We start from the raw sequence: 57,671 nt of genomic DNA, 5'->3' as shown, positions 1-57,671 counted from the left end.
CCGGCGCGTGGGGAATCGACTCCGGGATGGTGGATGCCGCATCCGGCGCGATATTGATGGAGACGACCTGCCACTGCTTGTCCACAATCCGGTCATCGCCCGCAGGCTGCGGGGCGTCGTCCTCGGATCCGCAGGCGGTAAGCAGCGTAACGGCGCCCAGCGCGGCCGCTGCAGCGGCGCGTGCGCGGGGGTGGGAAGGAAGCATTAGGAGTCCTTTCCGTGCGGGTCGGTAGCTTGCGAAGCGGTTTCGGTCCGGGTAGTACGCAGGCAGCCCAAAAAGGACTGCGACCACAGCCGCACATCGTGGCTCATGACCTGTTCGTGCATGGTGAACATGCGCTGGGTCATGGTGAAGGGGGCATCGGAAAGCGCCCGCACGGCGTTGAGCAGGGCGCGTTTGACGGATTCGATGTCGAAGGGATTGCACAGGTAGGCCTCATCGAGCTCCGCGGCGGCGCCGGCGAATTCCGAGAGCACCAGGGCGCCGGAACCGTCATCATGGCAGGCCACGAACTCCTTGGCCACGAGGTTCATGCCGTCCTTAAAGGGTGTGACCAGCATGATATCGGCCATGCGGTAGTAACAGCGCAGCACGTCCTTGGGCACGCCGCGGTGCTGGTAGTGCACCACGGGGTGGCCCATGCGGGAAAAGCGGCCATTGATGCGGCCGACGGCCTCCTCGACCTGGGAGCGAGTGGCCTTGTAGTGGTCGAGGCGCTCGCGCGAGGGTGTGGCCAGCTGCACCAAGGTGACCTCCTCCGGATCCAGGGCGCCGGTTTCCAAGAGCTCCTCGAAGGCGGTCAGGCGCTGTAAGATGCCCTTGGTGTAATCGAGGCGATCCACGCCCAAAATGATGCGCTTGGGGCTGCCCAAATCCTTGCGCAATTGGGCCACGCGGCGTTTATCCTCGTCGCTAAATTGGCCGAAATCCTGCGCAGCGATGGAAATGGGGAACGCGCCCACGCCTACGGTGCGGCCGCCGGGGAGGCGGATATGGGCGGTGACATCGCGGGTGGTGGCCTCCCCGCGCACCTCGAGGCCCTGGCGGTGGGCCAATTCCAAGAAATTGCGGGCATTGGCCTCCAAGTGGAAGCCGATGAGATCGGCGCCCAAGATGCCGCGCACCGTTTCCTCGCGCCAGGGCAGCTGCCGGAAGAGATCGGGGGAGGGGAACGGGATGTGCAGGAAGAACCCGATAGTGAGATCGGGGCGCATTTGCCGCAGGATGCCCGGCAATAATTGCAGCTGATAGTCCTGCACCCAGACCGTCGCGCCTTCTGCAGCCACGTGGGCTACCTCGTCCGCGAAGCGGAGGTTGACCTCGCGGTAGGCATCCCACCAGTCGCGGTCATAGGTTGGGGTGACGATGAGATCGTGGTAGAGCGGCCACAGCGTGGCATTGGAAAAGCCCTCGTAAAAGGCCTCAAAATCGGATTCGCTAAGCCTGACCGGGTGCAATAACACCCCGGCCTCGGTGCGGAAGGGCTCGGGCGCGGCATCGGCGACGCCGGGCCACCCCACCCAGCAGCCCTGGTGCGCTTCCAGCACCGGCGAGAGCGCGGTGACCAGGCCGCCGGGCGAGGGCGTCCACGCCTGGCGGCCATCGGCCGCGGTAGTTAAATCTACCGGCAGGCGGTTTGCCACTACTACGAAGTCATTGCCGCGCTCACTCATAGCCCAAGACTAGCTTAAGACTTCTTGGTCGACTTCTTCGTTGCTTTCTTCGTCGACTTCTTGGTGGACTTTTTCGCCGCCTTGGTGGTCTTCTTGGTCGACTTTTTAGTGGACTTCTTTGAAGCCTTGGAGGTCGACTTCTTGGTGGCCTTCTTCGTCGACTTCTTTGGCGCGGCATCGGCCTGTTCTGCCAATACCTTCTTGTGTACCAGGCCCTTGGGCTCGACACCCAGCATGGACATCAAGGTCACGCCGCCCAAGAAGTCTTGGGAGTAGGTAGCCACCACGCGGCGGGCGGCGCGGGCAGTTTCCTCTGCCAGGGCAATATCTTGTTCTGCCTGTGGGTGCGTGTCTTGGACCTTGGGTGGCACGGCGAGTCCTCCTGAATGTTGGGAAAGCTATCAGGCTAAATATTGTACGCTACCGGCGGCGTCTAGGGCTCCTTGGGTTCCTCCCCGCCGGGCTTGGTGTGATCGGATTCCTCCGGCGCGGGCGATTTCTGGCCGGGCACCGTGTAGGTGGTGCGCTCGGTATCCTGCGGCTGGGCCGGCCACTGGGAGCCCGCCGGCCACAACTCCTCCGCGGGAGTGGTGCCTGGGGCGTGCTGCTGGGGCTGTGCCTGTTGCGGTGGCTTTGGCCCCAGCGTGGGTGGCAATTCGGGGCGGTTAACGCGCGGGGCGAAAGGGGACATCGGCACGCGCGGGATGCGCGGGGCCTTGCGCGCCAGGTTCGTTGCCTTGTGGAAGGAGAACCGGCCGATGCGCTTGAACGCGGAGTACGGGCGGAAGTACTTCGGGCGGCGCAGACGGCGGGCGACGCGTTCGCCAAAGACGACGCCGGCTGCCAGCGCGCCGGAGATGGCCAGCGCGGTAGCCAGGTTGGTAAAGCCGGTAATCATCTGCTCATTGATGGAGGCGTACATGCCGCGGTACAGCATGAGGCCCGGCAGCATGGGCGTATAGCCCACGATCATCGTAATGAGTGGCGGGATGCCCCACCGGCGGGACATCAAGCCGCCGGCTAGGCCCACCACGATGGCGGATATGCCGGAGGCAATCACCGGGCCGACGCCGAAGGGCACGACCACGAAGTAGTAGAAGACCATACCGGCGGCCGCCGTGAGGCCTGAGAGGGTAATTTCTATCCAATTAGCCCCGCAGGCCAGCGCGAATGCGGCCGAACCCGTGCCGCCGAGGAGCACCAGGAGGGGAATCTTGTGATAAACCGGCGGTGCCAAGGTGCCCATTGGCGGCAGGTCAAAGCCCATGGCGGAGGCCAGCTGGATGCCCACACCCACGCCGGCGATGATCGCGCCCGTTGATAACAGGGCAGAGAAAAAACGCGCGGAAGAGGTGACGGGGGAGCGGGTGATGCCATCGACAAGCGATTGCACCAGCGTCAGCCCCGCCACCAGCACGATGATTCCGGACGCAATGATCTGAGCCGGCGACATATTAATGCCGAAGGCGGCGGCAACGTTATACAAAATCGCGGCCGGAAAGACGGCCAAGAAGCCGCCGACGACGTTCTGGTAAAAGGGCGGCAGGCGGTAATTGGCCAGCCAGTCATTAAGCCCCATAATCAGCGCTGAGACCACGAAGGCAATGAGGCCGACGAGGAGATCGCCGCCGAGCATCATGGAAATCAGGCCACCCATGCCGCCCCAGCCGAGCATCACCGTGGACGGCTTATACGGCGCTGGCATGCGATCGATGTCATCCAGGCGCTTTTCCGCCATCGCGGGCGGGACCTTACCGGAGTGGATATCGCGGATGAGCCGGTCTACTTCCGAAAGCTTGGAAAAGTTCACGCCCACATCCGGCACCACGCGAAAGACGTGGAGGTTCTGGCGCTTATCGCCCGTGCCGATCGCGGTGTGGATGGTGATGGTATTCATCAAGATATCCACGTGGCAGTAGTGCAAACCGTACGACGACGCCGCCAGGTGCACCTGCGCGCGGGCATCCGAGTTGGCGGATCCTGCGCTAATGAGCAGCTCGCCGATGCGCGCGGCAATCTCCATCACGCCCGTGACCTGAGCAGCATCGGTCAGATCGACCGGGGCGAGTGGCGATGGTGGGGGTGCGGCTTTGGCCGCGTCAATGATGGCGACTTGGCCTGCGGATACGCGCAGGCGCTCCCGCATAGCGGACAGTAGTGACACGAAAATAACCCTCGAAAAAGCGGTGGGACACTAGTAATAATTTCAGCCTGAACTTTAACCCTTGTGGGGCGCAAATGCATACAAGGGGGACCGGCTTTCCACTTGGGCGAGGTCCTCGGGTACCATGCAACGAGCGGAAGAAATTCCGCGGTGCTGGAGTGGCGCAATTGGTAGCGCAACGCACTTGTAATGCGTAGGTTGCGAGTTCAAGTCTCGTCTCCAGCTCAAAAAATTACCCCCTAGCTGCACAAACAGTTAGGGGGTAAAAGTTTACAAGTCAGCCAGGTGGCTATTTATCCGCTACTTTGCGCTGACAGCGCCCCGGACTTCGGGTTATCGCGGAAGCACCAGGCGGTCAGTGCTGCGAAGACTAGGGCCAGGCAGGCAAGCCCGCCGACGGTGAGGAAATACGCGGAGTCATACGCCGCGGCGGCGGTGTCGTGCGTGGCGGGCGATAGGAGGGCGTCGGTGCCTTGCGGGGCGAGGGCATCGGGAAGCTTGTGCGTCATCAGTAGTGGCACGAGGGAGCCGGTAATGGCGATGGAGAGCAGCGTGCCGAATTCGTAGGAGACGGCTTCCACGCCAGAGGCCATGCCCGCGCGGTGGGAGGGGGCGGCATTGATGATGGCGGTGGAAGAAACGGACATCGAGGAGCCGGCGCCTAAGCCGGTGAGGATGAGGCCGGTAATAAAGACCGCGAGGTTATCGGCGCGGTCGGCCCAGATGATGCCCAGCATGCCGATGCCCATGCTGAGGAAACCGCCGCTGATAATGGGCAAAAAGCCCACGCGGTGCAAGACGCTGCCGCCCACAATGGCGGTGGGGATCGCCGCAACCGCCATGGCGGAGATGAAAAGGCCGGCGTCGAGGGGTGAGAGAACATCGACAAGCTGCAGCTTTTGGGTGGTAAGCAATTCAAGCCCCGTAAGGCCAAACATGGCGCCACCGGCGGTGAGCACGCCGCCGGTAAAGGTGGGCGAGTAGAAGATGTCAAAGGTCAAAAGCGGATCACTAAGCCGGGTTTGCCGGTGGGCAAAGGCTGCGGCGCCGAGCAAGAAAGCGGCAATGGAACAGACCAGCAGCGCGACATTGATTTGGGTGGCCGCCGCCGTTTTGATGGCCAGGACCAGGCTGGACAGGGTGATTAGCGCATAGAACGAGGAGGGGAAATCCCAGTGCTTGTGCGGGTTCGGTAGGTTGGGCGGGCCAAGGAGGAAGGTAAGGATAATGGCGATGGCCACGATGGGCACGTTGATCAAAAAGACCGAGCCCCACCAGAAATGCTCTAAGAGGAATCCGCCCACGGTGGGCCCTGCGGCAGCGCCCACGACGGCGACAGAACTCCAGATACCGATGGCTTTATTGCGCTCTACCTCATTGGGAAAGGTCAGGCGGATAAGCGCCAGGGTAGAAGGCAGCATGATGGCAGCACCCAGGCCCAACAAGGCGCGGCCGGAAATGAGCAACCAGGCATTCGGCGAATAAGCTGCCACGAGGGACGCGGTGCCGAAGGTGGCCAGGCCAATGAGGAACATCAGGCGGTGGCCAATGCGATCGCCCAAGGTGCCGGTGCCAAGGAGCAAGCCCGATAGAACCAGCGTATAGGCGTTGATGATCCACAATTGCTGCATGTCAGTGGCGTGTAGCTGCTGTGTGAGCTGCGGCAGCGCCGTATAAAGGATGGAATTATCCAAGCCCACCATGAGTAGACCCAGGGACACCACGGCAAAGAAGGACCACCGCTGCGCCGGGGTGGAAGAGGATTCCGCGGCCGCGCGGTGCGGGGGCTTAGTGGCGGTAGCAGGTGACTCGATGCTCATCGCTAGAAACCGTAGCGAAGCGGTGTGTGATATTTCAGGTTAGTATTGCCTTCCTCACAAGTAGGCGGGTGGTGTGAGTATGTAGGAATAGCTGGACTTTCCTGCATGTTTAGTAGCACAGTGGTACTAGAACAGTTAAAGAGTTAAGGGTGATGTTTAATGGCACGCAATTACGCAGAACAACTTGTTGAGACGCTAGAAAAGCAGGGCGTCGAGCACATTTATGGCCTCGTGGGAGACTCCCTCAACCCGATCGTGGACGCGGTGCGCCGCTCCTCCATCGAGTGGATCCACGTGCGCAATGAGGAGGCCGCAGCCTTTGCGGCCGAGGCCGATTCCTTGACCACGGGCAAGCTGGCCGTGTGCGCGGCCTCCTGTGGCCCGGGCAATACCCACCTCATCCAGGGCCTTTATGACGCCAACCGCAATGGCGCCAAGGTGCTGGCCCTGGCATCTCACATTCCTTCTCGCCAGATTGGCTCCCACTTCTTCCAGGAAACCCACCCGGAGCAGATCTTCCAGGAGTGCTCCGGCTACTGCGAAATGGTCATGTCCGGTGACCAGGGCGGGGTAGTACTCCACCACGCCATCCAGTCCACCATGGCCGGCAATGGCGTCTCCGTGCTGGTTATCCCCGGCGACGTTTCTACCGAAGAGGTTGACGATGACACCTTCGTAGAATCCAAGATCTCCACCGGCCGCCCCGTGGTCTACCCGGACCCGGCCGAGGCCGCAGCCCTGACCCAGGCCATCAATGAGGCCGATTCCGTCGCCTTCTTCGTGGGCGCCGGTGTGAAAGATGCCCGCGAGCAGGTGCTGAAGCTGGCAGAAAAGGTCAAGGCCCCCATTGGCCACGCGCTCGGCGGCAAGATGTACATCCAGTACGATAACCCGTTTGACGTGGGCATGTCCGGCCTGCTTGGCTACGGCGCCGCGCACGAGGCCACCCACGAGGCGGACCTGTTGATCCTCTTGGGCACGGACTTCCCGTATAACGACTTCCTGCCTAAGGGCAATGTGGCACAGGTGGATATCAACGGCTCCCACATTGGCCGCCGCACCAAGATCTCCTACCCCGTGACCGGTGACGTTGCCGCCACCATCGACAACATCCTGCCGCACGTGGAGGAGAAGAAGGACCGCTCCTTCTTGGACAAGATGCTGAAGAAGCACTACGACAAGCTGGAGCACGTCGTGGAGGCTTATACCTCCAACGTGGAAAAGCACACTCCAATCCACCCTGAGTACATCGCGGACCTCATTGACCAAGAAGCCGACGATGACGCCATCTTCACCGTCGATACCGGCATGTGCAATGTCTGGGGCGCGCGCTACATCACCCCGAATGGCAAGCGCGAGCAGATCGGCTCCTTCCGCCACGGCACGATGGCAAACGCCCTGCCGCAGGCCATCGGCGCGCAGCAGGCTAATCCTGGCCGCCAGGTCATTACTTTCTCTGGCGATGGCGGATTGTCCATGCTCATGGGCGAGCTGCTGACGGTTAAGCTGCACCAGCTGCCGGTCAAGATGTTCGTGTTCAATAACTCCTCGCTGGGCATGGTCAAGCTGGAGATGCTGGTTGGCGGCATTCCGGAGCACGAGACCGACCACGAGTCCGTGGACTTTTCCAAGATCGCAGAAGCCGCAGGCATCAAGACCTTCCGCATCGAGGATCCGAAGCAGGCTCCAAAGCAGATCAAGAAGGCCTTGGCGTATAACGGCCCTGCGCTTATCGATGTCGTCACTGACCCCAACGCCCTGTCCCTGCCACCGACGCTGACCTTCGATCAGCTCCTGGGCTTCTCCAAGGCCGCTACCCGCACCGTCTTCGGCGGTGGCGTGGGCTCCATGCTGTCCATGGCCAAGTCCAACCTGCGCAATATCCCGCGCCCGCAGGACTTCTAAGCCGTAACTGCCAAATAGCGCGCTAGCCACGCTTTCTTTTCCTACCGCGGATTTCGGTCCGGGTGGAGAGGGAAGCGTGGCTTTTTGCTTTCACAGGTTTCAGCCAGAAACTTATCAGTAGGCTAGAAACTGGGTTTGCCATGATGGCTTAGTGAAGCTTGCACGCACGCAGGTGTGCAGATAACAGGAAGTAATAGGAGCTACAGGACGCATGGAAGACAATAAACTTGCCAAAGTCCTCGTCGTTGATGACGAGCCGAATATCGTGGAGCTTTTGACGGTATCGTTGAAGTTCCAAAATTTTGAGGTCTACAGCGCTAACTCGGGCAATGAGGCGCTGCGCGTGGCGCGCGAGGTCAACCCGGATGCCTATATTTTGGACGTCATGATGCCGGGTATGGACGGCTTCGAGCTCTTGGGCAAGCTGCGCCAGGAGGGCCTGGATGGCCCAGTGCTGTACCTGACCGCTAAGGACGGCGTGGATCAGCGCATCCACGGCCTGACCATCGGCGCGGACGATTACGTCACCAAGCCCTTTAGCCTTGAAGAGGTCATTACCCGCCTGCGCGTGATCATGCGCCGCGGCGGTGCCGCCGAGGAGTCTTCTAATGACGCCACCATGAGCTATGCCGATCTGACCTTGAACGATGATACCCACGAGGTCACCAAGGGCGGCGAGCTTATCGAGCTTTCGCCCACGGAGTTCAACCTCCTGCGCTACCTCATGCAAAACAAGGAAGTGGTGCTCTCCAAGTCTAAGATCCTGGACAACGTCTGGCACTACGATTTCGGCGGCGATGGCAACGTCGTGGAATCTTATATTTCTTACCTGCGCCGCAAGATCGATACCGGCGATACACAGCTTATCCACACCGTGCGCGGCGTTGGCTATGTGCTGCGCACCCCACGGTCCTAAACTGGCGTTTCGTAATGGCAGATTCACAGGAGAACCCCGCTGCGGGCAGGCCCGCGCAGGCTAGGTCCCAGCAAACCCAGCAGCCGCCCAAGAAGTGGCATGAGCAGCTGGACCAGCTGCCGCAGCAGGGGCAGGGAAAGAAGAAGCGCTCCAAGCGCGACTACATCAAGCAGATTCCGCAGGCGATGCCGCTTCGCACCTGGCTTGTGGTTCTCCTCGTGGTTATCTCCGGCCTCGGGTTAACGGGTTCGTCCTTTGCCGTGAACTCGATCATGCGCAACGTGCTCTATAACAACGTCGATAGCGAATTGCGCTCGGCGTCGTCCTCCTGGGCCCGCGATGTGGGCAATGACTTCTTCCTAGGTGATCACACCAAGCGCCCGCCCACGGAATACGTGGTGCTCAATTACCTTCCGGATGGCACGATTCGCTATTCCGGGCCCACGTCCACCACCCCGGATGTAGAGGGCGTTCCCTTGGGCGGGTACCCCACGACGGTGGGCTCGATTGAAAATAACACCAAGTGGCGCGCGCTGGCCTTTGCGGATTCCAATGGCGTTATCACCGTCATTGCCAAGGACATGACCCATGAAAAGGAAATCCTGCACGGCCTTGCCATGGTGCAGGTATCCATTGCGGCGATTGCCTTGGCGGCCATGGCCGGCGTGGGCTTCTGGTTTATCCGCAGGGCGCTGCGGCCGCTTCGGGTGGTGGAATCGACGGCATCGGAAATCGCGGCAGGCGACCTGGACAAGCGCGTGCCCGAATGGCCGCTGCATACGGAGGTCGGCCAATTGGCCGCCGCGCTCAATATCATGCTGGGCCACCTGCAGCGCTCTGTCGTTACGGCGCAGGAAAAAGAGGAACAGATGCGCCGCTTCGTCGGCGATGCCTCCCACGAGCTGCGCACCCCGCTGACCAGCCTGCGCGGTTACACGGAGCTCTACCGCTCTGGGGCGACAAACGATGTCGATCTGGTCTTTTCCAAGATCGATAAGGAATCCAAGCGCATGTCGCTGCTGGTAGAGGACCTGTTAGCGCTGACACGCGCGGAAGGTACGCGCCTGGACCTGCGGCCGGTGGATCTTCTGGAGCTTTCCCTTTCGGTGGGCTCGTCCGCGCGCGCCGCCTTCCCCGAGCGCGAGGTCAAGGTGATTAATAATGCGCAGTCCATCCCCGTGGTCAATGGCGATGCAGACCGCCTCCACCAGGTGCTGCTCAACCTGATTTCCAATGGCTTGCGCCACGGCGGCGAGGATGCCACGGTCACCCTGCAGCTGCGCCGCGACAACAAGGACATCCTGGTAGACGTCATCGATGACGGCAAGGGAATGTCGTCTGAGGACGCTGCCCACATTTTCGAGCGCTTCTACCGCGCGGATTCCTCGCGCACGCGCGATACCGGCGGATCCGGCTTAGGCCTTGCCATCGTGCATTCCCTAGTGGAACAGCACGGCGGCAGCATCAGCGTGGACTCCAAGCTGGGCCAGGGCACCACCTTTACGGTGCGCCTGCCCGCGCTGGAGGAACCAGAGGATTAGTCCTCGCGGTAGCCATCCTCGTTGGTGCCCAGGTGCTGGCGGATGCGCGCGGCCGCCTCATCCATGGCGGCATCGTCGGTGTCCTCGGCGGCATAGGCCTTGGAAAAGTCGTACTCTTCCATCTTCTCGGTGGGGAAGAGGTGGATATGGGTGTGCGGTACATCGAAGCCGGCGATGACGTAGCCGGTGCGCGGGGTATCGTACGCGTTCTTGATGGCCTCACCGATTTCTAGGGCCACCTCGTTCAGGTGCGTCCAGGTCTGTGGATCCAGGTCGGTCCACTTATCCACTTCCTCTACGGGCACGACCAGGGTGTGGCCGTAGCGCAGCGGCTCGATGGATAAGAAAGCCACGCAGGTCTTATCGCGGTAGACAAAGCGGGCGGGTAGGTCACCAGTGATGATTTTGCTAAATACAGAAGCCATAGCTGCCAGGCTACCCCCAGCTATGATGGTGGGCATGCGCATTCTCGTAATTGGTTCGGGCGGCCGTGAACACGCCCTCGTGAAAGGACTGCACGCTGATCCACAGGCTGCGGAGATCCACGTCGCGCCGGGCAGCGCGGCCATGGCACCGCTGGCTACCCTGCACCCGGAATACTCCCAGGTAGATGATCCAGAACGCATGGTGCAACTCGCTCAGGAGATCAATGCCGAGCTCGTGGTCATCGGCCCCGAGGTGCCGCTGGTCGCCGGTGTGGCGGATGCGCTGCGCGCAGAAGGCATCGCCGTTTTCGGGCCGAATAAGGACGCCGCCCAGATTGAAGGCTCTAAGGCCTTTGCCAAGGAAGTCATGGAGGCCTCTGGGGTCAAGACCGCCCGCGCGCAGCAGCTGCGCCCAGGCGCTAGCGATGCCGATATTGAGGCCGCGCTCGATAATTTCGGCCCGCAGTTCGTGGTCAAAGACGATGGCCTAGCAGGCGGCAAGGGCGTGGTGGTCACGAGCGAGCGCGCCGATGCCCGCGCCCACGTGGATGCGGTCTTAGGCGCCGGCAACCCCGTGCTGCTGGAATCTTTCCTGGACGGGCCTGAGGTATCGCTATTTTGCCTTGTCGATGGCGAGACCGTCGTGCCGCTGTTGCCCGCCCAGGACCACAAGCGCGCTTACGACAATGACGAGGGCCCCAATACCGGCGGCATGGGCGCGTACACACCGCTGCCGTGGCTTGGCAGGGACGACGTGCAGCGCATCGTCGACGAGGTATGCACCCCGGTTGCCAAGGAAATGGTGCGCCGCGGCACCCCGTATTCCGGCCTGCTCTATGCCGGCCTGGCCTGGGGTGAAGAGGGCCCAGCGGTGGTGGAATTTAACTGCCGCTTTGGTGACCCAGAGACCCAAGCGGTGCTCTCGCTCCTACAGTCCCCGCTGGCACAAGCGCTCAACGCCACTGCCACCGGCACGCTGGCAGAACTCGAGCCCCTTCAGTGGGAAGATGGCTATGCCATCACCGTGGTCATGGCGGCCGAGGGATACCCCGCCTCGCCCCGCAAGGGCGATGCCATTACGGGCGAGGGCCTCGAGGATCCAGAGCGCGTGCTGCACGCCGGCACGGAATACTCCAATGGGGCATTCCGCAGCAATGGTGGCCGCGTGCTCAACGTGCTGGGCAAGGGCGACACGCTAGACGCCGCGCGCGAGAATGCCTACGCCACCGTCCAGGGCATTGAGTTTGCGGGCGGGTTTGTTCGGGGGGACATCGGCAAGCGCGCGGCAGCCGGTGAAATTTCTATCTAGCAAGTAGCCACGGGGGAGGGCAGGCATGGAATAATGAGCCACGTGGCTGAGAAGAAGAATATCCCCAACGTCCTGTCCTCCCGTTATGCTTCTGCGGAGCTTGCCAATATCTGGAGCGCGGAGCATAAAATCATCCTCGAGCGCAAGCTGTGGATCGCCGTGATGCACGCCCAGAAGAACCTGGGCGTGGACATCCCCGCCAAGGCCATTAGCGCGTACGAGGCCGTTATCGAGGACGTAAACCTCGAATCCATTGCTGAGCGCGAGCGCGTCACCCGCCACGATGTGAAGGCCCGCATCGAAGAATTCAATGCGCTGGCCGGCTACGAGCACATCCACAAGGGTATGACCAGCCGCGATCTCACCGAGAACGTGGAGCAGCTGCAGATCCACACCTCGCTGGAAATCATCCGCGATAAGGCCATCGCCGTGGTCTCGCGCATTGGCCGTCACGCCGCCGAGTACCAATCCCTAGTTATGGCTGGGCGCTCGCACAACGTGGCCGCGCAGGCCACCACGCTGGGCAAGCGCTTTGCCACCGCCGGCGATGAAATGCTGCTGGCCATCGAGCGCGTGGAAGACCTGCTGTCGCACTACCCGCTGCGCGGCATCAAGGGGCCCATGGGTACCTCGCAGGACATGTTGGATCTCATGGGCGGTTCCGAGGATAAGCTCGCCTCCCTAGAGACCAATATCGCGGATTACCTGGGCTTTCGCCGCATTTTCAACTCCGTGGGCCAGGTGTACCCGCGCTCGCTGGATTTCGATGCCATCTCCTGCCTCGTCTCCCTGGGTACCGCCCCGGCATCGCTGGCCACCACCATCCGCCTGATGGCCGGCAACGAGACCGTCACCGAGGGCTTCAAGGAAGGCCAGGTCGGCTCGTCCGCCATGCCGCACAAGATGAACGCCCGCTCCTGCGAGCGCGTGACCGGCCTGCAGGTCATCCTGCGCGGCTACCTCACCATGGCCGCAGACCTCGCCGGCAGCCAGTGGAACGAGGGCGATGTCTCTTGCTCGGTGGTGCGACGCGTGGCGCTTCCCGATGCCTTCTTTGCCATCGACGGCCAATTCGAAACCTTCCTCACCGTGCTCGATGAATTCGGCGCCTTCCCCGCCATGATCGACCGCGAGCTGGAGCGCTACCTGCCCTTCCTCGCCACCACCCGCATTCTCATGGCCGCAGTGCGCGCCGGGGTGGGCCGCGAGACCGCCCACGAGGTCATCAAGGAGAACGCCGTGGCCGTGGCCCTGAACATGCGCGAAAACGGTGGCAACCAGGACCTAGTCCAGCGCCTCGCGGCAGACGACCGCCTGCCCATGGACGAGGCCGAGTTAGAAAGGGTCCTCGAGGATAAGCACGCCTTCATCGGCGCCGCCGAATCCCAGGTTTCCCAGGTCCTGCACCGCATCAAGGCCCTCGTGGGCGAGCACCCCAAGGCCGCTGCCTATACGCCGGGCGAAATCCTCTAGCGCCGTGCGCGGGCTTATGTGCCCGCGCACGCCCGCGCGTTATGATGAGGACCATGCGTCCTGAGCTTTCTTCTTATACCCATGTAGCCTCTGGCAAGGTCCGCGATATTTACGATGTGGACGACAACACCCTGCTGATGGTGGTCTCTGACCGCATCTCCGCCTACGACTTTGCCTTGGAACCGGCAATCCCGGATAAGGGCCGGGTTCTCACGGCCACCTCGAAGTTCTTCTTCGATGCCATCGATTTTCCCAACCACCTCGCCGGACCGCTCGATGATGAGCGCATTCCGGAAGAGTGCTTGGGTCGCGCCATGGTAGTCAAGAAGCGGGATATGCTGCCCTTCGAGTGCGTGGCGCGCGGTTTCCTTACCGGCTCCGGCTTGAAGGAATACCAGGCAGACGGCACCGTGTGCGGCATCGAGCTGCCCGCAGGCCTTGTCGAGGCCTCCCGCCTGCCCGAGCCCATTTTCACCCCAGCCACCAAGGCTGAGCAGGGCGATCACGATGAGAACGTGTCCTTCGCGCACGTGGCGGACAAGCTCGGCCGCGAGCGCGCCGAAGAGCTGCGCGCGGCCACCTTGCGCATTTACGCCAAGGCCGCCCAGCTTGCAGAAGAGAAGGGCATCATCTTGGCCGATACCAAGTTCGAGTTCGGCCTTGATGAAGACGGCACGCTCGTGCTTGCCGATGAAGTCCTCACCCCCGATTCCTCCCGCTACTGGCCCGCCGATTCCTACGTGGAAGGCGAGGTACAGCCCTCCTTTGATAAGCAGTACGTGCGCGATTGGCTGACTTCTGCTGCCTCCGGCTGGGATAAGTCCTCTGAGACCACCCCGCCCGCGCTTCCCGATGACGTCGTTTCCGCCACCCGCCTGCGCTATATCGAGGCCTACGAAAGGCTCTCGGGTGAGCGCTTCGCGGACTTCCTTGCGCCGAGTTCCTAGCCGGGGCTGGGGTTCTGGTCTTGCCCTGCCCGCCGTGGCCCGCTCGTCGCCTTCTGATGGGGCAAGGCAGCTGACGCGTACAGTGGTAGGGCATGAGTGATGAAAAGACGACCGCACCGGTAGCCCCAGTCCACCCCGTCAAGCGCGAATTTCACGGCCGCGAATTCGTGGATAATTACGAGTGGCTGCGCGATAAGCAATCGCAGGAAACCCTGGATTACCTCAACGCCGAAAATGATTACACCGCGGCGCATACCGGGCACTTGGATGCGATGACGGAAAATATCTTCCAAGAGATTAAATCCCGCATTAAACAAACCGATATGTCCGTACCGGCCCGCCGCGGTAAGTACTGGTACTACGGCCGCTCCGAAGAGGGCAAGAACTACGGCTATTCCTGCCGTATCCCAGTAGAAGAGGGCAGCGATCCCTGGACCGCACCAGTGATTCCGGAAGAAGGCAGCCCAGAGGGCGAAGAAATTATCCTGGACGCCAACGCCCTGGCAGAGGGCAAGGACTTCTTCGCCCTTGGTGCAGCCTCCATCTCAGATTCCGGCCGCTACCTGGCCTATTCCGTGGATTTTGCCGGCGATGAGCGCTTTGAGCTGTCCATTAAGGACCTCGAAACGGGAGAGCTCCTGGACGATCACCTCACCGGCATTTTCTACGGCGCTACATGGGCAGGCGATGGCTACATCTTCTACTCCACGGTGGATGATGCCTGGCGCCCAGATGCGGTGTGGCGCCATAAGGTAGGCACCGAGCAGTCCGTGGATGTGCGCGTCTTCCACGAGGAAGATGAGCACTTTAATGTGGGCATCGGCAGTGCCCGCTCCGATAAATATCTTTTCATTGGGGTGGGATCGAAGATTACCTCGGAAGCCTGGGTGCTGGATACGGAGGACCCCGAGGGCGAATTCCGCCCGCTGTGGACGCGCGAGACCGGCGTGGACTATGACGTAGACCATGCCGTGGTGGGCGGCGAGGACTACTGGATTGTCACCCACAATGCCACCGGACCGAACTTTGCGGTGGGCTATGCCAAGGTCGATGAGGAACTTCCCGCCCTGCGCGAGCTGCCAGAGCTTTTGGCACACGATGACACCACCCGCATCGAGGGCGTGGATACCTACCGCGACCACACGGTGGTGGGCTACCGACGCGGCGGCATCGGCCGCGCCGCCATCATGCGCGTTGGCGATGACTTCGGGGAATTCGAAGAGCTCAACTTCAACGAGGAACTTTTCACCGTCGCCGTGGCCGGTAACCCGGAATGGGACGCACCGGTCGTCCGCGTGAGCTACGTGTCTTATATCCAGCCCGCGCAGCTTTTCGATTACCGCGTGGATACCGGTGAGTACACGCTGCTGAAGGAACAAGAAGTCCCAGGCGGCTATGATCCGGATGATTATGTGGCCTACCGCATTTGGTCGACCGCAAGCGATGGCACCAAGATTCCGGTCTCCGTGGTGCACCGTTCCGACCTGGATCGCACCAAGCCCAATCCGACGCTGCTGTATGGCTATGGCTCCTACGAGGCCAGCATGGACCCGTACTTCTCCGCGTCCCGGCTTTCGCTGATGGACCGCGGCATGATTTATGCGGTCGCCCACGTGCGCGGCGGCGGCGAGATGGGCCGTCAGTGGTACGACGACGGCAAGATGTTGCAGAAGAAAAATACCTTCACCGATTTCATCGCAGTGGCCGATGATCTCATCGAGCGCCGCGTGACCACCCCTGACCAAATGGTGGCCGAAGGCGGATCCGCCGGCGGCATGCTCATGGGCGCCGTGGCGAATATGGCTCCCGACCGCTTTACCGCCATTCAGGCCGTCGTCCCCTTCGTGGATCCGCTGACCTCGATGCTCATGCCGGAGCTTCCCCTCACCGTTCCCGAATGGGAAGAGTGGGGCGACCCGTACCACGATCCGGAATACTACGACTACATGAAGTCCTACTCGCCCTACGAGAATGTTGAGGCCAAGGACTACCCGGATATCTTGGCTATCACCTCGCTGAACGATACCCGCGTGCTGTACGTGGAACCGGCAAAGTGGATTGCGCAGCTGCGCGCTACCGCCACCGGCGGCGAATTTCTGCTCAAGACGGAGATGGCCGCCGGGCACGGTGGCGTATCCGGCCGCTACGATAAGTGGCGCCAAAACGCCTTCGAATACGCCTGGACCATCAATAAGGCCACCGGCCTTACGGAGTAACCACGCCGCACAGTCACGCGCTGGCCGGCACCCTGGCCAGCGTTCTGGCCAGCGCGCGGATCTGGCGGTACTGTGCGATAATTTGAGCTATGACTAGCCACCTTCTGGTTTCTATCTCCAGTATTTTTGAGGACACTCGGAAGCAGGCTACAAGTTTCCTGTCGGTTCTGGACCGGGAGGAAATTCCCGTCTCCCTGCTCATCGCCCCGCATATTGATGGCAATTGGCACCTGGCCAAGGACAAGGACACCCAACAGTGGCTCAAGGACCAGGCGGCTGCTGGCCGTCCGCTTATCCTCAATGGCTTTGATCAAGCAGTGCAAGGCCGCCGCGCGGAGTTTGCCAACCTCAATTCACATGAGGCGAAGCTGCGCCTAGCCGGTGCGACCCGGCAGATGGCGCAGATTGGTTTCGAACCCACCATCTTCGCGCCCCCGCGCTGGCGCATGTCCCCCGGAACTTTGCAGGTCCTGCCCAAATTCCCCTTTGAGGCGGCGGCTTCTACACGTGGCATCTTGGAGGTGCCCACCGGGAAATTCCACCGAGCCCGCAACCTTTCTTTTGGTGAGGGTTTTGGTTCCGCCAAGTGGTGGCGCAAAAACATCATCCGCGCGGCAGAGCGCTCCGCCCAGCGCGGCAATACCGTGCGCCTTTCCATCTCTGCCCGCAACCTGGATGACCGCAAGGTCATTAAGGACTTTGTCAAGGCTGCTCGCCGCGCCCTCGACGCGGGCGCTACTCCCGCTGATTACAGCATTTACCTTCCGCGTTAGTCCGGCGGAGGTTTTATAGTAGGTAGCATGAAACGAACAGATGAACTAACAACGCAACAGGCGGCAGACTTCTTGAATGTCTCTCGGCCGCGTGTCATCGAGCTCATGGATGAGGGAACCTTGAAGGGGCATACAGAAGGTGCCTACCGCCATCTGTATGCCTCCAGCGTGCAGGACTTTAAACGCCAGAGAGACCTTAAGCAGCGTGCTGCTGCAGACGAGCTCGCGGTGCTTTCTGACGAGATGGGCCTGTACGAGTAGGCGCTCCTACTGGCTTAGGCCGTTAATGAAGTCCTTCGCCTGCTGCGGGAGCAAGCCCCAGATTCCAGCGGGGATGATCTTCTGCAGGTTGCCGGTGGCCGCCATGAAACCGGGGATAGCGAGAAGGCCAGCTAGGATGGCGAAGCCGATAATGGCGCCGGTGCCAAGTGAGCTAGAGCCGAATCCGAAGCCGGGGCCGTCGGTGTTGTCATCGTCGCCCTGGGCGTCGCCGCTTGGGGCGTCGGTGGATTCATCCTCGCCGAGCGTGAAACCGACCTTGACGGGATCGTGGTCGGAGGCGCGGAAGGGGGAATCGTCGTAGAAATCCACGGCGTTGTAGTTGCGGCGGGAGTATTCAAAGGCGACGGGTTCGTCGGCATTGATGTTCCACACTTGGGCATCGGCAAGCGCGCCCGAAGCAACCGCATTGGCTAGGACGTGATCTAAGGTGCCGAGCAGGCCGTCGAACTGGTAGGAGGTATCGGCGCCGTATTTTTCCGCAGGCATGGTAAAGCCGTCGTTGCGGAAGACATCGAGCGCGGTTTCGTGGGTGTAGGTATTGAAATCACCCAGGGCGAATAGCGGCTTATCCTTCCAATCGTCCTGCTTGTGCAGTGCATCGAGCACGGCCTGGGCCTGGGCGTTGCGGACGTTGGGGTTATTGCCCTGGCCGTCGCCGGAATCTTCATCGCCCTTGGCCACCGAGCCCTTGGACTTGAAGTGGTTGGCCACGGCGACGAAGGACTCGTCATCGCTATTGATCGGCTGGAATTCCTGGGCCAGCGGCTCACGGGCGGTGCCGGAAAAGCGCGGATCCTGGAAGATACGGGATTCGCCCACGGGCTTGACCACGTCCTTGTGATAAATGAACGCGGTGCGGATGACATCGGGGTGCGCAGGGACCTGATCCTTGGACGGGGAGGGCACGAAGGCCCACTTTTCGGAGCCCGCGGCTTCGTTGAGTTTTTCGGTCAGGCGTTTCAGCGCCTTATCGCGCTGGTCAAAGTCTCCGGTTACCGCGTAGCCATCTTCGATTTCGGAAAGGCCAATGACATCTGCATCCAGGCCATTGATGGCCGCGACGATCTTGCGCTCTTGGTCCTCTAAGGCGGATTCGGTATAGGCGCCGCGGGTCTTGCCGCGGTTGACGGTGACCTTATTGCCCGCGCGGTCGGTATAGGCGCTGCCGCCGAATTTCTCGCCCAAGGAGGTGAAGTAGTTCAGCACGTTGAAGGCGCCGATGGTGTATTCGCCCTTGACGTCATCAACGGCGTGCAGCTCTGCATCGCGGGATTCTTCCCAGGAGATGGGGAGATCGGCGCCGGCGGTTTCACCGGTGACCGGCTCGGTGGGCTGGAAGCGCCACTGATCGTGGGAGTAGCCCACGATGACCGGATGCTGGAATTCCACGGTATCGGTGGTGCGCAGGGATTTGATGGTCTTGCCGCCATCTTGGGCGATATAGGGCAGCGGGGTGTCCTTATCGGTCCTTAGATAATCGCGGGTGCGGCCATCATCTAGGGTGACGAGCTTTTCTGCGTTGTCCTTAGCCAGTTTTTGCAGATCGGAATTGGGGTCGGTGGAAGGGGAGTGGACATCGGAAGGCTGGCGGAAGGCCTCATCGCCCGGGGCGAGGCCGACCTCGCCGTATTGGTTGAGTGAGTAGTTATTGGTCACGGTGTGCGTGCCGGGCTGGATGAGCATGTGCTCAAAGGACTCGCGGGCGGAATCGCCTTGGGGCAGCTCGTCCACCGCGAGCGGGGTGACTTCCTCCAGTGCGGTATCGAGCTGCTTGAGGGAAGAAGCGCTGACCTGGGTGGCGCCGTAATACTCGGAGACCTGGCCGGTGACCTCAACGGAATCGCCGATGCTGGGGTATTTATCGGCGCCCTTTTTACCCATGTGCACAAATAGCGCCTGGGAGGCGTCGGTGGCTTCTTGGCCGGTGCCGCCGGTCTGGATGGTAAAGCCGTTTAAGCCACCTTCGCTCCACACGCCGGTGACAACGCCCTGGGTAGCAACGTTTTGGCCCTCGAGCGGCGAGGTATCGCCGGTGCCTTGGATTTCTGCAATCGGGGTTATGCCTTCGGGAGCAGGGAGGTTCTCGGAGCTGCCGGAGCCACCCGGCTGTGAGGCCGGGGACTCGTTGCCAGAATTAGTAGGGGAAGGCGTGCCGACGGTGAAGTCCGCGGAGTTGTCATCGGTATCGGCGCCCGCCGCGTTGCGGGAAGCGGAGGTGTCATTAGATAGCGCGCCGGTGGCAGAGCCTTCATACTTGGAGGCGGCGCCGTAACCTAGGAGGTCAATGGTGTTGCCGGTGGCATCGGCAAGCTGCACCGAGCCCTTCGTGCCGGACAGATTGACCTTGCCTTGCGCATCCGGGGTGGGAAGAGCCTGGGCCTGGCCATTGCCGGCGGCAGCCTGTACCAGGTAATAACCGTGGGGAGCGATGGTGCCGGAAAGTGTTATTTTGCCGCCGCTATTGCCATTGGAGGCAAAGTACTCCACGGACCAGCCGGTGAGATCGATTGCGGCATCGGTGGGGTTATAAAGCTCGATGAAATCATTGGAAAAGCTCGCGCCCTTGTTTCCGCCACCGCCGTAGACCTCAGAGATGACCGCGGTGGAATTATCCGGGGCGGCTATGGCGGAAGGCACCGCGACGGATAGGGAGAGGGTGGAAAAACCGGCAGCGAGGGCTACCCTGCCAAGGCGGCGAAGAGCCATAGAAGTCACCTTAATCATAGAGAAAGTTGTCATGGACGCCTTTTATATTTACTCGCTGAACAATCGGTGTACCCGGGACCGCTTTGGGTGGGTTTCGCGCGAGCAGGCGGTGAAACCTGGGTGCCGCGCAAAATTCGTTTTCCTGTTGGTCGTAATTTACGCGGTGTTTGCTTTGCTGGGGTGAAAACCCTGCAGTGGGGGTATATCTAGGGATTGGGCGGGGGTATGACTACACTGAATCGGGCAGACCTAAGCCCCATACAGTAAGGCAAAAATTTCATGGCTCGTGTAGTTGTCAATGTCATGCCCAAGGCGGAAATTTTGGATCCGCAGGGCCAAGCTGTCGTCCGCGCATTGGGTCGCATCGGAGTATCCGGTGTCAGCGATGTGCGCCAAGGAAAGCGCTTCGAACTCGAGGTAGATGACTCCGTTACCGCAGAGGAACTGGATAAGGTGGCAGAAACCCTGCTGGCTAATACCGTCATCGAGGACTACGAGGTTACGCAGCTGGAGGTCAAGTAAGTGACCGCAAAAATCGGAGTAATCACCTTCCCCGGCACCCTGGATGATGTGGATGCCACCCGCGCAGCCCGCACCGCCGGCGCCGAGGTCATTAACCTCTGGCACGCGGATGCTGATCTGCGCGGCGTGGACGCGGTAGTCGTGCCGGGCGGGTTTTCCTATGGTGACTACCTGCGCTCGGGCGCTATTTCGGCGCTCGCCCCCGTCATGCGCAGCGTCATCGACCGCGCCAAGGCGGGAATGCCGGTGCTCGGCATTTGCAATGGTTTCCAAATCTTGACTGAAGCAGGCCTCTTACCGGGCGCATTGACCCGGAATAAGGGCCTGCATTTTCATTGCACCGATACCTACCTGGAGGTGGAGCACTCCACCACGGCCTGGACCAGTGAGTTTGAAAAGGGCCAAAAGATTTTGGTGCCCGCCAAGCACGGTGAGGGCCGCTTCCAGGCAGGTGATGACGATATCGCCCGCATCGAAGGGGAGGGCCGCGTGGTCTTTCGCTATACCGATAACTACAACGGCTCCATCAACGGCATTGCCGGCGTGAGTGATGAGTCCGGCCGGATTGTTGGCCTCATGCCGCACCCAGAGCACGCCATTGACCCGCTGACCGGCCCATCCACCGACGGATTGGGACTTTTCGTATCCGCCATCAAGGCCGTCGCGGAAGCGCCGGCGGTTTAAGGAGGCCACCTACATGACCGTTTCTAATGACACCGTAGAAAAGGCGCAGTCCACCCCGGATGAAAAGCAGCCGTACGTGGAGCTTGGGCTAAAGGATGACGAGTACCAGCGCATCCACGATATCCTGGGCCGGCGCCCCACCGACGCGGAGCTGACCATGTACTCCGTGATGTGGTCCGAGCACTGCTCCTATAAGTCCTCCAAGACGCACCTGCGCTACTTTGGTGAGACCATGACGGAGGAGATGGGGGAGAAGATCCTCGCCGGCATTGGTGAAAACGCGGGCGTGGTGGACATCGGCGATGGCAACGCGGTGACCTTCCGCGTGGAATCGCACAACCACCCCTCCTATGTGGAGCCCTACCAGGGCGCGGCCACCGGCGTGGGCGGCATCGTCCGCGACATCATGGCCATGGGTGCGCGCCCGATTGCCGTGATGGATCAGCTGCGCTTTGGGCCTGCCGATGCCCCCGATACCAAGCGCGTGCTGCCCGGCGTAGTCTCCGGCGTGGGCGGCTACGGCAACTCCTTGGGCCTGCCCAATATTGGCGGCGAAACCGTCTTTGATGAAACCTATGCCGGTAACCCGCTGGTCAATGCCCTGTGTGTGGGTACGCTCAAGGTCGATGACCTGAAACTCGCCTTCGCCTCCGGCAAGGGTAACAAGGTCATGCTCTTTGGCTCCCGCACCGGCCTGGACGGCATTGGCGGCGTATCCGTGCTGGCCTCCGATACCTTTGAAGACGGCGCGGAGCGCAAGCTTCCTGCCGTGCAGGTGGGCGACCCCTTCGCAGAAAAGGTGCTTATCGAATGCTGCCTGGACCTCTACCACGCCGGCGTTGTGGTGGGCATCCAGGACTTGGGCGGTGCCGGCCTGGCCTGTGCCACCTCTGAGCTGGCCGCTTCCGGCGATGGCGGCATGGAGGTCAACCTCGATGCCGTGCCGCTGCGCGCGGAAAACATGACCGCCGCGGAAATCCTCGCCTCTGAGTCCCAGGAGCGCATGTGTGCCGTCGTGGCACCGGAAAACGTGGAGAAGTTCCGCGAAATCTGTGAGCACTGGGAGGTCACCTGCGCCGAAATCGGTGAGGTTACTGAGGGAGACCACCTGGTCATCCGCCACCAGGGCGAGGTCGTCGTCGATGCCCCGGCTGGCACCATCGCGGATGAAGCACCCGTCTACGGGCGCCCTTACGCCCGCCCCGAGTGGCAGGATGAGCTGCAGAAATACCAGGGCACGGACAAGCGCGGCCTGGTGGAATCCCTGCAGAAGCTCGTCTCTTCGCCGTCGCTGTGCTCGCGCGATTTCATCATGAACCAGTATGACCGCTACGTGCGCGGCAATACCGTCCAGTCCCACCACGCGGACGCGGGCGTGCTGCGCATCGATGAGGAGACCGGCCGCGGCGTCGCCGTTTCCGCCGATGCTTCTGGCCGCTACACCAAGCTGGACCCGAACATGGGCGCGCGCCTGGCCTTGGCGGAGGCCTACCGCAACGTCGCGGTTACCGGCGCGAAGCCCGTTGCGATTACCAACTGCCTGAATTACGGCTCGCCGGAAAACCCGGACGTGATGTGGCAGTTCCGCGAATCGGTGCATGGGCTTGCCGATGCCGCCGTGGAACTCTCCATCCCCGTCTCCGGCGGCAACGTCTCTTTCTACAACCAGACCGGCTCCGAGCCGATCCTGCCCACCCCGGTCGTGGGCGTGCTCGGCGTCATCGACGATGTTCACAAGGTTATTGGCAATAACCTGGGCACCGTCAACGAGAAGGAGGTCCTCATCGCCTTGGGCGAGACCAAGGATGAGTTCGGCGGTTCCATCTGGCAGCTGGTGAGCGCCGAGGGCGCCGATAAGGACAACCTCAACGGCCTGCCGCCGCAGGTGGATATGGCTAATGAGAAGCGCCTCGCGGACTTCTTCCACGGCAACGATCTGCTCACCGCCGCGCACGATGTCTCCGAGGGTGGCCTGGCCGTCGCCGCCTTTGAGATGGCTAAGCGCGCCGGTGCGCTTGCCGATGCCGCCGGCCTCGGCCTCGACCTCGATCTCACCGCCGTGCACGAGGACGCCTTTACCGCGGCCTTCTCCGAGTCCGCTTCCCGCGCGCTCGTGGCCACCACCGCGGACCGTGCCGATAAGGTGCTCGCCCGCGCGGCAGAGCTCGGCATCCCCGCGGCCATCGTGGGTGAGACCACCGAAACCGGTGCGCTTACCCTGGGCGGCGAATCCGTGGCCATCTCCCAGCTGGTTGAGGCATGGTCTGCCACCTTGCCTGACCTCTTCGGCCACGCCGTGGGTGCTAACTCCGTCGTGGAGTAACCCAGCCCCTGCCACCGCCTAGCTCAAGCCCGGCTTCGGCCGGGCTTGAGGAGCGTTTAGGCTAGCTCCGGTAATCTCGGCCGCCGCCCAATAAACAACGCCTTTCCTCTCTGATTCGAATCGTGATTTTTATAGTAGGAGTCCCATGAGTGCGCATTCCCGCCACCAAGCCTCCGCACCCGCGTCAACAGTGCTGCGGTGGTGCCACCATGGTATTGGGCTGGTATTTGGCCTAGTGGTCGCCATAATTTCCGCCGGAAAAATGAATTACGATGACTGGGATGCGTTATGGGTGGCGGGATTGCTCGTACGCGATGGAAACCGGGATCACCTCTATAGCATCAATGAACATGATTTCGCGATGCCCCGTGGTGACGTCTGGCTAGATACCATCGCTCACTCCGATGTCACTGGGTTTCCACACCCTTATGTTCACGCCCCATTTCTTGCCGATGTCATGAGCCTGGTCGTGCAAGTCATGAGTTTTGATGTCTCCGTGATAGTGCTCGCGATTGTTTCCGGTTGGGCGTTGGTGGTGCTGATAGCCTCCGCCTGGTTCTTGTGGTTTGAAGAAGAAATACCGACCATGACCCTGCTTTTCGGCATACTCTTGGGCTGGGTATCGACGGCTTTTCAGTCATCGTTGATTCTTGGCCAGACGAGCCCGTTGATCTTTGCGGGGGTTGCATACGGCCTTGCTGCGTCTCGCGTGCACCCAGTGCGCGCAGGAATCGCACTTGGGCTTGTATCTGCAGTGAAGCTAACCCCCATTGTCCTTGTGCTCATCTGCGTGGCATTTCCGCGGGCGCGGAAAACGGGAGTGGTAGCACTCGGGACAGGCGCCATCGCTGTGCTGTACTCAATCGTCGTTTCTGGCTGGAACGTATTTACCTCTTGGTGGGATACCCTTCAGGACATCATGGGATCAGTAATGGTCGCCCCCGTCAACGGATCGATCGCCTCCCAGCTCAGCACCAACCGCGTTGAAGATGACAACCTTCTTGTCACCATTGTCGATGATCCTTCACTGGCTGCCAGCATTATTCCGCCACTTGTCACCCTGGCATTGATTGCACTGGTTATTGTTACCGCTGTGCGGTCACAGGACCCGTGGCGCATTACTGCCGTCGGCATCTTTACGGTGCTTACAGCTACCAGCAGTATCTTGTGGGATCATTACGTCTTGTGTGCTGTATTGCCACTGCTAGGCGTTATGGCGCGCGGGCAGAATCGCATCATTTATGCCGTCCCAGTCTTGGGACTCTTCCTATTCCCGCCGCTGGCCAGGTCAGATTCTGATTTGTGGTTGCCGTGGTCCTCCTTCATCGCCTTGGCAGGCTTTGTCATCGCACTATGTATCGCGGAGCTAAGCCGGAAGGACGCCTTGCCTTTGCGGGACCGCCGCCTTTCCTTCAAGAAAGCGAGTTAGTAGGCGGCTTTTCTCCGCTAAAGCCGCCACCACGCCTCTCCGGAACCGAGGACTTGAAGATCGTTTCCCGGCTGCTATCCGCCCAATGATGGTGTATATCGACGGCGGCCAGTTGGTGCTGAATGCGCTTGCCGATGCCGCCGGCCTCGACCGAGCTTTTTGCTTGGTTTACGCTACTATTTAAGACCTACGGATAGTGAAGGAGGATCGTCATGGCACCTGTACGAGTGACGATTCAACCTGCTGTGCTGGCTTGGGCGGTATCCCGCACAGGGCTCTCACAATCCGCGCTACTCAAGCAATTCCCCAAAATCCAAGAATGGGAAGCTGGTGAAGAGCGTCCCACTCTAAAACAAGCGAAAGACCTAGCGAAGAAAGCTCACATCCCTTTCGGCAGGCTGCTTCTCGATGTCCCCACAGGCGATGGAGTTGAGGTCGCGGATTTTAGAACCGTGCGCAATGAGCAGCTCGATACCGTCAGCCCAGAGCTGCAGGAAGTCATGTTCGCTTCCCAGAGTCGCCTCGATTGGTACGCCGAATACGCACGGGACATCGGAATTGAGCCGCCGGAGCTTTTCCGTACCGCGACGATTTCTGAGTCTGCTGCGGTTGCCGCTAGTAGCGTTCGGGACGTACTCCGCCTCACTCAAGAAACACCTCTTCCCGGGCGTGACAAAGTTCGTGAATTGGTTTCATTGATGGAAGATGCCGGGATACTCGTCGCCCGAAACTCCATTGCTGAAAACTCCACCCGTAGGGCACTTAATGTAGAGGAATTTCGTGGATTCACCCTTGAGGAGGATGGCTACTGCCTAGTTTTCATCAATACTCGCGATGCCAAGACAGCCCAGCTTTTCAGTCTTGCGCACGAATTGGCGCACGTTGTGCTTGGTAAACCCGGAATTTCTGACCACTCGGAGCGCCTACAAACCGAGCAATGGTGTAATCAATTTGCTGCGGCTTTCTTGTGCCCGGGGCGTTCTCTGCGGGAGAACTCCTGCCCAACCAGTCAAAATTCTGTAGCTTCCCGCGTGGGGGAGAGGTTCTTTGAAACAGTATTGAGCGCTGCAAGATCTGGTGCGTTGCCAGAGAAGCAGGCCGCTAGGTTCCTCGGCGTATCTTCGTGGGCTTCCTATAAAGAAATTGTGCCGCTACCTGTCCAGTAAAAGTGGAGGCGTAGAAAGAATATCCCCGATATTGCGGGATAAAGATTCGTCTCAAAAGGTTGCGTCGAAGTTTCCTTATCTTCATTTGTATCGTCCTGAATGATACAAATGAAGATCATTAGATGATACAAGTGGAGGGTTGCGTCCGCTAGTGTGGTGTATCTGTAACCCGTGGTAAGCCTCGTGCCGGTGCATAATAAGGCGACCATCACGGGTACCTTTCGAATCAACTTCTACTTATCCTCGAAAGGAATGTAACCGCGATGGCCGCTAATCCCCATCATATCGATCCCACTACGTATCTGGAAGAATTGCTGACCCAAGCCTCCCCAGACTTGATGCGCCAGATGCTTACAGACTTCATTAAGCAGATACTTTCAGCCCAGGCTAGCACGGTCTGCGGCGCTGATTACGCCACGGCACCGCGTTTGAACTATTCGGAGTAGTTGGAAATGGTGGTAGATTACCTTTCTTTTCAAGCCAACCGGGGATCGGGCCCAAGGTCCTTAGTATGGAGAGTTAAGACAGGAAGTCGTCAGAGTATTGCTGAATAACCGAATCGAAATCTTGGTCGCGCTCGAATCCTAATTTTTCCATTCGCTTTACATCGAAGTTTCCGGGCCAGCTAGTAACAATGGAAGCTACACGTTCATTGGGCACATCAGAAGTTAAGGCTCTTGCTTCAGAACCCCCTACTCGTTCTAAGGATGCGAGCATTTCGCCTACAGTGACGCTGATTCCAGGAAGGTTCATGATCCGCCAGGAACCGAGGCGTGAGCTTTCAATAACTATTGCCCGTGCAATATTACGGATCGCAATCTGCGGTGAAGAGAGCCACATTAGCGTGTCATGTGGAACGGGAACTTCGGATGGAATCTCGTTGAGTGGCTCCCGGATAATGCCGCTGGCAAACGAGCTTGCCGCGGAGTTCGGCTTTCCGGGCCGTACAGAGATTGTCGGTAGACGACAGACGCGTGCATCAATAAACCCTTTACGGCTGTATTCGTTGACCAGGATCTCGCAAATGGCCTTGGTCGCACCGTAAGTTGAATCGGGCTGTGTGGCCCAGTATTCGGGCATTGTTTGAGGAAGCTCTCCGCCGAAGACGGCGAGCGAACTCGTGAAGATGAAGCGAGGTACAGGACTGTTTTCCAATTGACCGATGGATCGCGCCGCTTCAAGGAGAGTCCGAGTACCGTCAATATTTACGTGCATTGCAGAGTCGAAGTCCAACTCCGATCCTCCCGAAAGGACAGAGGCCAAGTGGACGATAGTGTCAGTGTCTTCGGTAACCGCTTGGCTCAGGGTGTCTTTATCCGTGATTTCTCCGGTGATTGATCGAACTCGCGGGTCCGTGACGCTAGTGGGAATGAGATCGAGAGAAATTACTTCATCCAGTTGAATTTTTCCAGCGTCAGCTTCGGAGAGGAGATGTTGAATGAGCAGGGTGCCGAGGAACCCGGCTCCCCCGGTAATGACGATATTCATAGTGGCTCCTTCGAGGACTGAAAAGTGGCAGGTTTGAGAAAAGGATAAATGCTGGGCATGCTCCAGTCGAGGCTTAAAGCGTATTTAATTATCGGGGTCGTACTAGCTGGGAAGTCGAAGTTTGCTGGTAAGGGCGTTGGAGACACGCCGGGCTTCAGTGCCTGAAAGCAACGGTCAGCATTAAAGCGAAGGTTTCTTTTGGATGGGTTTCCTTTTAGTTACTTTTCCGTAAGAAGTGATGTAAGAGTTGTCAGATCCAACATGTTATTGACTTCACAGCGGGCGCCCCTTAGGGTATCAAACATCTGATTGAAGAAACATATCGGGTGTTTTATCCGTTTTATAATGCCTCCCGGAAGCCATGAGGATCTTTAATGTCTCCAACTTTTCTTGTGACACTTGGTGTTGTCGCTGTAGCCCTCATCCTTGTCCTCATTATTAAAGCCAAGGTGCATCCTTTTCTGGCTTTGCTTTTTGTGTCCATCGCGCTTGCGTTAACAGCGCGCGTGCCAATTTCGGAAGTCGTTCCTCTATTAAAAGATGGTATGGGCGGCACCCTTGGCGGAGTTGCGCTCATAGTGACGCTCGGCGCTATGTTAGGCCGAATTGTTGAGGTGTCTGGCGGTGCAGATGTACTCGCTCGAGCCCTCGAGAAAAACTTTGGCGAGAAGCGTGCGCCTTGGGCATTGGGTGTTGCCTCCTTCATCTTTGGTATTCCTGTGTTCGTGGATGTGGCGACGATTGTGTTGGTTCCAATTGCCATCGCTGTCGCTCGGCGAATGAGTGGCAAAGTTAACATGCTTGCTTTTGCGCTTCCGGTCGTTTCTGCCCTGCTTGCTGTCCATGTGGTTCTGCCCCCTCATCCCGGCATTGTTGGTGCTTCGGAATTGATGCAAGCAGATGTGGGATTAGTTCTTCTTATCGGATTTATTCCCGTATTCGTGATGTGGTTTGTGGGACAGGTTTTGTCCGGATATGTGGCAGGAAAAGTGTTTTCACCAGTTCCTGTACTTGGTACTCAAGCGGCTGGTGCAGCTGTGAACGAGAAAAATGGCACGGAACGTGAGCAAGCTCCGTCTGTCGGACTTGTCTTGGCTGCGATTATCCTTCCTCTTGCGCTGATTATGGGAGGCACAGTTTCTAAATTGGTGCTACCTGAAGGAAACTCCATTCGAGATTTTCTTGGATTCATTGGAGATTCCCCTATCGCCCTGTTCATCGGTGTAATTTTCGCTATCGCAACGCTAGGGATTGCTCGTGGATGGGGTAAAGAAAAAATCGAGGACGTCGTAGCGTCTGCTCTTCCAGCCACTGCAGCTGTGATCCTTATTACCGGTGCTGGTGGAATGTTTGCCAAAGTTCTTACTGAGACTGGGGTGGCTGACGCTGTCGCAGATCTACTGGTTTCCACGGGCTTGCCAGTTCTGGTGCTGGCTTGGATGCTTGCAGCATTTCTCCGTGCCGCTCAAGGCTCCGCGACCGTGGCAGCCCTCACCACTGCGCCACTTGTGGCACCTATGACCGCATCGTTAGAACTCAACAGCCTGCAAATAGCGCTTCTGACGGTGACAGTTGGTATCGGTTCTATGGCATTCAGTCATGTCAACGATTCACTTTTTTGGGTTTGGAGCCGCTACTTCCAAGTAGACACTGCTTCTGCGCTGAAATCTTATACGGTGACTACAACGATAATGTCGGTCACAGGTTTTGCCGTGGCAGGCGTCTTGTGGGGCATTTTGGGGGCGTTTGCATAAACGATGAAGCTATTATCAGAAATTGAAAGCTTGGAGGCTAATATGCGCCGAATTTTGGTCCTTGACGACGACCCTACTGGTTCCCAATGTGTGTCAGGGGTTGACGTCGCATTCGATACGGATCCGTCGATTGCTGCGGACGTACTCAAAGAGCCCGGAACAACATGTTTCGTTCTAACTAACAGTCGTGCTCTCGATGAGGACACTGCAGTGAAGATGAATCATGAAATTGTGGGTGGTGTACTGAACGAATTAAGCAATCGGGATGGATTGCACGTGGTGTCTCGCTCCGACTCGACGTTACGTGGGCATGTAATTAAGGAACCTAATGCAATCGCCGATGTACTTTTGGAACACGGCTTAGAAGTAGATGCATTTCTTTTCTGTCCGGCGATGATTGAAGCAGGACGCTTCACCAAAAATGACCTACACTTCGCAAAGGTTGACGGCATTGAAAAGCAGGTAGAAGATACTGATTTTGCGAAGGATGCAACATTCGGATACTCCCATTCAAACCTTGCAGAATTCCTAGAGGAGCGCTCAGGGAGAGAAATTCAAGCCAAGGATTGCCTCTCGATTGGGCTTACTGATATCCGCGAAGGTGGCGTGCGGCGAGTGAAATCCCTGCTCCAGCAGGCTAAAAATCGCCGATGGGTGATTGTAAACGCTACGGAGTATTCTGACATGGACGTGGTAGCGAAAGCTGTGGGGGAGCTTGAATCCCAAGGTCGAGTTTTCGTGTCTCGCTGTGGTCCTTCCTTTGTTCGTTCTCTTGCAGGGCAGCACCGTGCTCGAGTCCTCACGGAAGATGCACTACAAATCGATTCATCAAGATCATCACACGGACTGGTCGTAGTAGGTTCCCATGTGGGCCTAACAAGTCAGCAGCTTGCAGAGCTGCAAAGCCGCGGCGGCCATCTAGAATTTGAGCTTCAGGTTCCGAAACTTTTAGATTCTGCGACGCGTGAGAGCCATATCAACGAGATTTCTTCGAACATAATCAATCAATTAGCTAGTTCTGATTGTGTTGTGTACACCAGTCGCGAACTGATTAGTACAGATTCGAAAGCTGAATCACTCGAAATTGCGCGCCAAGTATCTGACGCAGTCGTCGCGGTCGTAAGGGCAGTCCGCAAAGCTCATCCAGCTTGGATTGTGGCCAAGGGAGGTATCACTTCCCATGAAGTCGCAGCATCAGGGTTGGGTATTCGCAGGGCGAAGGTGGAAGGCCAGTTTTATGAGGGGCAGATTAGTTTATTCACTGCTACTGATGCTCCAGATGACGTTCGTGGTGTTCCTTACGTGGTTTTTCCAGGGAATGTAGGAGGAACAGGCGCCTTGGCGGAGGTGGTTCAAAGGCTACGCAACGCTTCGGAAAATGTTTGATTGGTAGATTTGGCACTGGGACAACGCGGCATACTGGAGCCCTTTTTAGCCAGTTAAAGACTCTGGTAACAAGACTGATTCCCATATCGCATACAGGGTGATGCTGCCGCATATTTTGGCCATTTTAATTCTAAGTTCTGATCCAAAGGAGTAACTTTAATGACTACGACACCTAAAATTGCCTGGATTGGCCTAGGCGCTATGGGGGCACCAATGGCTCTTGCCACAGCTGAGGCAGGCATGAGTGTGACCGCATACGATGTATCTCCGGATTCGCTGAAAACAGTTGAGTCTCACCTCTCTGTAGCTTCCAATGCTCGCGAGGCTGTCACTGGAGCTGATGTTGTAGCGATTATGGTCGCTACGGGCGCTCAGCTGGACTCCGTGCTTTTCGGGGACGATGGGGTTGCCTCGGAACTGAAGCAGGATACTGTTGTTTTGGTTATGGCAACCGTCGGGCCTCAAGCAATTGAAAGTGCTGCAGCAAGGCTTGAGGACGTGAATGTTCGAGTTGTTGATGCGCCAGTATCTGGTGGTGTTGCTCGAGCTAAGACTGGAGACTTGCTCATCATGGTTGGCGGCGAATCTTCTGATGTCTCCGTAGTACAGCCACTTCTCAACGCCATGGCAGCCAAATCTCCCGTCGTCGGTCCAAAACCGGGAGATGGACAGCGCTTCAAAATTGTAAATCAGTTGCTATGCGGCGTGCATATTGCTGCCGCCGCTGAAGCACTTGCACTGGCGGATTCTATGGGCCTTGATCTAACACAGGTCCACGACGTACTTGGGACCGGTGCTGCTGCGAGCTTTATGTTTAGCGACCGAGGACAGCGAATGGTCGATGAAAACTTCGATGACGTTCGTAGCGCTCTAGATATTTTTGTTAAAGACATGGGCCTTGTGAGTGAAGCAGCGCGGGAAGTGCATCAACAGGTACCGCTCTCGTCGACGGCCGAGCAGCTTTATGTTCGGGGGCACCGTGAAGGCCTAGGACGCAAAGATGATTCAATAACTTTCAAGCTACTTCGAGGCGAAAGTGATTAGCTTTAACAGCTAGATTAATATCCTTGTTTCTTGCAGCTTGTCTCAAATTACTGAACGATATAGAACATTGTCGGTGCGAGGTAAGGCTAGTGAATGATACAAGTTATTTGCGTGCCCTTGGGTGAGCGGCCAATCGGTCGTGCCAAGTTGTTTGTGTGTGGGGTGGGGTATAAGTATTAGCCCTACCCCGCGATGTGCCCACTTTCTGGGTTCCAAGTCCAAGTGGGATCACCGGCGTAAAACGTGGTTACCCCGATTAGGCTGAAGGGGTCACCAACCTCTGTCTATGATTTCCTCTTGGAGGTACCGGAATATCTCGTCTGCGAGAGCATCGCTATGGTACTTCGAAAACATCGTCGTGCCCTTTCGCATTTGGCCGAGTGCCAATTCACGAGCAGCAAGGAGGATGGAATCTTCCATCAAAAGCTCATCGATTGCGAAGTCTCCGGGATACAGGATGGTCTTAACAGGGCCTGCTGAACGATAACTACTTCTGAACGTGTAGCCGCGCATATACGCCGGCGGCTCGTAGGTATCAGCAATATTTAATGTCGTGCAGGGCCTCCAAGTTCCGCCTTTGGAATTGCGACTAATTCTTAGGAAGAGCATTTCTACGTTGTTAATGCTCAAAGTGGCCACGCGGCGATCGATAGCGGACCTGTTTGTAGAGGGCATCGCCGTGACGGTCCAGATCTTCTTCTCCGTCAGATGTGGATAGGGGATGACATATGCCACGTAAGCGGACAGCGACCTTAAAATGTCTTCCCATCCAGGCTGCTTTCTAAGCTCCTCGAACTTTTTATTTGAAAGGTTTCGCTTTTATCGGTAACGGCTCGGTCGCCGATTTCGACCTCTCCTTCATCGGTAGCTTCTACGTCGAGCCATTTAGCTTGGACCTGCTGATCTATGAGCGCATCGAGTGGGGAATCGCCCAAAGGCTGTGCGAGGAGCGTCTTATTGCGCAGTAGGATTCCTGCTTTTCGGCGGCGTTGAATCTCGCCATATTCTGCCATGTTGAGCTCCCTCGCAGGAACCGGACAGAAATTGATGGCAACGATGTCAGGGTAGGTTCGTCGGTGGTCGGCTAAGCGCGAGGGAAAATTTACCGATTGGCCTACGTACTGCTCGCCATCGGAAAACTCAAGCACATAAATGCCACACGGATTTTTCAGTGTCAAGACTGCCGAGGGCGCCACATCGGAGGTGTAGTCCCACCTTTTGAATCGGAGATTACTCATTGCTTTCCCACTTTATTCGTCTGGTTCAAGTTAATCAGGCTGTGGTCGTGACTTCCTCGTAAAAGCGTGGAAACACTTGCGCGTGACTCCGGTTCTCTTACTGAAAGCAGAATCTCCACCACGCATTTCCGGATACGAGGACTAACGTTGCCGGTATGAAGATCGTTGCCCGGCTGCTGTCCATCCCGCTTGCACTTGTCGCTTTCCTAGCGCTGTGGCTTGCGGTAGCACCGTTTACGCCGCATATTCCGTATTGGGGTGCGGGTGCGCTCATTGGCCCGCAGTATATCGGGCCGGTGATTATCTTTTCCCTTATTCTCCTGGTCCTTGCGGCGCTTGGAAGGCTCGGCTCCCGCAGCTTCTACGTGCCAGGCGCGTTCGCGGCGGTTGCGCTTATTGCAGGTATCGCGCTTTTTGGGACGCAGATTCATGCTGCGAAGGAGCAGGGGACCGACGTGGATATTCGCGCCGCGTTTAGTTGGGCTGGTGTGGAAAGCACCGACGAGGGCCCTGATCATACGGTGGCCTACGATTCCTTCCACGGCGAGGACCTGGATATGGATATCTATGTTCCCAAAGTCGGCGGCACCCACCCCGTCATGATGTATGTCCACGGCGGCGGCTGGGATCAGATGAACAAGCACTCCCAAGCGTTCAACATGCGTCAGATGGCGCAGCGCGGCTACCTCGTATTATCCATCGATTACACGCTATCCAGCTGGGACCAGCCCACGTGGAAGGTGGCAGCGGGGCAGGTGGGGTGCGCGATGAATTGGGTCAATGCCCATGCAGCGGATTATGACGGCGACCCAGGGCGTTTCTTTACATACGGCGAATCCGCCGGCGGCCAGTTGGTGCTGAATGCGACTGCCGATGCCGCCGCGCACCCCAACCACCTACCTTCCGCCGATTGTCCCGGCACGCCGGCCGTTCCCCGCGCCGTGTATGCGGACTCACCGGCCCTCGATGTCCGCCACATCTATGATTCTGACGATCCTTATGCCGCGCAGGGTTCCCGCGATACCGTGCAGAAATACCTGGGTGGAACGCCCGAGGAATATCCCGACCGCGCAGATTTTGTCACCTCGGCGACGTACCTCACTGCGGACATGCCACCCATCAAGATTGTCCGAAGCGACAACGATCGCCTCGTCCCGCCGGAAAGCTACGACGATTTCCGCCGCATAGCTCGAGAAAAGAATATCGGCCTTAGCGAGTACGTGCGCCCACACGCCGACCACGCATCCGCCCTTAGCGCTCATGGAGTCTGGAATCAGCACCTGCTCCAGGCGATGCTCCAATTCTTCGCCGAGCACGATCCACAAGGTTCTTAAACTGCCGAAACCCCTACAGTTATGCGTGGCTCATTTGGCTGACCTTGAAATGCTCGGAAACGGTTTTGATGGCTCCGAAAGCAGCCCAAGTGACGTGGAGGAGGAGCAGAACCAGCAGGGCGGCGCTCACGGTATCCATCCAGCCCAGGCCCCACGCCAGCGCCGCGGGCTGCGTGGATAGGGTATGGGTGCCCAGGCAGCAGGTGCCCACGGGGAAGGTGCTGGCCCACCAGCTGGGGTTATAGGACATTGGGGTATTTCCTAAGGCGGCACCCCAGTGTTTGGCCAACGCGTAGATGCTCAGCGGCACGCCCAAGCTCAGCATCGCTACGCCGTAGACCATGGCGCGGAAATGCCACTGGTCACCGGCGAGTAGCTGTGCTGCGGCGGTGGACTGGCCGACCAACCCCATTGGGATCCAAGCGGTGGCAGCGAAGTTAATGGGAACCTTGGGAAAGGTACGCCGGTAAATAAAGGTGAATATCGGCATTCCCGTCACCAAAGCCACTACGAAGCAGAAAACGCCAACGCCGTGGACAACCGAGCTCCACTCACCGACCTGCGTTGCCAGCTGCGCCGAAGAGGTTGCGGAAACCATCGGTGCCACCAGCGGCAGACCCAATGCAAAGGCTGGATCAGTGGGATGGTTGAAGAAAAGATACTTCAAATACTTGATACAGGTCATGAGGCTGAGGACGGTTCCCACGGCCCAACACACAGTGTGAATCAACCAAGCATCAAGGATGATAAAGTAGGCGCTACCCAATGCGAGGATGCCCATGGAGACCATGCCCCATGCGGGCATATCGTGGGAATGAAACCCAGGATTCCGGTACTTAATGAATCCCGCCGAGAGCGCCAAGAAGACAAGAGTTGCCACGCCGAGCATGATTTCAGCTGGAAGGTGCCCCAACACCGGACTCAGGTGGGCATCAATAAGGGATGAGGAGATCGATAGTCCCATGAGTGCTCCCGCCCAGGCAGGTCCTAGCGGCGGAATTTTCATGTCATTCCGAACTTTTAACATTTCAGGTTATGTGCTTCCTCATGCGTGCGGGGAGTGTGTAATCCGAACAGGATCCCAATGAATAAATATACTCCTACGTGAGGCGATGACAGGGATCGGGCTTCTTCCCGTTCCAGGCCGCCATGTCATGACGGCGCGGCCTGCGCAATATCGCAGACATCGAGAAACCGCAACATTCATCAGGCATAATGTTCCTATGTCAAAGTTCTCTGAGGTCCTGGAACAGCTGCGCGAAAACCAACCAAAGGCGAAGTATGGTATCGCTTTTGAAAAGCTGATGGTCAATTATTTTCAGACTGATCCCACTCTCAAGGCACAGTTTGATGAGGTCAGCCGGTGGACTGACTGGCGCTATAACGGTGGCAAGGCCGATACCGGGATTGACTTGGTAGCTCGCCGCCGCGATGACGGGACGTGGACCGCTATCCAGTGCAAGTTCTATGCGTCCACTGCCCGCATCCAGAAATCGCATCTGGACTCTTTCTTTGAGGCCTCGGGGCATTCCTTTGAAACGGAACATGGCCGCGAGCATTTCGGCAGCCGGATGATCATTTCCACCACGGATCACTGGTCCTCGCACGCCGAGGAAGCATTGGCCAACCAGATTATCCCCACCAGCCGCATTGGTATTTCTGCCATCGCGGAATCGCCCATTAACTGGGACGTCGCCTTCCCAGGCTCCGAGGTGCAGGATAAAAACATTCAAATCAACCTCTCGCAGCGCAAGACCTTTGAGCCGCGCCCGCACCAGCAAACGGCCATCGACAAGGCCATCGAGGGATTTCAGACGCATGACCGCGGCAAGCTCATCATGGCCTGCGGTACCGGCAAGACGTTTACTGCGCTGCGCCTCGCAGAGCGCGTGGCAGAAGATAGGGGAGGCAAGGCGCGCATCCTGTTCCTGGTTCCTTCTATTTCACTGCTTTCGCAGACGCTGAAGGAATGGACGGCGCAGGGGCGCCTCGATATGCGCGCCTTCGCGGTGTGCTCGGACTCGAAGGTATCTAAGAAGGCCGAAGACATTGCGGTCTATGACTTGGAAGTCCCCGTCTCTACTGAGGGCGCGGATATTGCGCGGCGTTTTGCGTCTGGAAAGCGCGCCAAGGGGCTCAATATTGTCTTTTCCACCTATCAATCCTTGCCAGCAGTGCACGAGGCACAGCAGCATGGCCTAGATGACTTTGACCTTGTTATTTGTGATGAGGCCCACCGCACCACCGGCATCACCCTGGCCGGCGAGGATTCCAGTAACTTCGTGCGCGTGCACGACGCGGACTACATCAAGGCCTCTAAGCGTTTGTACATGACTGCAACGCCGCGGCTTTTCGATGACGCCGTAAAAGGCAAGGCCGCAGAGCACTCTGCCGAGCTCACTTCCATGGATGATGAGGGCATTTATGGCCCCGAGTTCTACCGGCTGGGCTTTGGCGAGGCCGTGGACAAGGGTCTGCTGACGGATTACAAGGTCTTGGTCATGACCGTTGATGAATCCGTGGCTGCCAACGCCATGGCCCATAGCGAAGACAATCAGATCAACCTCTCGCTTGCCTCCGCCATGATCGGTGCGTGGAATGGCTTGGCCAAGCGCTCTGGTGAGCTGCAAGGAAAGAAGGGTGGATTCGATGAAAACGCCAACCCCATGCAGCGCGCGGTGGCCTTTGCCAAGGATATTAAGACCTCTACTCAGATTGCGGAAAGCTTTCCTTCCCTGATTAGGACTCACCAGGAGCTGCTGAAGGATAAGGCGGCGCTAAATGATATCTCCTTGACCAACGTTGATCTTCAAGTCGCTGCCCAGCATGTTGATGGCGGCATGAACGCCATGGAGCGCGGCACCAAGCTGTCTTGGATCGAATCACCTGCGGCAGAAAACGAAGCCCGGATACTGACTAACGCGCGGTGCCTTTCGGAAGGCGTGGATGTGCCTGCACTGGACTCGGTGATCTTTTTCAACCCGCGCAATTCCATGGTGGATGTGGTCCAATCCGTGGGCCGTGTAATGCGTAAATCTGCGGGCAAGGACTACGGATACATCATCTTGCCGGTCGCCGTCGCGCAAGATGTCTCGCCCTCGGAGGCGCTCAATGATAACCAGCGCTTCAAGGTGGTTTGGCAGATTCTTAACGCGCTGCGTGCGCACGATGATCGCTTTAACGCCAAGATCAATTCCATCGCGCTCAATGGAGCCAATGCACAAGAAGAACTGCCTATTGATGTCAACCATGTCTCTGGGGAAGAGGAGAAAAGCGATAAAGAAAAGCTGGAGGATGCGGAACGTACCAAGTCCACTGAGGCTTTTGAAGATTCTTCCGCGATGACTCAGCAGATTGCCTTGTTCTCTTTGGAGCAATGGCAAGAGGCCATCTACACCAAACTGGTGGATAAGGTTGGGACCCGCACCTATTGGGAGGACTGGGCCGATGACGTTGCCACTATTGCAGAAAACCAAATCACCCGCATTACCGCACTGGTAGAAAATGCCGACGAAGACCTGCGCCAAGAATTCGATGAGTTCGTTGAGGGCCTGCGCAATAACTTGAACGATGGCATTTCGGCTGATGATGCCATCTCTATGCTCTCGCAACACCTGATTACTGCACCGGTGTTCAACGCCCTCTTTGAAAACCATGACTTCATTACCCATAACCCGGTAGCCCAGGTCATGGAGAAGATGGTGGCGGCCCTATCCAAGGCCAACCTGGACACGGAAACCGAATCGCTGGAAAAGTTCTACGAATCCGTGCGCGTTCGTGCCTCTGAGGTGACGTCTGCTTCCGGTAAGCAGCAAGTGATTAAGGAACTCTACGAGCGCTTCTTCCGCAAGGCCTTTAAGAAGCAGGCAGAGGCCCTCGGCATTGTCTATACCCCGGTGGAAATCGTGGACTTCATCCTGCGCGCAGCAGATGAGGTTTCCCGCAAGCACTTTGGCAAGGGGCTTAGTGATGAAGGTGTGAGCATCCTCGATCCCTTCGCCGGTACCTCGACATTCATGGTGCGCCTGCTGCAGTCTGGCCTCATCAAGCCGGAAGACTTGGCGCGCAAATATGCCAATGAACTATTCGCCACCGAGATCATGCTGCTGGCGTACTACGTCTCTGCCGTTAATATCGAGACTACTTACAACGCCCTGCGTGAGGAGGCCGCGCAGCGCAACGACGAGCCGGCTCCGGAATACGTGCCGTTCACGAATATCGCGCTTGCCGATACCTTCCAGGTCCACGAAGAAGGCGATATTCCAGACCTCAACATCTTCCGCGAAAATAACGCCACCATCGAGCGTCAGAAGAACGCGCCCATCAACGTCGTGATTGGCAATCCGCCGTATTCTGCGGGACAAAAATCCGCGAATGATTTCAATGCCAACCAGAAGTACCCCAGCCTGGATAAACGCATTGCGGATACCTATGTGGCCAAGTCCACGGCCACGAACAAGAACTCCTTGTACGACTCCTACCTGCGCGCTTTCCGATGGGCCACCGACCGTATCGGTGACCAGGGCGTGGTTGCGTTCGTGACGAATAATGGGTGGATTGACGGAAACTCTGGTGCCGGAGTTCGTTTGTCCCTAGCAGAGGACTTTACGGACCTCTATGTCTTCAATTTACGAGGAAATTCACTTGTGGCTGGTAAACAAGCGAAGCGTGAAGGTGGCAATGTCTTCGACATTCGCGTCGGAGTCTCCATTGCTTTAGGAATTAAAGACGAATCCAAGCAAAGGTTTGATTTGCACTACGCCGAGTTACCAGACTATTCATCTAAGGATGAGAAATTAGGAGCAATTACGAGTGCATCCATCGAGGACCTTACCTGGCGTACGATCGAACCAAATAAAGATGGTGATTGGCTAAACCAACGGTCAGAGGAGTTCGAAACTTGGCCAGCAATAGGTGAAAAGAAAGGTAATTCAATAAAGTTCTTCACAGTGTTTTCTGCTGGACTGAAGACTGGACGCGATTCTTGGGCATATGCTCCGACTGTCGATCAGCTGATTGCACAAGTGGAGCGTCTCACAGCAACATACGCAGAGGCTACAGGCGAGTTCCACGAGTGGTTGAACAATAGAGGTAGTACTAAACCGCGAGAAGCGGAAGTCACTGAATTCTTACAAGAGAACCCAAAATATGCAGATACAACAAAGATCTCTTGGAACCGAACCCTCAAAAATTATGCTGCAAAAGATACCGATATTTCGGTCAACGGGAAACGCATTTACCGAGCATCGTATCGCCCGTTCACTCAGCAGTGTGTTTATTTTGAGAAAAAGCTCAATGACATGACTTATCAGTTGCCTTCCACGTTTCCGACGCCGAAACAGCTTAATGTTGGATTCCTACAGCCCGCTGTCGGAGCGAATAAACCGTACACGATGTTCGCAGTAGACGAAGTTCCGGATCTGAATTTTTATGGTTCAGAAGGATCTCAATTTTTCCCACGCTTCACTTGGAGCCCAGCGGATCCTGAGGATAGAGGACTGTTCAGTGAGGGGAACATCGGCAAGCAAAGGGAAGCCAGCGTCTACGGCCAGATCGGAGAAGTCGTTGACGGGTATGTGCGCGTGGACAACATCACGGATGAGATTAAGCAGATTTACCGGGATACACTGGGGAGTGATGTCTCTGGTGATGATATCTTCCACTTTGTCTATGGCAAGCTGCATGACCCTGCTTACCGTACTCAGTACGCGGCGGATTTGAAGAAGATGTTGCCGCATATTGAAACGCCGTCTTCGCGTGCGGAGTTCGATAAGTTTGCTGCGGCCGGCAAAGAACTGATGGCACTGCACGTGGACTACGAATCCGTAGAACCGTGGCCGTTGGATATTCAGGTCAAGGGTGATGAGTCTGACCGCGAGACTTGGCGCGTGCACAAGATGAAGTGGGCCAAGCGCAAGGATCCGGAAACAGGCAAGAACATCAATGACGTGACGAAGCTGATCTACAACAAGCAAGTGACCATTTCAGGTATTCCGGCGGAAGCGGACCAGTACATGCTGGGCTCACGCTCGGCAGTGGCCTGGTTGATTGACCGGTACCAGGAAAAAAGGGACAAAGATTCCGGAATTACGAATGACCCGAATGACTGGGCCGATGAAGTAGGCAACCCGCGCTATATCGTCGACTTGATTGGCAAGGTCACGCGCGTGGCGATGGAAACCGTGCGAATTGTTGATGGGCTGGAGATTGAGGAATAGGTCTGGCTAATAAGTGACACAGAGTAAGAGTTCTTTTGAAATTGAAAAGACTATCCACTTGGCTCCGACTGAATCTATTCAGCATGCGCTGGGAGCCAATCACGATATTTGCTCGGGCATCGATGAGCTAGTGGACAATTCCATTGACGCAAAGGCAGAGAATATTTGCATTGTCTTCCACGTTGATGGAAATAAGCTGACCCAAATTGCGGTGCATGATGATGGTCGTGGCATGGATGCGGCAACCATGGAACGTGTCTTAAGGCTGGGAGGGCATGAGTCTCAATCACACAGCAATATCGGTATCTACGGAATGGGTCTAAAGGAAGGTTCGTATGCGAATGCCGATACCGTCACAGTGCTTTCTCGAGTGAAAGGGCAATTTCCAGCAGGGGTTCAGTTACACAAGGAAAGCTTCACTGCTGATGTATTAAAGCAGCAAGCAACAACTGCGGCGTGGAACCTAAGAGACCGGCTCGTTGATCTCAAGCGAGGTACCTCTATTCTCTGGAATGACCTGACCGGAATTTATGAGGGGAGTGACACACGGGAAGCTGATGCTTTCTTGTCTGGCACAATTGAGAAACTGCGTCGCCACCTAGGGATCCGCTATCACCGTTTCCTCCAGGACAATCGGGTAAGTATTAAAATTTTTATGCTTTATGACGCATTTGATCCAGTGCCTGCCCCGTCCATCAAACCCATTGACCCATGCGGCTACCGGAAATCAGGTGACCGCTTATATCCCCTACATTTAACTGAACATGGACGAGAAGATAGTCCTGGGGTGACGGCGCACATCTGGAATAACAGGTCCAAGTCGGATGAATTTATATTGGAAGGCAAGGATGAGCTAGGTCATCAGGGCTTTTACATATATATCGCAGACCGCTTGATTACCCAGGGCGGGTGGTGCGGATTTCAGGAACCCCGAAAAGACTATAAATTGCTCCGGGTGGTCATTGACGATCCACGAGTGATCAATGAGTACATCACTATTAGTCCGCAAAAAGGGTCCGTGAGATTAGGCGAGGGATTTCACCGATTTATCGATGGGCTAAGAGTATGTGGAGAGCCGGAAAAGAATTTTGATGCGGTATGTAGCGATGCCATCGCAGTCCTCCGAAATTCCAATAAGAAATCTGGCAACCCGGATGTGCTGGCGGAGGCAGGGCAAGGAATTGCTCCGGTCATCAAAGAATTGATCGAGGATGAGGCAAATTTAAAAAAGGGCGACCCAGTCAATGTTGTGTGGACAAAACTGGAAGGCGATAAGTTCGTAGAGGTTTCTCCGCGGGATAGCACTATCAAGATCAATCAGAAATATCGAAAGATGGTAAACCCCGGCAGAGGCTCGCTCAACGATGCACCATTATTAAAAACGCTTCTATATCTGCTGTTCAATGATGTTGCTACTTCGAAGCAGACAAGAAAATCCAAGGCAAACGCTTCCTTGTGGGCTGAGCTGCTTACGATCGCCGCCAGAGAGCAGGAGCGCCAAGAAAACCTACGCCTAAGGAACGACTGACTCCACCAATCGAACGGGTGTTTGTTATAGGGTCGAATCTATCAGCGTGTGTCTGTGTGACGCTGTACTGTAGGGCTCAGTTGATGTGAGGCACATTATTTCCTGTGCCAAGCATTAATAAAGATGCACGAACCTAAGGAGAAAATCTCTTGACCAGCAGTCACGATAGTCAGACAGTAGGCTTTCAGCCCCTTAAGGAAGCTATAAGCAACGTTCTTAATCCATCGGATTTAAAGCTTTACGCCTCGTTGCAGGACAGGCTCAAATTGATGGAAGGGATGGACATTAATGCTGCTTCGATACTTAAATACATCGAGGAAGCCGACGATAACGATATCCAGCCCCTAATAACCTTCATTGTCGCGGCCAAGAATGCTGATGAAGCCATTCTGAAACCAGAGACCCAGACGCCTTCTGAAAGTAAAGAGCGGCTGCAATGGGTTATTGAGCAGCTAGGGCTGTCTGACTTTGCTCCAGCATTGGAGCGGCGTATGCCTGAGCCCGAGCCTGCGGTCATTGTCGAAGAAGACTTCACTGAGTGGTATACGCCGGAAAGGCAGCAAGAAAATACTCATTACTGGGATGATTATCGCAAGGTGCTCAGTAGAAATCGCTGGGATGCTGAATCTATCGAAACCGTGGGTACGCAGGCTACCGAGGTTATTCGACGCATAGAAGATCCTAAAAAGCCACACTATGTGTCTTCTCGCGGCCTGGTGGTTGGTTACGTCCAAAGCGGCAAGACTGCAAACTTTACCGCTGTTACTGCGAAAGCTATTGACGCTGGTTACAGGTTCATCATCATTCTTGCCGGCACGATGGACAATCTGCGTGATCAAACACAACGCCGTTTGGATAAAGAGTTGTGCGGCAAAGAGTCGGTGCTGAGCGGCCTCGATGAAGAAAACCTCACTGCAAAAGAACGCAAAGATGAGACTTATTTCAATGGTGACGAAGAATGGGATCGTGACTGGGAACAGAATGGTGGCGCGTTCCTGAGTCATGGTCCTGCATATGGCTCCAAGGGGTTTCCGCGTATTAAGCGCGTGACGACTTCAGTTCGTGATTACCGCAGGACTGGTACTAGCGCAATTGAAATTGAACGCCCGGATAAATCGAAGCCCGTGCATCATCCAGACAACCTGGATAACATGCCTTGTCTGGTTGCGGTGGTCAAGAAGAATTCCTCCGTACTTAAGAACCTTAATTCTGATTTGCGGCGTGCGGCCCGTCTTAATGAGGACTTGAAGCATTTGCCGGTCTTGGTTATCGATGACGAGTCCGATCAGGCGTCTATCAATACCAAAAAGCAAAAGAAGGAAGAGCCTAAAGAAGAACGTGAGCGTACTGCAGTTAATGAGCAGATCACTGAACTTCTCGGTAACTGTCCTCGCGCGCAGTATGTCGGTTATACGGCCACGCCCTTCGCTAACGTCTTTGTTGATCCTTCCGATCCGGTAGATCTTTACCCGCGAAATTTTGTTTTGATGCTTAACGAGCCGCCTGCGTATCGCGGTGCGAAGTGGTTCCATGACCGCATGGACTTTGCCGATGCCCCAGAGGAAGCGACTCGTGAAAACTCCCAGAGTAAGGCGTTTATTCGGGACATCGTTGATTCTAGAGGTCTAGATGATGATGTATTTGAACAAGAGCGGGCGGAAGAACTAAAAGAAGCCCTTGACATGTTTGTCTTAACCGGTGCGATTAAGAAATTCCGGGAAGCTAAGCATCCAGGTCATACGTTTAAGCATCACACCATGCTGGTGCACGAGGGCACGGGTACTGCGATCCACGGAGATGGAAAGAAAATACTGGAAAAAATTTGGCGAGAGCGCGGATATAATCTTGCGCGACCAATTCCAGAAATGAAGCGACTATTTGAAAATGATCTTCTCGATGTTATGAATATCGAGCGCTACAGGGAAGGGTTCGCGGTCCCACAGACCTATGAAGAACTCCTGCCGTATATCAATGAAGCCTATGCAGAAATGATGGTAGGGGTTCAATCTGGAGAGTCACCAATTTTGCAGGTCGATACTGAAGGCAAGCAAAGCCCAAACTTTGAATCTGGCCGTGTATGGAAGATTCTTGTCGGAGGAGCAAAGCTTTCTCGTGGCTATACAGTTGAGGGTCTGACGATTTCTTATTTCCGCCGGCGCGCGGGAAGTGCGGATACTCTGATGCAGACTGGACGTTGGTTTGGCTTCCGAAAGGGTTATCAAGACCTAGTTCGTCTTTATGCGCCTGACGATCTCGTGGAGCTTTTTGAGGCGGCGATGCATGATGAAGAGGTTTTCCGCGACAATATCAAGATTTATGCAGAAGAGCCTCAAGACCCTGATAAGCGTCTGACCCCGAGCCGTATTGCTCCTTTGGTCCGTCAATCGTTGCCGGACTTAAAGCCCACAAGTTCGAATAAAATGTTTAACGCTTATATTCGTTCTACTGCGGCTGCGCCAAATGTAGTGGAGTTGAACTCCATTCCTGACCGTCAAGAGAGAAAGGCCTTGAAATGGAATTTCCAACAAGTCGGTATACCTTTGTTGCAGAGCCTCGACTCAAATATTGCGAAAATGGCGTATTTCCGCTTGGAAGGTTTGAGAAGTGGTAACCCCTTTGCACACGCGGGCTACAAAAACTTCCATGTAGGAATTATCGCGGCCGATGCCTTCGTGGATCTTTTGGAGACCATGCAGTGGTACGAAGGATCGAACTACAAAGGGAACATCGTTGCCCCGCATGTCCGCTATCTTCGCGGATTGATGGGGGACGGCAAACACGCAAGTGTTTCGGGTTCTGATTTTCGTGAAGTAGCAGTTATGTTGCCAATCTTGTCGCAAAATCCCAAAACCGTTGAGGTTCCAGGTGTGCCGTTTCCAGTGCCGCTTGTAAAGCGTAGTCGCCGTGAAGAACGCCATGACATTACCGGTACTGACCGAAAGAATACGTACATTATGCAAAGCGTGGCTAGCGGTAAGTCCGTTCTTACCCCGCGGTTTATTGACATGGCAGAAAACGCACAATTCCTTCGTGGAGAATTTAAAAAGATCAAGGGGAAAGAGCCATTTGATTTAGACTCTTTTGATGCGAAGAAGCGTGGAGCTGTTCTCGTTACGTTATTTGATGATCGGAACCAGGACGAGGTTGCACAAAGCGAACGTGATGGCACCTACACTCCGCCGCGTTGGGACAAGGGAGAAGTAGGGTTGGCTCTAGCCTTTAACTCCCCGCATGAGGCTGTAAATGGCGCAGGCAAAGTTGTGGAGTGGGGCGTGCACTTGCGTGGTGACGGTGATGGAGAGGACGTCGTCATCGAAAGTTTGGATGCTCAGAACTAACCAGTTGCAGAAAGTCGGGCCGGTGGGGTGCATCGCTTAAAATGCTCGCCACTGTCTCTTGAAGCTCTTTACTCCTCTCAGTAGACTTACGGTAACGTAACTTAGCTCTGGTGGGAGAAAGAAGTATCGCTGTGGCTCAGATACATGCTGAAGGAACAAAAGAGGCGGGGGAGCATCCCTTGAAAGAAGGCTTGGTGCAGCGCACCTATTGGATGGCGGATCGCGGCGAGCGGCCGCTGACCCGTGGATGGGGGCATGCGCTGGCGGCGTTGCTATCGGTGATCGCCTCTACCGTGCTCATCACGTATGCGTGGATGACGCTCCATTGGTGGCAGGGCCTGGGCGTTACCGTCTATGGTCTAGGACTGGTGGGGCTTTTTGGCGTCTCGGCGCTCTACCACCGCTACCCGTGGGCTAGTCCCCGGGCGGTGCAGTGGTGGCGGCGAGCGGACCACGCCACGATTGCGGTATTCATTGCCGCCACGTACACCCCGTTGTGTTTGATTGCGTTATCCCCAGCGCAGGCCGCCTGGATGCTGGCCATTGCGTGGGCGGGCGCTATCTTGGGCGTGATTTTGAACTTGGTGTGGATTGAGCACCCACGGTGGCTCGACGTTGTGGTTTACCTGGCATTGGGCTGGTTGGTGCTGCCTCTACTACCCACGCTGTGGAGTGATGCCGGCGCAGCAGTGGTCTGGCTACTACTGGCCGGCGGGGTGGTTTACTCCGTAGGTGCGCTGGTCTATGGCTTTAAGTGGCCTGGGCGCAATGCGCGCTACTACGGCTATCACGAGCACTTCCACACCGCGACCATCGCGGCGGCAGTGGTTCACCTCGTGGCGGTATGGCAAGTGGTCGTTGGCGCTGCCTAGCTCGCAGTTCATGTTCTGAAGAATCGGGCGATTTCTCTCTGCAGGGTCACCTTAAAATTCGCTGACCCAGATATGTATAGTTCGTGTTTTTAAAACTGGGTTGCATTAGCCCCAATGGCTAATCCTTTTGGGCCCGCTTCCGGTACTTTTCGTGCGGTGTGCCTTAGACTTTTGAGCGTGCAGCGGCAGGAAGGCAGGATATTTGATCTCCCGTGAGGAATTAGAAATAAATAGCCTAGTCCCGATTGAGCGTTGTCCACTTTACTAATGTGGTGCTGACATAGTCCACGAGGGCATCCAAATCTTCTTCAGAACTCGTAACAGAAATAACGAGATCTGCTCCCGCTTCTGCATTCGGTGTAGGACGAACGGTAATTCCTTTCAGCCGTAAATAAAAGATGGCTAAATGTAGAGCAGTGCGTTTATTTCCATCGTGAAACGCATGCGCCTTAGCTATATGAACTAGTAACGCGGCTGCTCGGTCATATATACCTGGGCGGCGCTCTTGGCCCATAATGACCTGAAAGGGTGCAAAAATCGCGGATTCGAGAGATGGCATATCAACTGCGTAGCCCGAGTATGCGTGAACGTGATTGTCACCCTCTACTCGATTTTCGCATTGCTTATTCAAACGACACGCAGCACGGACGAGGAAGTCTGCGACTTTTTCCTCGTCCGTTAGCTCTTCTTTTTCAGACGGCATGCCTGTTTATCGGTCCGCCAATATCCGGAAAGTCTCCCACCAGTCTTGTTCGATTTCCTTGGCCAGTGGTGAGGATAAGATTTCATCCACGTCTCCGTCGAGGTCAACATTAGGCAAAAGAACTTCTGCTGGTTGTAGCGGAGGTCGTGGGGTGGGGTTGTGGGAGTTTATCGCTTGGGAAAATTCTTGGAGGATGGTCGTTGTGCGGAGCTTCTCGTTAGACTTCTGGTCTTTCGGGATGCCCCGGCGGGCCTCGTTCCAGGCAAGGCCATGACTCAAGTCAGAAAGCTTAGTTGATTCAACTCCGCCGTAAAACGCGATGATGCTATCTACTACCTCGCGTTCGTATGTGCTGAGATTGTCGGACTGACCACCGGGAACATAGGGGACTGGCCAGGGGTTTTCATCCCCCGCTACCTGCCAGGTTTGAATGTGCAGCTCACGGGAAACAGGGCCGTGCCGCCACGCTTGAAACTCCGCTTGGAATAATGGTCGGCCCGTCCACGCCAGATGCCAGCCTTGGGAGAAGTAGCACAGCTTGTACAGCTTGAGCTTGTCCACGTTGGGAATGCGCTCAGTTATGTATTGCCCAACGTCAAAAATTTCAGCCATGCTTTCCTCCTTTCAGCGTCGCGCTAAAGTATACGGCCTCATTTTGCAGTTGGAAAGAGCTTCTGTGCATCCGTTCCCGTGGCAACTGCGGCTGCGAGCAGCATGCGGGCCTGGGGTGCGCGGAGGTTGCCGGAGGGGATGACGCCGGCATCGGCAAGCGTGGCACCGCCACCGGCGCCGCCGTAGATACCCTCGACGGGTCCGTGATCCACGCGGGTAGTGAGTACGACTGGAACGGACTTGGCGGATTCCATTGCGGCATTAGCCAGATCGGGGCCGATATTTCCTGAGCCCATGCCCTCAATGACGATGGCCTGCGCGCCCTTGGCCAAGGATTGCTCAATGAGATCCGCTGGGGCGCCGGGATAGGCGGCGATGATGTCCACGCGGACATCGCCAAGCGGAGCGTACTTCAGCGGCCCGGGGCGTTCTGGGAACTTGTCTTGGCTATTGGTAGCAAAGCCATCGGCCTTTTCCGTATCAGATTTAAACGCGCCACGGGCGGGGATAACCTTGCCGCCAAAGGCGATGAATGCGCCGTGGCCGGCATAGTCCGGGTTGGTGACGGTCTCTACCGCGGTAGCGAGGTTTTCTGGGCCGTCTGGATCAGCGTCATCGAACGGGCGCATTGCGCCGGTGAGTACCACCGGCTTATCGCTATCGTGGAAAGTATCGAGCGCAATGGCGGTCTCTTCCATGGAATCGGTGCCGTGGGTGACGATCACGCCATCGACGTCATCGCGCTCTAGCTGCTCTTGTACGGCGGTGATGATTTTATCGGTATCGGCCAAGGTCATCGCAGAAGAATCCAGGTTGGCAATATCTTTGACCTCAAGCTCCAGCTTGTCTTTGTCGAACTCGGAGTACAGCGGGTCCACCAATGCAGAGCCCTTTACGGTGGGCACCACCGCGCCCTTGTCATCATGGGTGCTGGCGATGGTGCCGCCGGTAGAAAGCACCACCACATGTCCCTCGGTATCGGAGCGCTGCTTGGCGTGGGAGCCGCTCGGCTTGCCAGAAGTGGCGGAAGAGCTTGTGGCCGAGCTGCTGGCGCTACTGGAGCTGGTAGCGGAACTAGAACTCGATGCCGTGGAAGATGCTTCTGAGGTCTTTTCCGCGGAAGTAGAAGAAGAGGTAGTCGTCGGTGTAGCCGAAGCCTCATCTTTATCCTCCTGGTTGGCCGGGTTCTGGCAGGAGGCCAGCAGCAGCGCGGAGGCAACTAATGCGGCGGAGTACTGCACCCTGCGGCGCAGGCGTGGGTTAGACATGTCAACTCATTTCTCTAGCGTGGTTTCCGTTACCTATTTAATACCACGCTAGGGCAGAAGCGCCGCGTACAAGAAAATGTGCTGAAAATTTAATCCACGTGCTGGTAGTGCGGCGCCACGATGAGCGGCTTCGGGGAATATTCGCCGCGCAGCTCGCGCAAGATATTGGCATGCTCGGCCAGGCGGATATCTTCTTCCGTCTGTGGGGTAAAGGTGCGCGCGGTCAGCGGCTGCCCGTCGCGGTCCAGGCCAATATAGGCCACGGTGGCGTGGATGGCGGTGTTGAGGTTATCGCGGCCGCCGCGGGGATCGCCGGAGCGGACGTGGATGGACATCTGCATGGAGCGGCGGTCCGTGCGCATCATGCGGGCATCGACCTCAATGAGATCGCCGATGGAAATGGGCTTATAAAAGCGGATGCCACCGGCATAGACGGCGACGGTGCGCTCGCCGGACCACTCCATGGTGCAGGCGGTGCCGGCCTCATCGATCCACTGCATTGCGGTGCCGCCGTGCACCTTGCCGCCCCAGTTGACGTCGGTGGGCTTGGCCAAAAAGCGATTGACCATGCGTGGGGCATCGGAAGGCCCATCGTAGGTCTGCTTATCCATCTCCAGCTCGATGGCCTTGCGCAGCTCGATGCGGGATTTCGCGGCCTCGGCCACGCGCAGGTGCTCATCGGTGTCCGGCACGAAGGTGGGCACCGGGGTGGTCTTATCGCTTTCGGGATCCTTGGCCACGAAAATGACCAGGCAATCGCAGGCGCGGGTGAAAATTCCCTCGCGGGGATCGGCAGACAGCACCTCGTTGATGATGTGCATGGAGGACCGGCCGGTCATTGCGATGCGCGAGCGCACCTCCACGATGTGCCCGGAGGGAATGGGCCGGGTGAAGTGGATATGGCCCACATAGGCGGTCACGCAGTACTGTCCGGACCACTGCACGGCACAGGCGTAGGCGGCCTTATCGATCCATTCCAGCACGCGCCCGCCATTGATGCCGGGGGCGCCGGCCATGGTGACATCGGTTGGCGATGCCATAAAGCGCAGCGTCAGGGTAGGAGACTTCTGGGTTTCCGCAGCAGCGTCAGTAGGTGACATAAACAATAAGATAACAGTAGCTATGCTGTGGCTATGCCTAAACCCGTAGATCCCGCCGCCACGCGCGCGGCCATAATCGCCATCAAGGATTGGATTCAGGACCCGGACGGGCAACAAAAGCCAGGCAGGGCCCTGCTTGCCGATGCCGTCCGTCGCACCGCCCGCACCCTCGAGGCCGACGCGCCGGGGCATTCGGTGGAGCTGCGCGTACCCCCATTTGTTGCTGTGCAGTGCATTGAAGGCCCCCGCCACACGCGCGGCACCCCACCCAATGTGGTGGAAACGGATGCGGAGACCTGGCTGCGTTTGGCCACCGGTGTCACGGCCTGGGACGAGGTCAAAAACACAGGTCGCGTCGATGCTTCCGGGTCGCGTTCAGGGGAGATTGCACAGTGGCTTCCCATCATTCCGTTAGTTTTCGACGGCCCAACGCGCTAATATAAACGCCGTGGTAGAAGTACATACTCCTAGTATCACTGACCTTGACGATCACAACGAGGAGGAACCCCGCGAAGAGTGTGGCGTCTTTGGCGTCTGGGCTCCCGGGGAGGAAGTCTCCAAACTTACCTACTTTGGCCTTTTTGCTCTCCAGCACCGCGGCCAAGAAGCCGCCGGCATTGCGGTGGGCGATGATGACCGCATCGTCGTCTTTAAAGACATGGGCCTGGTGGCCAATATTTTCGATGAATCGACCCTTTCTGCCTTGACCGGCAACGTGGCGGTGGGCCACACGCGCTATTCCACGGCCGGCGGCAAGGAATGGTCCAATGTGCAGCCGATGTTTTCCACCTCCTCTACGGGCGTGGACATTGCCCTGGGCCACAACGGCAACCTGGTCAATTACCTCGAGCTGCGCGCAGAGGCCGTCGAGCGCGGCCTGATTAAGCCGCACGAGGAGTCGGTTTCTGACTCGATGTGCTTGTCCATGCTGCTTGCCGATGGCGTCGATGAGACCACCTCCGTCTTCGACTCCGCCCGCGAGCTCCTACCGCGGGTCAAGGGCGCATTCTGCTTGACCTTTACCGATGGCCACACCATGTACGCTGCGCGCGACCCGCAGGGCGTGCGCCCGCTGGTGCTGGGCCGGCTGGCCAAGGGCTGGGTCGTTGCCTCCGAAACCTGCGCGCTGGATATCTGCGGCGCGCAATTTATTCGCGAGATCGAGCCGGGCGAGCTCGTTGCCATCGATGAGGCCGGCATCCGCTCTGAAAATTTCGCGCCCGCCAAGCGCAGCGGCTGCGTTTTTGAATACGTCTACCTGGCCCGCCCGGATAGCGATATCAAGGGCCGCTCCGTCAACGCCTCCCGCGTGGAGATCGGCCGCCGCCTAGCTCGCGAATACCCGGTTGAGGATGCAGACCTGGTCATCCCCGTGCCGGAATCCGGCAACCCAGCCGCGGTGGGCTACGCCCGCGAATCCGGCCTCACCTTCGCCCACGGTTTGGTGAAAAATGCGTATGTGGGCCGCACTTTTATTCAGCCCACGCAGACGCTGCGTCAGCTGGGCATCCGGTTAAAGCTCAACCCGCTGCGCGAGGTCATCGATGGTAAAAAGCTCGTCGTGGTGGATGATTCCATCGTGCGCGGCAATACCCAGCACGCGCTCATCCGCATGTTGCGCGAGGCTGGCGCCGCCGAGGTCCACGTGCGCATCGCCTCCCCGCCGGTAAAGTGGCCGTGTTTTTATGGCATCGACTTTGCCTCGCCCGGCGAGCTGATTGCCAACGCCAGCCCGTCCGATGATCCGGACGAGATTTGCTCCACCATCTGCGAGACCATCGGCGCTGATTCTTTGGGCTTTGTCTCCATCGATGAAATGGTCGCCGCCACCGAGCAGCCTCGCTCCGAGCTGTGCACCGCCTGCTTCTCCGGCGAGTACCCCCTTGGCCTTCCCGCCGGAAACCCCAATGCCGATGCCGTGCGCACCCTGCTCGGAACCCAATAAAAACTTCTAAGGAACTTTCAAAAACATGAGTGACAACACCTACGCCGCAGCCGGCGTCAATATCGAAGAGGGCGACCGCGCGGTCAGCCTGTTTGCCCCACACGCCAAGCGCGCCACCCGCCCGGGGGTCATGGGCGGCCTCGGCGGCTTTGCGGGGCTATTCAAACTGGGCGATTACAAGGAGCCCATCCTCGCCGCCGGCTCCGATGGTGTGGGCACCAAGCTGGCCGTGGCACAGGCCATGGATAAGCACGACACCATTGGCATCGATCTGGTGGCCATGTGCGTCGATGACCTAGTCGTCTGCGGCGCCGAGCCGCTATTCCTGCAGGACTACATCGCCGTGGGCAAAGTCGTGCCGGAAAAGGTGGCCGAGGTGGTCAAGGGCATCGCAGAGGGCTGCGTGCAGGCAGGCGCTGCGCTGCTCGGCGGCGAGACGGCCGAACACCCAGGCATGATGGGGGAGAATGAATACGATGTCTCCGCCACCGCCGTCGGCGTGGTTGAGGCCGATGGCGTGTTGGGCCCAGACAACGTGCGCGAGGGCGATGTGCTCATCGCCATGGGCTCGTCCGGGCTGCACTCCAACGGCTACTCGCTCGCGCGCCACGTCCTGCTGGAGCAGGCAGGCATGCCGCTAGATGGTTATGTGGAAGAGCTCGGCCGCCCGCTAGGCGAGGAGCTCTTGGAACCCACCCGCATCTACGCCAAGGAATGCTTGGCGCTGGCGCAGGAATGCTCCGTATCCACCTTCTGCCACGTCACGGGCGGCGGGCTGGCCGGCAACCTGGAGCGCGTCATCCCAGAGGGATTGAGCGCCGAGGTTAACCGCTCCACGTGGAATCCAGGTCAGATCTTTAAGCTCATTTCTTCCATGGGCAAGGTTGAGCTGGCGGAGATGGAAAAGACCTTCAACATGGGTGTGGGCATGATTGCCGTCGTCAACCCGGAGGACCGCGACCGCGCGCTGGCCATGCTTACCGCCCGCCACATCGACGCGTGGGAGCTAGGCAGCGTCCGCGAGGCGGACGGCGAAGAACCGCGCGTTATCATGCACGGCGAGCACTCAAACTTCTAGGTACAAGAGGAAGGCCTTAGGTCAATAACCTAAGGCCTTTTGTGGATTTAGCCGGCGAGCGGAAGATTAGCGCTCGTCGTCGTTGTCCTCATCCCATTCGTCGACATACTCGGCGTAGGGATCATCCTCTTCGTAGTCGTGGGAGTCACCCTCCTGCTGAGCAGCGAGTTCCCGCTGAAGGGACTCGATATCCATCTCGGGTGAGTTGTACTTGAGCTGGCGTGCAACTTTGGTCTGCTTTGCCTTAGCGCGTCCGCGTCCCATGTGCATGACCCCCTTGGGCTAGTAGGGCGCTCCAGGGATTCTTGGGCGCCCCATCGGCTTGTCAATTGTGTATCTTCCTGTAAGACACAATAGCGCGTGTGACGAAAAAATTCCGCACCGGCCCCCCGATGAGTGGAAAATCTACCGCCCGCGCAGCCGGTTTACCGCCTCGCGCCCGGCCTTTGGGCCCTCATCTTCGGGGATGGAGGACGCATCGATCGACGCCGCGGTATCGCCGATGTCCAATGTGCCTGCATCTAGCGCAGAACGCTTGACTAGACCTAAGGCGATGGGGCCGAAATCGCAGTCATCCACGATGGTGCCGATGCGACCTACCTTACGTCCATTAAATGAAATGTCATCGCCCACATTCGGCCTCTCCGGCGCGGATCCGTCGAGGTGGAGGAGCACCAAAAGGCGGGGAGAGCGGCCCAGGTTTTCCACGCGCGCCACGGTTTCCTGGCCGCGGTAGCAGCCCTTATTTAGGTGCACGTGGGCGGGGTCAGCATCGCTGCGGCTAATCCACTGCGGAACCTCGTGCGGGATGGATTTCTTATCCAAGTCGGCGGCAAGCTCCGGCTCGCGGGCGCGCACGCGCTCGGCGGTAAAGGCCATGAGCCCCGCCAGCCGCGCGCCCTCTGCCTCTAGGGCGGCCATGGATTCCACGAACTTTTCGCGCGGAACGGCGAGGTCAACGCGCTTGATTCCCGGCCATTGCACCTCGCGGGAAAAGACCACGGTGGGTGGGGTAGGAATATCGGCTTCACCCAGCAATGTCACGATGGCGATATCGGCTTCCTCGACCGTGACCTCGGACCAAAAGACCATTTTGGTCAAAAAGTCCTGGGCGGATTCGAACTGCGCGGCGGGCAGATCGAGGTAGAAGTCCTCGCCTGCGCGGGTGATATCCATGTGGTGCAAAATATGGCCCTGGATATCTAGGTCGAGGGCGCCGGCGGAGAAGCCGGAGGGGGCATCGTCAAGCTTCTGCGTGAGCAGGTTATTAAGAAACCCCGGCGCATCCGCACCGCTGACGCGCAGCACGCGGCGTTGCGAGCGGTCGATGGCGATGGTCCCGGTCTCGGCCGCACGCTGTTCCCCGAGGGGATTGCCATAGTGCCAGGCCACACCTTGGGCATCGAGTACAGTCGCGTCCTGGTGCTCGGCGGCACCGGCGCGTTGAAGAAGTGGCGAAGAATAACTCACATCTACCGATGGTAGGGCATAATCGAGTCTATGAAACCCTCCCCGCGAAAAGAGCCGGTCATCTACGTCGTGGAACCCTTTGGTGGGTCGGTGCGCAAACATTCGCCCTCCCTGCCGCTGGTTTATGCCGATGATGCCGCCGTGACCCGCGGCGATGGCATCTTTGAATCGCTTCTGGTCCGCGGCGGCAAGGCGGCCAATCTCGCCCGCCACGCCCAGCGCTTTCGCGATTCGGCGCGGGCGCTCGATTTGCCGGAACCGCCGATGCACAAGTGGGAGGAGGCGACCCGGCTGGCGATCGCGGATTATTGCGGTACCGATGCCGATCATCCCGATGCCAAATGCACCTGGACCTACACCCGCGGCCGCGCCTCGACCGGCGTGCCCACCGCGTGGGTGACGGTGCAGCCGCTTGGCGATGCCCCGCTTCGCCAACGCACCACCGGCGTTACCGTCCTGACGAGCCCGCGCCTGTGGCACGTGGCCGAAGAGCTACCGGCCAAGACGCTGAACTACGCCGCGACGATGGCGATGCTGCGCATGGCCAAGGACAAGGGCTACGACGATCTCATCCTGACGGATCCAGATACCGGCGAAATCTTAGAGGGCGCTACCTCTACCGTGGTGGCGGTGCGGGGAAAGAAGCTGCGCACCGCCGCCGGCCGCGGCATTTTGCCCGGCACTACGCAGGCCGCGCTCTTTGATTACGCCCAGGACCGCGGCTATCGCTGCAAGGCCAAGCCGCTGACGGTGGAGTACTTAGAAAAGTCCGACTCGGTGTGGCTGGTCTCTTCCGTGCGCGTGGCGGTGCGGGTGACCAAGCTGAATGAGAAAACGTTAAAAGCCCCGGATAACGAGGAAGAAATCCGGGGGCTTATCGATGCCGCGCTAGGGGCCTAGCCAGTCTTAGCCGGCTCTAGCCGGCGATGCGGGTGAGCTCGGCGGACATGTAGGGGCGCATTTCGCCATCGACCATGCGCTCATCTACCCAGCCCAGGTTGTTATTGGGCATGAGGCCGTACATGCGCTTGCCGGGGCCCAGGTTCTTCGGGCCGGTCTCGGTGACCATGGTGGAGGCGGATTCGAGCTGCCAAGCGCGCTCGTTGAAGGGCTCGCCGTAGAAGATTTCCACGATGCCGGTAGAAGAGGTGTAGGTGACCTCGATTTCATCCTTGGCGGAGATGCGCCAGAAACCGGTCTCGCGGGTAGACGGGCCCTGCGGCTTGCCTTCGGTATCGATCTTCCAGGTGCGCGAGCTAAAGGTCAGGTAATTCTCGCCGTCGTGGGCGACGACCAGCTGCTGGCCAAAGGTGTATTCGCTGCCATCGGTGTCGTGGGCCTGGCCCTCGCCCTGCCAGACGCCTACGAGGGGGAGGAGCCCCAGCAGGCCATCGTGTAGCGACGGGCCCTGGCGCAGGTTGGCGGTATCGGCGGGAACAGGGACATCGCCAAGCTCAATGGCGGGGATATTGTGGCTGGCCGCGTCCTTCCACTGCTCGGCGGCTTGGTTGACCGCGTCATTGCCATTGAGCGCGCCGGAGGTGTTTTCCGGGTGGGACGCGGCGGCGGTCTCGACGTTCGGGGTATTGGTGTTCTCGGTATTTTCGCTCATGGGCGTCCAGCCTAGTCGTGCCGGGGCCGCTTTAACTACTAGACTGGTCCGTTGTGCATGCGCTGATGATTTCCAATCCCAATTCGACCTCGCAATCCAACGGGCTCTTTCGCCAAATCGTGCCCGCCCTGCGGGCCGTAGAAGGCATGCACCTATTGGTCAAATTCACCCATTACCCCGGGCATGCAGAAGACATCGTTCGGGGGCTTACCAGGGATGATTATGATGTCATCATTGCCGTGGGCGGCGATGGCACCGTCAATGAGATTGTCAACGGCCTGCTGGGACCGGCCGATGAAGATATCCCCAGCCCAAACGAGGTGCCGGCGCTCGCCGTCATTCCCACCGGATCCGCGAACGTCTTCGTCCGCGCCCTCGGCTTTCCCAATACGCCGGTTGAGGCCACCCACGTTCTGGCCCGCATGCTCGAGCGCGATCTGCGCCGCACCATTTACCTGGGCACTTGGAACGAACGCTGGTTTGCCGTCAACGCCGGCTTTGGCATGGATGCGGACGTCCTCGCACGCGTGGACCGCGCCCGCGAACAAGGCTTTTCCGCCACCCCGCTGCGCTACTTGAACGTGGCCATTCGGGCCTGGCTACGCGCGCGCCGCAACCCGCCGCAGATTACGGTGCACGCGGAATCGCGCTTGGGGCAGACGCTCCATAAGAAGGATTTCCCGCTCCTATTTACCTCTAATACCAACCCCTGGACCTTCTTGGGGCCCTTGCCGGTCGTGACCAACCCGCGCAATTCTTTCGATGAGGGCCTGGCCCTTTTCGGTCTGGAAAAACTCAGCGGTGTGCGTGGGGTCATCGGCCTGCTGCACCTCTTTGGCGCCGATAAGCACGGCTGGCTCAAGCGGCTGGTGAAGGAAAAGACCCTGGGCTTTGATGACGCCAAGCGCGTCGAGCTCGATTGCCACACCCCGCAGCGCTTCCAAGCCGATGGCGAATCCGAGGGGACCTTCCGCCACGTGACGCTGACCTCTGTGGCCGATGCCATCGAGGTCTACGCCCCGCAAGACAGGCGGCAGGTGGCCCAGCGCTCCGTGCAGGAAGTGCTGCGGGACTTTATTCGCCTCCGCTAGGATTCACCCTCTTTCGGTGCGGGGCCTACCTTATTGGCGGTATCGGCCGCCTTCTTTTCGGCCTCTTCCACGGCTCGTTGCTCAGATCCCTCGATTTCCAGCGGGGATAGCTGGGCCATCTGGACCTTGATATTGCGGCGCTGGACCTCAAAGTAAATGGTGCCGCCCTGCAGCCTTACCATGGTGGCCTGCGCCGGCAGCGGGAGCTCGCGTGTATCGAAGTTGAGGGAAAACGCCTCCTTGAGGCGCGGATCATCGGTTCCGTAGACCTCCATGCGGAACTCCGGGCCCACCAGGCGCAGTGTGACCATAGCGGT

At 57.8% G+C, this 57,671-nt stretch carries 46 protein-coding genes, 1 tRNA gene and 1 pseudogene (2 of these 48 running past the window's edge); 29 read left to right on the top strand and 19 right to left on the bottom strand.

Annotation, left to right across the window (positions count from 1 at the left end; translation table 11 throughout):
* From ACP8IT_RS10070 to thrE, 4 genes are all read right to left on the bottom strand, one after another.
* Window positions 1-205: the 5' end (the start) of an META domain-containing protein gene (locus tag ACP8IT_RS10070; RefSeq protein ID WP_237792353.1), read on the bottom strand. Its footprint begins 314 nt before the window's first position; the window shows 205 of its 519 coding nt (coding positions 1-205); it begins with the start codon at window positions 203-205; the stop codon falls past the left edge of the window.
* Window positions 205-1,674: an alpha,alpha-trehalose-phosphate synthase (UDP-forming) gene (locus ACP8IT_RS10065; RefSeq protein ID WP_490290015.1), complete on the bottom strand. Its 1,470-nt coding sequence runs from the start codon at window positions 1,672-1,674 to the stop codon at window positions 205-207. The genes ACP8IT_RS10070 and ACP8IT_RS10065 overlap by 1 nt, the downstream gene beginning before the upstream one ends.
* Before the next feature lie 14 nt (window positions 1,675-1,688).
* Window positions 1,689-2,045: a hypothetical protein gene (locus ACP8IT_RS10060; RefSeq protein ID WP_490290014.1), complete on the bottom strand. Its 357-nt coding sequence runs from the start codon at window positions 2,043-2,045 to the stop codon at window positions 1,689-1,691.
* A gap of 62 nt (window positions 2,046-2,107) precedes the next feature.
* Window positions 2,108-3,838 carry a threonine/serine exporter ThrE gene (gene thrE, locus ACP8IT_RS10055; protein ID WP_237799555.1) on the bottom strand — a complete coding sequence of 577 codons (1,731 nt, stop codon included), beginning with the start codon at window positions 3,836-3,838 and terminating at the stop codon, window positions 2,108-2,110.
* Between the two features lie 152 nt (window positions 3,839-3,990).
* On the opposite strand from thrE, the gene ACP8IT_RS10050 reads away from it, so the two are divergent.
* Window positions 3,991-4,063, top strand: a tRNA-Thr gene (locus tag ACP8IT_RS10050).
* A 68-nt stretch (window positions 4,064-4,131) separates the two neighbouring features.
* Here ACP8IT_RS10050 and ACP8IT_RS10045 read toward each other — a convergent pair.
* Complete coding sequence (locus ACP8IT_RS10045) at window positions 4,132-5,658, bottom strand: MFS transporter (RefSeq protein WP_490290013.1); 1,527 nt, start codon at window positions 5,656-5,658, stop codon at window positions 4,132-4,134.
* A gap of 159 nt (window positions 5,659-5,817) precedes the next feature.
* On the opposite strand from ACP8IT_RS10045, the gene ACP8IT_RS10040 reads away from it, so the two are divergent.
* The 3 genes from ACP8IT_RS10040 (at window position 5,818) to ACP8IT_RS10030 (ending at window position 10,020) form a co-directional block, all read left to right on the top strand.
* A complete protein-coding gene (locus ACP8IT_RS10040) occupies window positions 5,818-7,563 on the top strand; it encodes a pyruvate dehydrogenase (RefSeq protein ID WP_023029211.1) in 1,746 nt (581 codons plus the stop codon).
* Window positions 7,564-7,774: 211 nt separating this feature from the next.
* Window positions 7,775-8,479 (top strand): response regulator transcription factor, encoded by a 705-nt coding sequence (locus tag ACP8IT_RS10035; protein WP_005279568.1) that lies wholly within the window; start codon window positions 7,775-7,777, stop codon window positions 8,477-8,479.
* Between the two features lie 14 nt (window positions 8,480-8,493).
* Entirely contained in the window at window positions 8,494-10,020 is a 1,527-nt protein-coding gene (locus ACP8IT_RS10030; RefSeq protein ID WP_490290012.1) for a sensor histidine kinase, read from the top strand.
* Here the strand turns inward: ACP8IT_RS10030 and ACP8IT_RS10025 are convergent.
* Window positions 10,017-10,445, bottom strand: a complete 429-nt coding sequence (locus ACP8IT_RS10025; protein ID WP_005279571.1) for an HIT family protein — start codon at window positions 10,443-10,445, stop codon at window positions 10,017-10,019. The genes ACP8IT_RS10030 and ACP8IT_RS10025 overlap by 4 nt on opposite strands.
* Before the next feature lie 34 nt (window positions 10,446-10,479).
* Between ACP8IT_RS10025 and purD the strand changes: the two genes are divergently transcribed.
* From purD to ACP8IT_RS09995, 6 genes are all read left to right on the top strand, one after another.
* Entirely contained in the window at window positions 10,480-11,754 is a 1,275-nt protein-coding gene (gene purD / locus ACP8IT_RS10020) for a phosphoribosylamine--glycine ligase (RefSeq protein ID WP_490290011.1), read from the top strand.
* Between the two features lie 33 nt (window positions 11,755-11,787).
* On the top strand, window positions 11,788-13,227 hold the full coding sequence (gene purB, locus ACP8IT_RS10015; RefSeq protein ID WP_005279575.1) for an adenylosuccinate lyase: 1,440 nt from the start codon (window positions 11,788-11,790) through the stop codon (window positions 13,225-13,227).
* A gap of 53 nt (window positions 13,228-13,280) precedes the next feature.
* Window positions 13,281-14,174, top strand: a complete 894-nt coding sequence (locus ACP8IT_RS10010) for a phosphoribosylaminoimidazolesuccinocarboxamide synthase (RefSeq protein WP_490290010.1) — start codon at window positions 13,281-13,283, stop codon at window positions 14,172-14,174.
* 92 nt (window positions 14,175-14,266) lie between these two features.
* On the top strand, window positions 14,267-16,390 hold the full coding sequence (locus ACP8IT_RS10005) for a S9 family peptidase (protein WP_490290009.1): 2,124 nt from the start codon (window positions 14,267-14,269) through the stop codon (window positions 16,388-16,390).
* 89 nt (window positions 16,391-16,479) lie between these two features.
* Window positions 16,480-17,163 (top strand): DUF2334 domain-containing protein, encoded by a 684-nt coding sequence (locus ACP8IT_RS10000; RefSeq protein WP_490290008.1) that lies wholly within the window; start codon window positions 16,480-16,482, stop codon window positions 17,161-17,163.
* 27 nt (window positions 17,164-17,190) lie between these two features.
* Window positions 17,191-17,424: a helix-turn-helix domain-containing protein gene (locus tag ACP8IT_RS09995; protein ID WP_023017938.1), complete on the top strand. Its 234-nt coding sequence runs from the start codon at window positions 17,191-17,193 to the stop codon at window positions 17,422-17,424.
* A gap of 6 nt (window positions 17,425-17,430) precedes the next feature.
* Here ACP8IT_RS09995 and ACP8IT_RS09990 read toward each other — a convergent pair whose 3' ends face one another.
* Entirely contained in the window at window positions 17,431-20,151 is a 2,721-nt protein-coding gene (locus ACP8IT_RS09990; protein ID WP_490290606.1) for an ExeM/NucH family extracellular endonuclease, read from the bottom strand.
* 279 nt (window positions 20,152-20,430) lie between these two features.
* On the opposite strand from ACP8IT_RS09990, the gene purS reads away from it, so the two are divergent.
* The 6 genes and pseudogenes from purS to ACP8IT_RS09960 all read left to right on the top strand — a co-directional run.
* Window positions 20,431-20,673: a phosphoribosylformylglycinamidine synthase subunit PurS gene (purS, locus tag ACP8IT_RS09985; RefSeq protein WP_005279580.1), complete on the top strand. Its 243-nt coding sequence runs from the start codon at window positions 20,431-20,433 to the stop codon at window positions 20,671-20,673.
* On the top strand, window positions 20,674-21,357 hold the full coding sequence (gene purQ, locus ACP8IT_RS09980; protein ID WP_490290007.1) for a phosphoribosylformylglycinamidine synthase subunit PurQ: 684 nt from the start codon (window positions 20,674-20,676) through the stop codon (window positions 21,355-21,357).
* 13 nt (window positions 21,358-21,370) lie between these two features.
* Window positions 21,371-23,680, top strand: a complete 2,310-nt coding sequence (gene purL / locus ACP8IT_RS09975) for a phosphoribosylformylglycinamidine synthase subunit PurL (RefSeq protein WP_490290006.1) — start codon at window positions 21,371-21,373, stop codon at window positions 23,678-23,680.
* A gap of 145 nt (window positions 23,681-23,825) precedes the next feature.
* Window positions 23,826-25,109 (top strand): glycosyltransferase family 87 protein, encoded by a 1,284-nt coding sequence (locus tag ACP8IT_RS09970; RefSeq protein ID WP_490290005.1) that lies wholly within the window; start codon window positions 23,826-23,828, stop codon window positions 25,107-25,109.
* Window positions 25,110-25,321: 212 nt separating this feature from the next.
* Window positions 25,322-26,275 carry an ImmA/IrrE family metallo-endopeptidase gene (locus ACP8IT_RS09965; protein WP_490290004.1) on the top strand — a complete coding sequence of 318 codons (954 nt, stop codon included), beginning with the start codon at window positions 25,322-25,324 and terminating at the stop codon, window positions 26,273-26,275.
* Window positions 26,276-26,538: 263 nt separating this feature from the next.
* Window positions 26,539-26,697 (top strand): annotated as a pseudogene (locus tag ACP8IT_RS09960) (IS256 family transposase); the annotation flags it as partial.
* Between the two features lie 97 nt (window positions 26,698-26,794).
* Here the strand turns inward: ACP8IT_RS09960 and denD are convergent.
* Entirely contained in the window at window positions 26,795-27,763 is a 969-nt protein-coding gene (gene denD / locus ACP8IT_RS09955; protein WP_490290003.1) for a D-erythronate dehydrogenase, read from the bottom strand.
* 374 nt (window positions 27,764-28,137) lie between these two features.
* On the opposite strand from denD, the gene ACP8IT_RS09950 reads away from it, so the two are divergent.
* The 3 genes from ACP8IT_RS09950 (at window position 28,138) to ACP8IT_RS09940 (ending at window position 31,947) form a co-directional block, all read left to right on the top strand.
* On the top strand, window positions 28,138-29,517 hold the full coding sequence (locus tag ACP8IT_RS09950) for a GntP family permease (protein ID WP_237792338.1): 1,380 nt from the start codon (window positions 28,138-28,140) through the stop codon (window positions 29,515-29,517).
* A 3-nt stretch (window positions 29,518-29,520) separates the two neighbouring features.
* A complete protein-coding gene (locus ACP8IT_RS09945) occupies window positions 29,521-30,903 on the top strand; it encodes a four-carbon acid sugar kinase family protein (RefSeq protein WP_490290002.1) in 1,383 nt (460 codons plus the stop codon).
* A 159-nt stretch (window positions 30,904-31,062) separates the two neighbouring features.
* The gene (locus tag ACP8IT_RS09940; RefSeq protein WP_337887095.1) at window positions 31,063-31,947 is read left to right on the top strand and encodes an NAD(P)-dependent oxidoreductase; all 885 of its coding nucleotides are present in this window, start codon (window positions 31,063-31,065) and stop codon (window positions 31,945-31,947) included.
* A gap of 270 nt (window positions 31,948-32,217) precedes the next feature.
* Here the strand turns inward: ACP8IT_RS09940 and ACP8IT_RS09935 are convergent, their stop codons facing one another.
* Both ACP8IT_RS09935 and ACP8IT_RS09930 read right to left on the bottom strand, forming a co-directional pair.
* On the bottom strand, window positions 32,218-32,682 hold the full coding sequence (locus ACP8IT_RS09935) for a hypothetical protein (RefSeq protein WP_490290001.1): 465 nt from the start codon (window positions 32,680-32,682) through the stop codon (window positions 32,218-32,220).
* 17 nt (window positions 32,683-32,699) lie between these two features.
* Window positions 32,700-33,185: a GIY-YIG nuclease family protein gene (locus ACP8IT_RS09930; protein WP_490290000.1), complete on the bottom strand. Its 486-nt coding sequence runs from the start codon at window positions 33,183-33,185 to the stop codon at window positions 32,700-32,702.
* Between the two features lie 155 nt (window positions 33,186-33,340).
* Here ACP8IT_RS09930 and ACP8IT_RS09925 point away from each other — a divergent pair, with 155 nt between their 5' ends.
* A complete protein-coding gene (locus ACP8IT_RS09925) occupies window positions 33,341-34,519 on the top strand; it encodes an alpha/beta hydrolase fold domain-containing protein (RefSeq protein ID WP_490289999.1) in 1,179 nt (392 codons plus the stop codon).
* 19 nt (window positions 34,520-34,538) lie between these two features.
* On the opposite strand, the gene ACP8IT_RS09920 is transcribed toward ACP8IT_RS09925, so the two are convergent.
* Complete coding sequence (locus tag ACP8IT_RS09920; RefSeq protein ID WP_490290605.1) at window positions 34,539-35,525, bottom strand: TDT family transporter; 987 nt, start codon at window positions 35,523-35,525, stop codon at window positions 34,539-34,541.
* Window positions 35,526-35,742: 217 nt separating this feature from the next.
* On the opposite strand from ACP8IT_RS09920, the gene ACP8IT_RS09915 reads away from it, so the two are divergent.
* From ACP8IT_RS09915 to trhA, 4 genes are all read left to right on the top strand, one after another.
* A complete protein-coding gene (locus ACP8IT_RS09915) occupies window positions 35,743-40,737 on the top strand; it encodes a DEAD/DEAH box helicase (protein ID WP_490289998.1) in 4,995 nt (1,664 codons plus the stop codon).
* A gap of 13 nt (window positions 40,738-40,750) precedes the next feature.
* Window positions 40,751-42,265, top strand: coding sequence for an ATP-binding protein (locus ACP8IT_RS09910; protein ID WP_490289997.1), 1,515 nt, complete (start codon window positions 40,751-40,753; stop codon window positions 42,263-42,265).
* Window positions 42,266-42,414: 149 nt separating this feature from the next.
* Window positions 42,415-45,603, top strand: a complete 3,189-nt coding sequence (locus ACP8IT_RS09905; protein ID WP_490289996.1) for a Z1 domain-containing protein — start codon at window positions 42,415-42,417, stop codon at window positions 45,601-45,603.
* Window positions 45,604-45,815: 212 nt separating this feature from the next.
* Window positions 45,816-46,475, top strand: coding sequence for a PAQR family membrane homeostasis protein TrhA (gene trhA, locus ACP8IT_RS09900; RefSeq protein WP_284850217.1), 660 nt, complete (start codon window positions 45,816-45,818; stop codon window positions 46,473-46,475).
* Window positions 46,476-46,710: 235 nt separating this feature from the next.
* Here trhA and ACP8IT_RS09895 read toward each other — a convergent pair whose 3' ends face one another.
* From ACP8IT_RS09895 to ACP8IT_RS09880, 4 genes are all read right to left on the bottom strand, one after another.
* On the bottom strand, window positions 46,711-47,178 hold the full coding sequence (locus ACP8IT_RS09895; RefSeq protein WP_490289995.1) for a type II toxin-antitoxin system death-on-curing family toxin: 468 nt from the start codon (window positions 47,176-47,178) through the stop codon (window positions 46,711-46,713).
* Between the two features lie 6 nt (window positions 47,179-47,184).
* Complete coding sequence (locus ACP8IT_RS09890) at window positions 47,185-47,790, bottom strand: Panacea domain-containing protein (protein ID WP_490289994.1); 606 nt, start codon at window positions 47,788-47,790, stop codon at window positions 47,185-47,187.
* A 38-nt stretch (window positions 47,791-47,828) separates the two neighbouring features.
* Window positions 47,829-49,058 (bottom strand): asparaginase, encoded by a 1,230-nt coding sequence (locus ACP8IT_RS09885; protein WP_490289993.1) that lies wholly within the window; start codon window positions 49,056-49,058, stop codon window positions 47,829-47,831.
* Between the two features lie 89 nt (window positions 49,059-49,147).
* Window positions 49,148-50,158 (bottom strand): acyl-CoA thioesterase, encoded by a 1,011-nt coding sequence (locus ACP8IT_RS09880; protein ID WP_278723179.1) that lies wholly within the window; start codon window positions 50,156-50,158, stop codon window positions 49,148-49,150.
* Between the two features lie 33 nt (window positions 50,159-50,191).
* Here ACP8IT_RS09880 and ACP8IT_RS09875 point away from each other — a divergent pair, with 33 nt between their 5' ends.
* The 3 genes from ACP8IT_RS09875 to purM are packed head-to-tail and all read left to right on the top strand — an operon-like array spanning window position 50,192 to window position 53,181.
* On the top strand, window positions 50,192-50,596 hold the full coding sequence (locus ACP8IT_RS09875; RefSeq protein ID WP_490289992.1) for a sterol carrier family protein: 405 nt from the start codon (window positions 50,192-50,194) through the stop codon (window positions 50,594-50,596).
* Between the two features lie 10 nt (window positions 50,597-50,606).
* Window positions 50,607-52,103 (top strand): amidophosphoribosyltransferase, encoded by a 1,497-nt coding sequence (purF, locus tag ACP8IT_RS09870; RefSeq protein WP_005284635.1) that lies wholly within the window; start codon window positions 50,607-50,609, stop codon window positions 52,101-52,103.
* Window positions 52,104-52,128: 25 nt separating this feature from the next.
* Window positions 52,129-53,181 carry a phosphoribosylformylglycinamidine cyclo-ligase gene (purM, locus tag ACP8IT_RS09865; protein WP_490289991.1) on the top strand — a complete coding sequence of 351 codons (1,053 nt, stop codon included), beginning with the start codon at window positions 52,129-52,131 and terminating at the stop codon, window positions 53,179-53,181.
* Between the two features lie 66 nt (window positions 53,182-53,247).
* Here purM and ACP8IT_RS09860 read toward each other — a convergent pair whose 3' ends face one another.
* Complete coding sequence (locus ACP8IT_RS09860) at window positions 53,248-53,445, bottom strand: DUF3073 domain-containing protein (protein ID WP_023023830.1); 198 nt, start codon at window positions 53,443-53,445, stop codon at window positions 53,248-53,250.
* Window positions 53,446-53,586: 141 nt separating this feature from the next.
* Window positions 53,587-54,651, bottom strand: a complete 1,065-nt coding sequence (gene ygfZ, locus ACP8IT_RS09855) for a CAF17-like 4Fe-4S cluster assembly/insertion protein YgfZ (protein WP_474899649.1) — start codon at window positions 54,649-54,651, stop codon at window positions 53,587-53,589.
* Between the two features lie 30 nt (window positions 54,652-54,681).
* Between ygfZ and ACP8IT_RS09850 the strand changes: the two genes are divergently transcribed.
* Window positions 54,682-55,551, top strand: a complete 870-nt coding sequence (locus ACP8IT_RS09850; RefSeq protein ID WP_239268327.1) for an aminodeoxychorismate lyase — start codon at window positions 54,682-54,684, stop codon at window positions 55,549-55,551.
* Window positions 55,552-55,567: 16 nt separating this feature from the next.
* On the opposite strand, the gene ACP8IT_RS09845 is transcribed toward ACP8IT_RS09850, so the two are convergent.
* Window positions 55,568-56,263, bottom strand: a complete 696-nt coding sequence (locus ACP8IT_RS09845) for a heme-binding beta-barrel domain-containing protein (RefSeq protein ID WP_023017914.1) — start codon at window positions 56,261-56,263, stop codon at window positions 55,568-55,570.
* A gap of 53 nt (window positions 56,264-56,316) precedes the next feature.
* Between ACP8IT_RS09845 and ACP8IT_RS09840 the strand changes: the two genes are divergently transcribed.
* A complete protein-coding gene (locus ACP8IT_RS09840; RefSeq protein ID WP_156905115.1) occupies window positions 56,317-57,354 on the top strand; it encodes a diacylglycerol/lipid kinase family protein in 1,038 nt (345 codons plus the stop codon).
* On the opposite strand, the gene ACP8IT_RS09835 is transcribed toward ACP8IT_RS09840, so the two are convergent.
* Window positions 57,351-57,671, bottom strand: the end of a protein-coding gene (locus tag ACP8IT_RS09835) for an LmeA family phospholipid-binding protein (RefSeq protein WP_023017912.1). Its footprint extends 504 nt past the window's final position; only the last 321 of its 825 coding nucleotides appear in the window; its start codon lies beyond the right edge, outside the window — the gene reads right to left on this strand; its stop codon occupies window positions 57,351-57,353. The genes ACP8IT_RS09840 and ACP8IT_RS09835 overlap by 4 nt on opposite strands.

The organism is Corynebacterium sp. LaCa_23 (genome assembly GCF_058182375.1).
The sequence above is the reverse complement of the archived record's forward strand: the minus strand, read 5'-3'. Positions and strand labels throughout refer to the sequence as shown.

Coding starts and splice junctions, on each gene's coding strand:
- ACP8IT_RS10005 (WP_490290009.1), top strand. CDS start 14,267: ATGAGTGATGAAAAGACGACCGCACCGGTAGCCCCAGTCCACCCCGTC.
- ACP8IT_RS09885 (WP_490289993.1), bottom strand. CDS start 49,058: ATGTCTAACCCACGCCTGCGCCGCAGGGTGCAGTACTCCGCCGCATTA.
- ACP8IT_RS10040 (WP_023029211.1), top strand. CDS start 5,818: ATGGCACGCAATTACGCAGAACAACTTGTTGAGACGCTAGAAAAGCAG.
- ACP8IT_RS10025 (WP_005279571.1), bottom strand. CDS start 10,445: ATGGCTTCTGTATTTAGCAAAATCATCACTGGTGACCTACCCGCCCGC.
- denD (WP_490290003.1), bottom strand. CDS start 27,763: ATGAATATCGTCATTACCGGGGGAGCCGGGTTCCTCGGCACCCTGCTC.
- ACP8IT_RS10045 (WP_490290013.1), bottom strand. CDS start 5,658: ATGAGCATCGAGTCACCTGCTACCGCCACTAAGCCCCCGCACCGCGCG.
- ACP8IT_RS09945 (WP_490290002.1), top strand. CDS start 29,521: ATGAAGCTATTATCAGAAATTGAAAGCTTGGAGGCTAATATGCGCCGA.
- ACP8IT_RS09970 (WP_490290005.1), top strand. CDS start 23,826: ATGAGTGCGCATTCCCGCCACCAAGCCTCCGCACCCGCGTCAACAGTG.
- ACP8IT_RS10010 (WP_490290010.1), top strand. CDS start 13,281: ATGCGTCCTGAGCTTTCTTCTTATACCCATGTAGCCTCTGGCAAGGTC.
- ACP8IT_RS09880 (WP_278723179.1), bottom strand. CDS start 50,158: ATGTCACCTACTGACGCTGCTGCGGAAACCCAGAAGTCTCCTACCCTG.
- trhA (WP_284850217.1), top strand. CDS start 45,816: ATGGCGGATCGCGGCGAGCGGCCGCTGACCCGTGGATGGGGGCATGCG.
- purD (WP_490290011.1), top strand. CDS start 10,480: ATGCGCATTCTCGTAATTGGTTCGGGCGGCCGTGAACACGCCCTCGTG.
- ACP8IT_RS09895 (WP_490289995.1), bottom strand. CDS start 47,178: ATGCCGTCTGAAAAAGAAGAGCTAACGGACGAGGAAAAAGTCGCAGAC.
- ACP8IT_RS10000 (WP_490290008.1), top strand. CDS start 16,480: ATGACTAGCCACCTTCTGGTTTCTATCTCCAGTATTTTTGAGGACACT.
- ACP8IT_RS10030 (WP_490290012.1), top strand. CDS start 8,494: ATGGCAGATTCACAGGAGAACCCCGCTGCGGGCAGGCCCGCGCAGGCT.
- ACP8IT_RS09850 (WP_239268327.1), top strand. CDS start 54,682: ATGAAACCCTCCCCGCGAAAAGAGCCGGTCATCTACGTCGTGGAACCC.
- ACP8IT_RS09995 (WP_023017938.1), top strand. CDS start 17,191: ATGAAACGAACAGATGAACTAACAACGCAACAGGCGGCAGACTTCTTG.
- ACP8IT_RS09990 (WP_490290606.1), bottom strand. CDS start 20,151: ATGGCTCTTCGCCGCCTTGGCAGGGTAGCCCTCGCTGCCGGTTTTTCC.
- ACP8IT_RS09950 (WP_237792338.1), top strand. CDS start 28,138: ATGTCTCCAACTTTTCTTGTGACACTTGGTGTTGTCGCTGTAGCCCTC.
- ACP8IT_RS09940 (WP_337887095.1), top strand. CDS start 31,063: ATGACTACGACACCTAAAATTGCCTGGATTGGCCTAGGCGCTATGGGG.
- ACP8IT_RS09925 (WP_490289999.1), top strand. CDS start 33,341: ATGAAGATCGTTGCCCGGCTGCTGTCCATCCCGCTTGCACTTGTCGCT.
- purB (WP_005279575.1), top strand. CDS start 11,788: ATGAGCCACGTGGCTGAGAAGAAGAATATCCCCAACGTCCTGTCCTCC.
- ACP8IT_RS10065 (WP_490290015.1), bottom strand. CDS start 1,674: ATGAGTGAGCGCGGCAATGACTTCGTAGTAGTGGCAAACCGCCTGCCG.
- ACP8IT_RS09875 (WP_490289992.1), top strand. CDS start 50,192: ATGCCTAAACCCGTAGATCCCGCCGCCACGCGCGCGGCCATAATCGCC.
- ACP8IT_RS10035 (WP_005279568.1), top strand. CDS start 7,775: ATGGAAGACAATAAACTTGCCAAAGTCCTCGTCGTTGATGACGAGCCG.
- ACP8IT_RS09890 (WP_490289994.1), bottom strand. CDS start 47,790: ATGGCTGAAATTTTTGACGTTGGGCAATACATAACTGAGCGCATTCCC.
- purL (WP_490290006.1), top strand. CDS start 21,371: ATGACCGTTTCTAATGACACCGTAGAAAAGGCGCAGTCCACCCCGGAT.
- ACP8IT_RS09965 (WP_490290004.1), top strand. CDS start 25,322: ATGGCACCTGTACGAGTGACGATTCAACCTGCTGTGCTGGCTTGGGCG.
- ACP8IT_RS09860 (WP_023023830.1), bottom strand. CDS start 53,445: ATGGGACGCGGACGCGCTAAGGCAAAGCAGACCAAAGTTGCACGCCAG.
- ACP8IT_RS09930 (WP_490290000.1), bottom strand. CDS start 33,185: ATGAGTAATCTCCGATTCAAAAGGTGGGACTACACCTCCGATGTGGCG.
- purM (WP_490289991.1), top strand. CDS start 52,129: ATGAGTGACAACACCTACGCCGCAGCCGGCGTCAATATCGAAGAGGGC.
- ACP8IT_RS09920 (WP_490290605.1), bottom strand. CDS start 35,525: ATGAAAATTCCGCCGCTAGGACCTGCCTGGGCGGGAGCACTCATGGGA.
- ACP8IT_RS09845 (WP_023017914.1), bottom strand. CDS start 56,263: ATGAGCGAAAATACCGAGAACACCAATACCCCGAACGTCGAGACCGCC.
- ACP8IT_RS09915 (WP_490289998.1), top strand. CDS start 35,743: ATGTCAAAGTTCTCTGAGGTCCTGGAACAGCTGCGCGAAAACCAACCA.
- purS (WP_005279580.1), top strand. CDS start 20,431: ATGGCTCGTGTAGTTGTCAATGTCATGCCCAAGGCGGAAATTTTGGAT.